Here is a 57,671-nt window from a genome sequence, read left to right as displayed (position 1 = left end):
ATAATAATTTTTTGCTATAATTTAATTTGGGACTATTCAATAAATCTTACTCCAATATAGTAATATTCATGGGGGAAACCTAAATGCATCAAAATACAAACAAATTTAAGAGTAAATTTTGTCAATGGGCTCAAGCAAACCTTCCTTCAAATAGTATTAATAAGTTTACTAATTCATTGAATCAGGTATTAAATAATCATATCGCTGATTGTGATAGTAGAGTGCAAATAATGATAAGAAATTTATCTGATTCTGAGAAAATGAATATTAGTTTCATTTCAAATGAAGTTATTATTGCGCCTAAGCGTAAAAGTTTATTTGTAGGCGTGTTAATGCCCTCTTGGGATAAAGGACTTAGTAAAATTTGCAAAGATGAGTACGTTTATGATGCTATCTCATGGTTTTTTCATTTTGCTTCACAATATGTTGCTAGAAGTCGTATGATTGATGTGATCTCTTCCATAAATATTGTTTATGGTCGCTCTTGTGATTTTAGAGGCGATAAGCTGTTTAAACTCATCATTCCTAGAAATGAACGAGTAAAAGATGAGTTTATTTCAGCTTTTATGAGAGAAACTAAGGCAAGATTTCTTCACGAGAATGGAGAAAGAGAAAGAAGCCTAGTTTTATGGGTAAATAAAGTAAATACTTTAGACCCGTTTGTTCATAGAATTTTCTTTAATTATATAAATGCCTGCAAGCTATATGATGGACAATTTGATGAGGAAGCTATTACTTCTCTTGATAAGACAGTGGATGTTATACAGCAATATGCAAGAGAACGTATGAGTATCAAGGGAACAAATAATCAAAGAGAATTAACTTTAAGCGCATTTGAAATGACTGAGTCTGAAAAAGTTTTACTTACTCGGCTATATGATATAAGGAATTACTTTGGTGGACATCCAAGTATGAGTAAATGGTGGGATTTTTCAGAGATATTTGAGGGAGATATAGAAAGTTTCTTTGAGGTTGTAAAAAGATTAATTTATAAAACCGTGTTGCATGAGAATAATAATCGAGTGGTTGAGAAAAATCCTCCATCATGGTCGGAATGGTTTGAGGAACATTCGATGATGTTATGGGAAACTGTATGGTTTGAAAAAATAGAGAAGCATATTAGATAAATAAGTTTACAGAGGGCTCTGTCAAATCCTTTTAAGCATAAGTTCTACTAAGAGAAAATGTTATTCTAGCGTAAGTAATGACCGAGTCAATAGGAAAAAAAGACATAGAGCTGGAGGGACATATCCCTCACGAACCTCCATTTACGAGTGGCGTCTACGGTGGTGGTATAGAGCTTTTTAAGTAAGCCTCATTAGTCGGGATTAAATTAAAATTTCACAAGACATCCATATGCTTTAAATTAGGCCCTTGGTATCATACAAGGGCTTTTTGTTGTTCCATATATCCCCATGAATATGCTATAGTGTAAGAAATAAAGAAGATTTATGCAGAATTTAGTAGAATAATGGGATGGACTATTCTCTTGAACTTGGGTATATAGTCCTTTGATATAGGTTGAGATATTTCGATGAGGTGATATTATTAGGAATATTATAGCGATAATGGTTTAAAGTATATTCTAAACCATTATGAGATAACGACGTAATAGAAAAAGAAAAGGTGTGAGGCAGAAAATGCGATTAAAAATTGAAGATTGGCTATATGAACAAAAATTACCGCTTGAAACTACTCAGTTGCTACAAGAAGCAATAATCTGCTATAAAGGATCAGCCTACAAAGCGAGTCTTCTTTTCTCGTATTTGTTTTTTCAAACCGTTTTAAAATATAGAATTGTTACTGCAAAAATACCCGAAGATATTCTTACTTCTGATGATAAATTAAGAAAAACTTTAGATAATATTGATGATGAAGATAAATGGGATAAGGCTGTTTTTGATGTTTCGAACAGACAGCAAGAGCCGCGGCTATTCAAAATAAATGAGGATTTGAGAAATCAATTGAATTACTGGAGAAATCGTCGCAATGATTGCGCTCATGCAAAGTCTAATATAATTGAAGCCTCTACCGTAGAGTCTTTCTGGTACTTCTTACAGTCGAACTTACCTAAGTTCTATTTTAATGGTGGTAGGAGTGACATGTTAGAAAAGATCAAGGTACATTTTACAATAAGCAAAACGCCTGAACAAGAAAGTCCGGAATCTATAATTGAAGAAATTCCTGTATCTATGCCGGAAAGTGAATATAAAAAATTTCTGCAAGAACTTAAAGAAATGTTAGAACGAGGTTACGGGTTAGGTAATGCTTTTGATGATCAAAAAATGAGGTTTTGGCGATGCTTATTTAACATTCAAGGGGATTTTGTTGAGCAAGTGATTCACTTTTTAATGGAAGATGAAAACACAAACCTATTCAGAGCAATTTTAAATTATGATCCAAGCAGCATTCAATTTTTTAGGGGTAATGCACAATTTATACGATCTTTTTGGTATACAGTGGGTTTGCATTCTAATGTTCGAGCAATAATAGCTCTAATTCGTCAACACTTAATACCTGCTGATCAGATAAATGAGAGTATCAAACATCTAATTGCATCCCAAGCAATTATTGAGCCTGACGAACTATCATCCGAGGAGTTTAGGTATTTATTAGAAAATGATTTCGTATCTATTCTTAAAGATTATGCCTTCATTGGAGGTAATATTTCATCATTTGATTGGGCTAATCATCATAAGAAGAATGCAATTATTTGGTATTTTAAAAAATATGGATTTGACAAAGATGTTGTCCAAGCTTTATATAATACATTTTCTAATGAGAGCCGCCACCCTTGGCATTTACGAGACGCGATTAGATTAATGTTCAGAATAACGCCAGAGCTTCAGGAGCAATATGTCACTGTATGTGAAGAATTTGAGGTTTCTGTTGTACCTAAGCTCATCCCTTAATTTGGAGTTGCAAATATGACTTACGATAACTTGAAGCAATCTTTACCGGAATAAGTTCCCGATCGTTTTTTCACACAAAACATGATTGAGCAGGATGGGACTCACGCCAACAGCCGAGCATGCTGCCTTTGTCTTTTATCAAGAGCAAAAATGTTCGTTCAAATTATATGATATATATGCAACCAGAAAGCGGAAGAAGTAAATGGGCTTCTCGCTTGTGGTAAGGATTTAAAGGTTGATGAGGTATTAGCAGAGCGTAAACACGAGCTTGAGATAAGAAAAAGCCAAATGGGCTTATAGTTGTGTGAGAAGATGCTGCTTACAACAAACAAGCACATCTTTTTTAGCTCATCAACGGACCTCGAAAATAATGTAAAAAAGTATTTGGAATATTATTATCGTATTATGGTGTATAAACCTTATAATTCTAAATTAAAAGAGGATCATTATGACTAAAGACCATTCAGCCGCTGGTCAAGCACTAGGGTATGTATATCAGTTTGATCGGGCCACATACAGATTGTTTCAAGCTGGGATAGATGTAATAGAAATTGGAATTGAAGATATAGATGATGTGAGCGTGCATCTTAACTCTGGTAAAGAAATAAGGGAGCAAGATAAATCTACTGTAAACTCTGGATCGCCCTTATCTGATAGGAGTGTTGCTCTGTGGAAAACACTGTACATATGGGCTGAGTTATTAAATAGTGATCCTTCAGTATTAGACTATACTGAATTCCACCTTGTTACTAATGGAAGTATTTCTGATGACTGCTTAGCTCAGAGGATACATGAAGCCACTGATGAGGATTCTTCTAAATTAGTGTGTGATGAAATGTATGAAATCCTTCCAACTTTAAGGAAAGATTTATCCCCTTTTGGACAGTCTATAGGTAAACTGGAACCCGAATTACTACGTTCATTGATAATTAAAGTTTCAGTATTTGATAAGGTGAGCCCTAAGTTTGGGGGAGATATTAAAGATATTTCCGCCCTTCGTTTTTATGATGAGGGCATCAAGGTCAGTTTATTTGACCAAATTAATGGTTGGATTAAACGTAGGATACGTCAGGCAGTAGAGAATGATCTTCCACCTCGAATATTACGTAAGGACTTTGATCGTGAACTCCAAGCATTGATAAGAAGAGTAACAGTTGCACGGTTGTCTGCGATTATCGAACCTTTTACGAGCGATATTGAATTCAATGATTTTCAGTTCCATGGTTTTGTACAGCAACTTGATTGGATTAATCTTGATGAAGAAACTATTAGAGAAGCTATAATTCACTATTCTCATGCACAAGATACTCGGATGAAATGGACTGATAACAGCTTAGTTTCAGAGGCGACATTATCATTGTATGAGAAAGATTTAACTGATAGGTGGAAAATAGCACATAGACGTGCATTAAGACAACCTTTTAGCGAAGATCTTCAGGGACAAGAATGTTTGGATGCAACTTTGTCAGAAGATACTTATATTGACAATGAAATTATGCCCAAGCCAATTACTTGTGGCAATTTCCATGCTCTAGCTCACTTCACGGATGAACACGAACCACAAATTGGTTGGCACCCACAATTTAAAAAATTATCGAAGGGAACCGAGTAATATGAGTGGGTCACTTTTACGTGAGTATGAGATAATGCAAAATCCAGCACTTGGTGCAAATGCATTATGGGCGTTTACACAGGGATTTGTTTCTAGACCACATGAGGAATTGCAGTCATTAACTTTGTGGCATCTTGTCACGGTTCTCCCCCTTCTATACCATGATACGAGCAGAAAAATAATTCTAAAGAAAAGGGAATCATCGGGATTGCGTTCTATACTTGAACGAGACTCAAAAAACTCAGTTGCACAAAATGAGACGGTTTTTAATATAAACAATAGAATCAAAGCGTTGCAGGATAGAACGTTTCGATCTTTAAATCTAGCGCTTGCTTGTAACCTCATCTCTCTTGAGGAGGGTTATTTTTTTTCCAATGTTTCTTTTAAGATTCCAAGTACTATCCCTGTTGAAACAAAAAACATTTTAAAGGCTGCACAAAAATTAGGGGGGTGGGCAGGAGGAATGTCAGATTTCGAGTACTTAACAATACTAGGAGTTGAGCCCTAAATGTATTTATCGATTTTAAAGCTTATAATATGGCCTAAAGATATAAGAAAAGAACCTCGGATTCTTTGCTTTAAGCCTGGTAGTATTAACTATATAACAGGCGCAAGTAGAAGTGGAAAATCTGCAATTATTGAAATTATTGATTATTGCCTTGGTTCAGGCGGATGTTCAATACCAAAAATAGGACCTATTCGACGTACTTCCTCTTGGTATGGATTGCTGATAAGTACTGTTGAAGGAGAGAAGTTGCTGGCAAGGCGTGACCCTGATGAACAAATCTCAACAGATGATTATCATATTGTTGAGGGGACAACAATTGAACTCCCTGATGTACCACAAAAAAATGGTAATAGAGATAATGCAAAAGGAATACTACAAAGACTTGCAAGAATACCTCAATCAAATTCAGATTTTAACGAAACAGGTAGTGGTTTCAAAGGAAGAGCTTCCATTTCTGATATGACAGCTTTCATGTTCCAACCTCAGCGTATTATTGCTAATAATGAGACTATGTTCTATGAAGCAGATAAAGAGGAACATGCGAAAAAAATAAGAGAAATTTTCCCTTTAGTACTTGGAGTAGTCGATGCCGATACATTAATAAAACAACATCGCCTCCAAGAAGTTAAAAGATTAATTGAACGTAAACAACGCCAATTGGATTCCTTAAAAGTTGACATAGATAGTTTTGCTGGGGAAGTTAGAGGGCGCTATATTGCAGCAACTCAACACGGTTTTACATCTAATTTAGTAGTTGACAACATCGAGACTCAAATTTTGTTTGAACGTCTTAAAGATATAGTATCTATTTGGAAAAGAGATCCTTCATCATGGGATGAAGGTAGTGAATACATTAACACCGAAAGGCTATCTCAATTACGTGAAAAGGAGAACACACTTTATGCAGAAATTACTTCATTAAGAATTAGACTCACTCAATTAAAAGAGCTTTCTTTAGCAAGAGCCACCTCCGAACTGAATATTTCACGCAAGCGTGACCGACTTTCATCAGTATCATGGCTTGAGGAAAAATTAAATACAGCACATCAATGCCCCCTTTGTGGAAATGATAATAGATCAAGTACGGTCGAAATGAGGAAATTAATTGAAACTACCCGTAAGGTTGAGGCACAGTGGAAAGGAATAGAACTGGTTCCCCCTATGCTTGATGCTGAGGAAGTGGAACTAAAGAAATTAACAAGCTCTAGAGAAACAGAACTCAGACATGTAAAAGCCGAACGTGAGTATATACAGGAAGAAACTGAACAGATGCAGACAACGAGAGAGCAACGTGCAATGTTTATAGGAAGGCTAACGGAGTTTATTAATCTTCATGAATCTTTAGTCGATGATGGTAACTTAGTCAATGAAATCAGTCTATTAAAAGATGAAGAAGCTCGGCTTCTGGAATTTGTAGATTTTGAGAATTTCACCCATCGTAAGGAAACAGCCTTGTTTAAGTTCTCTAGGTTTGCAGGCCATTATGGAAGTATATTAGATCTTGAAACTGGGGAAGATCTGATTCAGCTCGATACAAATAGATTAACAATAAGAGTTATTGATGAAAATGGTGGAACTGCTTGGATGAGAGAAATCGGTAGTGGTGCAAATTGGTTGGGTTATCATGTAGCTACATTGCTTGCACTGCACGAACTTTTTTTTAATCAGAGTATACCTTATGTACCAAGTCTTTTAGTAATTGATCAGCCAAGCCAAACTCATTTCCCAGATGATACAGAAGTGGATTCGGAACGTGAAGAACTGCAAGCAGTTAATAAAGTATTCCAAGCCTTATCTTCAGGAATCAAGAGGACTAATGGAACTTTACAGGTTATTGTGAGCGAACATGCAGGTCAAAGTGTTGTAAGCGGTTTGGAAAATGTTAATCAGGTAGAAAGATGGAGGAAAGGTCGTAAACTGATACCTTGGCATTGGAGTAAGGAAATACCAGATGATTTAATAGGTAAAAATGCACAATATACTGCTGAGGATCTAATTGAAACGATAATTAAACCTTCTTTTCAGTTAGAAACGGGGCATAAAGACTGTAGCATTAATGTGCCTGAGGCTTATTTTATAGAAGAAGGTCTTTTATTTAAGGCACAGGCATTCATGGAAGATGGTCAGGTGTTTGATCTTGAGGGTCAGATTGATTTTGATCTGAATGTAAAGTTTACCAATGTTGTCTAAAGCATTTTAGTAGAGTGGTATTAAGCGTCAGCATAGATCATAGCGAGTATGACTCAGTAGCAGATACTGGGTCTTTTCGTTATGAAATTCAACGCTGTTCTATTAGTTGAAAAGCATATAAATTATATCCTCCAATTTAGTCCTTTCAATAGGAATTTATATTCGTTATACTATGAAGGGAACATTCGTTCTGTTTTCATATTAAAAATATCGGAGGATAACGTATGATCAAAAAAAGACAGTACTACATATGGCAATATCAACTTGGCGATGTGGTAGAGAGAAACGGGCAATTTTCGCTGGTCTACACTTTAGCAGATGCTAAACAAACAAGTGAAACCTTCATGTATTACATTCTGCACGAAAAGATAATGAATAAGCAATTCGATGCTACAGTAGAGTACATAGCCAATCAAGATACTTCCAACCTAAATTCCAATAATAGCAAGCCGATCAGAAAAAAGAAGAATCTCCTCCCAATCATGACCATCGAGACTGGACGTGGACGTAGTGAAGAGGACAATGACAAACTCAAACGTTTACTGGAAAAGGGCTTTACCGCCATTTATACAAAGTCAAACGGTCAAGAGATTGCTCGGCATACTTATGTATTTTTGGATAATGTCCTTTCCGGTGTTCAGAATAAAGAATGCCGTCAGCTATTTGTACTAGAGAAATATGCTGAAGCGTTGAAAGCACATGTTTCCCTTGGAACCGAACCAACCAAGTGTACCGTATCTAAAAACTTGACGCGCAATGCACTAATGACAACAGATGTGTATCTCTTTCCTGTAAATATGAAGCAGCTAACCATTTGTATTCTCCCTGACAAAGAAATACCCGTAACGGAAGATGTAGAGATGATCCTTCCATATCATCGTACATCCGAAGAAGAGGACATGTACACTAAGCTTCAAGCCTATATGGAAGAAGAAAAACACTATGAAAAGCAGCGCCAAAAAATCAATCAAAAGGTCAAAGAGCATAAAATCAAACTTCCTATCGCACCTAACGATAGAGATCAGTACAAAACGACTGGTCGCTGGGAAATAGAGAATAGTAGACGGGTATGCATGGAGCACCTTAGCAAACCTTCATGGAAAGTCGAAAAGAAAGATGGCGTTTCGGTTCCCGTATGGAAAATCGACCAAACTGAGCCGTATGAGAAAAAAGTGCTCCCCATCACACCATGGTCAACAGGGTTGCAATTAGCTGAAGTGAAAAATCATACGGTCATGGAAAATGTATTTGATGGTATGGGTTTGGTCTCAAAAGAGTTAGGACGGCAAATGGAAAGATTCCTTGAAGTAGATTATACGATTACAGGTTATCAATTACGCTTGCCAGCAATCAAAGGCTTCTTTCCTTGTGTAGATTTTCATGGATATTTCCGTAAGCATAACGTAAAGCGGATTCAGGATATATTCGGAACATGGCATGATACAGGCAAGATCGATATTTTGACCACCGAGTCTACTTTTAAAGCGAAGCTGGAAGTGGTCGGAGAAAAGCCAGACGGTTCAGAGGAGAAAGCCTGGTTATTTCCCTCAATATCCGCATACCAGTCTAAATTGATCGAGTATGGCTATGATGCGATTGGGATCTCCAATATTGCCAAGCCAGTACATGAACAATACCGGAAATCATCGTATCAGCTGTTATTGGCTCTTGATCTGCAAGCCAGAGATGTCGTTTGCTTATCCCATGTCCAGGGTGACCTTATATATCGGGCATTAAGTATCTATCGCAAAGAGGAGTTGGACTGGGAAGGTCTCCGCTATTTGCAAGCCTTCCTGCACTTGGTGTATCGGGAAAATTCAGATAATGGAATTGGTAAACAGTGTAGCGATGCCATTCATGCTCTGCAACTTAATAAAAAATTGGCATTCGATCATAAAGTAAGGCAAACGATCAAGGAAGTGATTGATCATAAAATAGATGAAATGGGCTTGGGTAAATTTTATATTGAAGCTAAGTATCTGTATGTGACACAAGATATTTTAGCGTTTTTGTCTTACGCTGCGGCAGCGGATCATCACACTTGGGAATATACAGGTTTTTTGTCTGCCAAGCAGAGTTACTGTGGCGGTGCGATATTAGGCCAGAATCTATTTGCGAGGAACCCGATCATGTCCTTCAGTGAAATCACTCGAATCACATTTGTGGATTATGAAGGTGAGGATGCTGAGTTTATTCGTCATCTCGTTAATATTGTGCAGCTTCCTTTAGGGACAGAGCCAGATCGTCTTGGCGGCGCAGACAGGGACGGCGATGAATTACTGGTTTTATCTACAGGATTAAACTTGGCAGTGACTCAGATTGAATATCTACAGCAGTACAATTTTAAGGTTAATGACGAGAAAAGTGAACACCACGATAAAAATCGGCTTGACCTGTTGAATGAGAATATCCAGCAGCATTTTGCAGAACGATTTCCTATTCAAGCAAAAGTATCGTTGGCAGACTATGTTATTGATTCACTGGTACAAGTCAACGATGCAGATAAATCAACCGCTCCTTCACAGGAATGGAACAAGGCAAATGTTATTGATTTTATTATTCGCTCTGAAGATAAAACGGGAGAAATCACCGATATTAATACGACGATTGAAAATATCGCTAACGTGAAGGATAGGTTATTGCAATACAAGTTTCCGATTGCGATCATGAAGCATTTGCAGGCCCTATGTATAGATGCTTCCAAATCGGGTCTGTTCGACCAAGTTGTCATTCCAGATGTAATTCAATATCGGTTTGGAACGTTGAAGCCACAATTTACATTTTTCAAAGACGGAAAAACCTACAACAAGGATCGTCAGCACACCTCGGCTTTAGATCAGCTTGCGAGGTCGATGTTTTCATTTAAGAAATATATAAACCGAATCATGATAGACGATATAGATCGGAAAATTCGGAAACATCAGTTTGAGAATATCTATCAGTACTTTCAAAATTTCGACCTGGATACAGTGTATGTGGATCAAACCATCAATGCGTTAAAGACAACTTATGATACGTTCCTGCAAATAAATAGAGAGCTAACGCAAGAGAAGCAAAGCCTGAATCCATTCGCATCAGACGAGAAGCAGAAGCGATTGCGAAAAGAAGTGGATGCCAAATTTGCAGAGCTATATCGGGAAACGAAAGCAGCAGCAGAACACATATGCGATTGTCCCTCTCTACTGGCTACGGCTGCTGTTCGGAAGACTTACGTGGACTCCAAGGCAAAAAATGAGAATGAAAATTATTCTTTCTGTTGGGTGGTTGCCAGTGAAGGGATGCTGCAAAATGTGCAACTTCATTATGAAGACAAAGATAAAGTATATATCCAAAAGGCTAAAGAGAGCGATGAACATACCTTTGCGTGGCTAGACCATAACTATACCACGGTGATGAAACGAGAAGCCTACACGTTACAATGGCCTGAAGGCAAAGATATGAGTATCCCTGACAAGTACCTCAAACGACAGGATGCGAAGCTCGATGATCTCATCGGCTACAAAATCTCCTTGGTAAGCAGCGAAAAGAGGACATGGAATCCCAAAGAAGTAGCTGAGAAAATGTTGGGACAAACGTATACCTTGTTTGATGACCGTGGCTGGCTTGGCGTAGCTGAAGGATTGAGTATTGCTCGCAAAGCAGGAGATTCCATCCTCGATTGCTATATGAACAAGTCGATAACGATTAAACACATTATAAAGACAACGAACGCTTCTATTATATGTCGAGTAGATTTCCGAGCTTAACCATGCGGCTTGTCAGCCGGTAGAGAGGGATGTGGAAGGGATTTACCTTTCACATTCCAATCATTAATATATGTGGAGGTCAGATATGGAAAGCAATACAATTGTCATTACTCAGTCTCGGATGGCAGGATGGTTGATGTTTAATCGGTTTCATAAAATGGATGAAAAAGTAGATTTAAAGGATTCGAATCGGAAAGTATTTATATTTAAGGATTCATCTCCATTAAGGAAGGCCATGGAACAATATAACGAATTTAAACAGGTAGTCGATAACATCTATTAATAAGGGGGATCATAACAATATGACAACAGCTTTAGAGAAACACGATGATAAACACAAGTATTATACCGACCAATTCACCATTAACGGAAAACGGGTGGATGTACGAAAAAATAGCAATAGCAAACAAGTAGAGGCTTGGATAGATGGTATGTGGAAGCCGATTATCAAGGAAGATATCGATAAACAGTATCGGATACAGTTTGATTATTCTCCATATGAGTTGGAGTTTTCGTATAATGGTGGCAAAACGTGGTGGACATACACGGACGAAAAATATATGACCGATTCGGAACGAGCGTATTTCAAGAAGGAGATCGCGTTTTTTGAGAATTGGGAACTTGAACAATGGATTGCAGAGGAAGAACGGAAAGCGAATGATCCTGAATATCAAGAGTGGATTGCCCAACAATACATAGATTGGTTAGCTCATGAGGATGAGTATTACCGGAGTCAAAGCAATTCTATGCTTACATCTTATGTGGATATTCCAGATGTGTTCAAACGCGATGATGAGTCAGCAGGAGAGAATTCCCCCAATTCAATTGAGCCTAATTATATGAAATACTTTGAGATTCACGGAACGCATAAGAAGTTCCAGCCTATCTGGTATGGTAAAGATATTATAGATCGGCATATGAAATGTTTTTTTGATGGTACGTTTTTGTATCGGTATGATCAGGGGGTATATGTCAATGATGGTGAACGTCACCTGGAGCAATTATCCGTTACTCTGCTGGACAATGAGTTTCGCCATAGTCGGATTAAGGAAGCACGTTATTACATAGAGGCCCAAAGTTATATTGCAGGAACCCAAATTAATCTGTTGGACGACTATATTAATGTGAAAAATGGTTTGCTGAATTGGAAAACGGGAGAGTTGAGGGAGCATAAACCTGATAGACGGAGCACCATTCAATTTCCTGTCCTATATGATCCTACGGCCAATGACCCTGTCATGCTTCAGTTTATCGAATCTGTACTGGAACAGGATACGCATGCAACATTGTTTGAAATGATCGGCTATTTTCTGATTCCCACCTTAGAGTATGAAAAAATATTTCTATTCAAAGGTACGGGAAGCAACGGGAAATCCGTATTAATTAAAACAATAGAAGCGATGATCGGTAAGCCAAATATATCCAAAGTCAAAATTCAGGATTTAGAAGGAGATAGATCACGGTTTAAGATTGCTGAACTGTATGGAAAAGTGCTGAATTGCTTTACAGATATCCCTGCGGATGCATTGAACTCTACAGGGAACCTCAAGGTACTTGCCAGTGGTGAAGGATTAAACGCAGAGAAAAAGGGGAAAGATCCCTTTAACTTTGAACCGTTTTGTAAACTGTTGTTTAGTGCGAATGAATTGCCAAAAAGTAATGACAACAGTGATGGATTTTTTAGAAGGCTGACGGTGTTTCCTTTTACTCGTAAATTTACGGATCAACAAAAGGATACGAAGTTAATTCATAAACTGACGACTCCATCCGCTTTATCGACATTATTGAATTATGCACTTGAGGGCTTAAGACGACTCGAACAACAAGGTGGATTTTCGCATTCACAAACGATTACAGATCAAGTTAAAACGTATCAAATGGAATCCGATACCATTATGCTGTTCATAGATGAAGAATGTGAAATTGAAAGTGAAGCTTCAAAACAACATGAAAGCCGAATCGAATGTAAAAGGTTATATGCGATGTATGCTGCATGGTGTAAACAGGGTGGATTTAAACCTGAAACGGTGACTCAATTCAATAAGCATCTCGATGCAAAACTTAAGGATAAGATTTACCGGAAGAAGGCCAGAACAATAAGTGGCAGCTCAGTTCCCTTTTGGTTTGGAATCAAAAGTTAAATGTTTCCCGTTTGATACATTTGTTTCCTATCCGTTTTCTGTTTTGCATACAATTGGAAACGGAAAAATAGTTTGTTTACATAGAGAATCATGAGTTTGTTTCCATGTTTCCTGTTTTTTCAACTCTTGAGAGAATACATATAATAATATTTGATCGAATATTATGTGTTGGTGAGGAGTGTATATGTCATCAGGAGTGTTCAAAACTGGAAACATGGAAACAGCTTTTAAAAATCAGCTAGTATACTGGAGAAATTGAAGTGAAGATAGGAATCTGGCGTTATAAAATTGGAAACAGGCTGATGGAGAATAGGAAACATGTTTGTAGATGAATTTATGGAATGGGCTTGTCAGCCCGTAGAGAGGCTATGATGCGATTGAATATATAAGTCCAGCCATGAATTTTATAGTAAAGGATGATTGGAGTTGAGAAAGTGAACTTAATTAGCCGAAATGGGGTTGGGTGTGGGAGGGGAAACGTTCGGCAGGCGATACTACCGTTTACGAAGCGTAGCGAAGTGGTTTTATCGCGGTTTTGAGTTTCCCCTATCCCACGTATAGACCATACATACATTCAGCAGCATTCATACACGTAATCAAGTCATATTATTAACTGGCTAGGAATACCGTTTTAAAATTTTTGATTTACAGGTTGAAATTAATCTTGCTGAATTGGACTATTATTTGCAAAATCTTAAACAACACGAATTGAGGACTTGAACCTACATAGTTTGAGATGTGTCACGTGACACAATGAGTAGATTTACAATTATAGAATCATAACACGGGAACTCTGGCTATGAGCTAGGGTTCCTTTTTCATTTAGAGAGGAGCAACAAGATTGTTATTAATGTTACAAGCAATAATCATAGAAATATTACGATTTATTACTGTAGTTGGTGTGGTTTACACCTGGATGTGGATTGCAGCCTTTTTAAAAACGAAGGTAGAAAGGGGGAAGAAATGGATTGGAAATCAGATTCGTAAACGTAGAAGTTTTAATTCCGTACATAAAAAACGCCAGAAATAATGAGAAAGCTGTAGATTATGTAGCAACAAGTATTCAGAGTTATGGATTTAAGAATCCGATTTTGATAGACAGTAATCATGAAATCATAGCAGGTCATACTCGTCTGTTAGCAGCTAAGAAGCTTGGGTTAAAGCAAGTTCCAACGATACTGGTGGATGACTTAACACCAGAACAGGTCAAAGCTTTCAGAATAGCTGATAACAAAACGGCTGAGTATGCAGATTGGAATTTTGAATTGTTGGCGCAGGAAATGGAAGAATTAAAACTGGCTGATTATGATCTTTCTCTAACTGGATTTGATATGAGCGAGTGTGAGAAATTGCTGGATACATTACATGAAGATACAGCCGATGATGAGGATGATTTTAATCTGGAAGAAGCATTACCTGTACATCCGATCACTCGTAAAGGTGACATTTGGCTACTTGGGAAGCATAGGCTCATATGCGGTGACTCGACTAATCCGCAGGATATCGCAACATTGATGGATGGTAAGAAGGCTCGGCTTATTGTAACTGATCCACCTTATAATGTGGATTATACAGGTAAAACCAAGGCTGCATTGAAAATAGAGAACGATAAGATGGACAATCACCAGTTTTATGATTTCCTATTGGCTGCCTATACTCAAATGTTTGAAGTAGCTGATGACGGAGCAAGTATTTATGTGTTCCACGCAGATAGTGAAGGTTTGAATTTTAGAAAGGCATTTATCGAAGCCGGATTCAAACTGGCACAATGCTGCATATGGGCAAAGCAAGCAATGGTAATGGGTAGACAAGATTATCACTGGATGCACGAACCTGTATTGTACGGTTGGAAGCCAACAAGTGGACACTACTGGAACAGTGATCGGAAGCAGACAACCTTATGGCAATTTGATCGCCCCTTCCGGAATGAATATCATCCCACGATGAAGCCGATTCCTTTGATTAGCTATCCAATTAAAAATTCCAGTAAGCTTGGTGATATCGTGTTTGATCCATTTGGTGGTTCAGGTTCAACGTTGATTGCTTGTGAGGAAACGGCTCGGCTTTGCTATACCAGCGAGCTTGACCCCAAATATGTAGATGTGATTGTGAAGCGATATATTGCCCATGCTGGCGACAATAGCAGTGTGTATTTGATTCGAGATGGTCAGCAGTATGACTATCATGAAGTTGTTGCTGGTTCGGCAAGGTCAGAGGTATCATGTGCTGAGTAAACCGAAAGGGTGATTGAATTGGGTAAGGCAAAAGTGAATATGGTGATTCGGTTCCTAAAGGGTATGCAAGCCGAAAAGGTAAATGTGCTAGGTGCTGAGGAAGCTCAGGAGGATAACGTGTTGATTCAGAAGGTGATTGAGGATATCGAGTTGTTTTACGAGGCTGAGTTGGAAGGGTAAGCTGGAATAGAATGGGGAATGGCTGATCGTTGGCTGTTCCCTTTTTTTGATGATGGCGATATAGTTACTACTTATAGGGAAAAGAAGGAATTACATTCAAATTTGTTGAATTAAATCTTATAAGATAAATCAACATGTTCAACAGCATGAGAAGGGGAAGCTAGATGATCTGGAATATAAGAAATCTTGTCACATTTGTATTTGTCATTGTCATGTGGATGATTGTGGATCGTTTACACATCAATAATGCGTTAGCTTTTATAATCATTTTCATCCTGATGTTTTTGATACTATATGTGCCTATTCTTTTTACTGTATTATGGGATTCTAATTTGAAGAGAATTGAAAAGTTTTTAATGTCGCGAAAGAGTAAGCCAGAATACCATCTATTTTATGCTCTAGCCCATGAAATCGATGAAGAAGTAGAAGACTCAATCCGACTATTGCTCCAAAAGTATAAGGGAATTCACAAACAAGCGTTATATAAAACCGTTTTTGCTTTCTATAAAAAAGAAATTCTGACGGTTAAAGAAGAAATCGAATTGATCAAACCACTGGCATATAAAAATTACTATCGAGCTATCGTGTGTATGGAAGAAGAGAATAATATGAAAGCTCATAAAATCATTCACGACATTCCAACGTCTTGGATGAAAAGCGCGCTTCTTTCCGAATTGGAGTTGAAATCAAATCATCATACAGAAGCATTAAAACTGGCACAACAAGCCGTGCATCAGTCCAAAGGTTTGCAAAAGTATGTACTGTTCAAAACGTATCAACGGAAATTCCCTGAGATGCAATCTGTAAATGGAACACAACTTTAAAAACAAAGGTCTATGCACATTCGCATAGGCTTTTTTCGTGATGGGGGGTGAGCAGAAGATGAGCAAGAACAATAACAATCCCAAAAGAAACAAGCCAAAGATACTAACCAAGTATGATCAATTTGTTGTGCCAAGACTGAAGGATATTCCCGTTTGGGTACGTGAAGGAGCAACAGATGAGGAGATTGCCAAACGATTGAACATTCATATTTGGACATTAGGCGACTACCGTAGAAAACATCCGAAATTTGCTGAAGCATTGGAACGTCCAACCAAGTGGGAAACCCATGTATATCCTAGACTAGCGGAAATCCAGCAATGGTTCGAAGAAGGCGTGAATGCGGAGGATATTATCAAGAAACTCGACATTGGTAAAACGACTTGGTACGAGTATATAGATAAACATCCGATGCTGGCTGAACTAGTCAAATGGAGCAGATCTGTCCCTATCTCACACGTAGAAAATTCACTTTTGAAAGCTGCTACAGGGTATGAATATGAAGAAATTAAAACGATTATTGAAGAGGACAAAAATGGAAAAAAGAAGACTCGTATTGAAAAGGTAAAAAGGTATCAGCCTCCCAATCCGACAGCGATGATCTTCTACTTAAAGAATCGCGCACCTAACGAGTGGAATGATCGACATGAGCTGGTGGTGAATACGAAAGCACTGGAACAGGAGCGTAAGCAGCTATTTCTGGATATGATCGAAGCGGATATAGTAGATGCCGACTATGAAGCTATTGAAGAATCGGTTGAGATTGAGGACGGATACGTGGAACCGGATGATTTGCAGCCATAACGTTATGTCGTCAGTATTTGTATAGATAAACGCAAGTTTTAGCCCGAAATTTGCCCCAAAAGTAGCCAGAATCAGTGCATAAGATAAGTTATGTATGGAGTGGACTTTGCCCCACATCAACGGTATGATGTGACACACAAAGCGAAGGGTGGGGGCGAATATGGAGTATATTCAAGGGTTTGAAGCACATTTACGGAGCAAGGATCGGAGTGAAAATACGGTTTCCTGCTATATTCGGGACGTATTGCAGTTCATAGCTTGGTATCGGGGCAAGACGGAAAATGGGTTGGATCAGTGGATTGAATTGGACGGCGTGGAATACAAAAAGTATCTGCAAAGCACCAATCAAGCTATACTGACCATCAATCGTAAGATCGCCAGTATCAACGTATTTGCACAGTGGATGCACCAACAAGGCTATATTAAGGAAGAGATACATATCGAAGCGGTCAGGAATAAGGTTGTGCGGCAATACAAAGGGTTAGCAGAAAAGGATTTGTGGAAGCTGCGGAATGAAATTCACCGGATGGGTAATCGGATGCATATCTGTATGATTGAATTGCTGCTGGGAACAGGGATACGGGTAAGCGAATTGGTTGGTATCAAGCTGAAAGATATTGAAATAAGTGAACGTAAAGGATTGTTGAAGGTATTTGGCAAAGGGAACTCCTTCCGCATCATTCCATTAAATAAGGATGTGCGAAAAGCTATTACCCGATATCTTGAAGTCAGGCCACAAGTGGAATCAGAATATCTATGTATGGGCCAGCGTGGAGCATTGGAGCGAAATGCGATCAACCTGATTTTGAACAAATACGGGGATCGAGTCAACGTAAAGGTCACGCCCCATATGCTGAGACATACACTTGGCTATAAGTTGGTCAAAACGACTCCATTGACGACCATCCAGCAAATCCTCGGACATGATCATGTAGCAACCACCAATATTTATACCCTAACAACACAGCAGGATATGGCCGAAGCCTTGGCAAATATCGAGTGGTAAACAGCCACTCTTTTTGTCGTAGATGGGAGGGGGTCTTCTATGTAGATAAACGGAGCTGTCAGCAAAGGGTGCAGAAATTTTTGTGATGATTTTATAGTGAATTTGAGAAAGGAGCTATACCCATTGAAACAATAAAGCAAGAAGAGCAGCGACAGGCTGAGCTGCTTAAGCAGTATATGGAGAAGCATTTTAAACCATCGAAAATGAAACAACTAATTGAAACGTTCTCTTTTTCTGAACTTCGCAAACTTATTGGTGAGATGGACATTGAGTTTTTTGCTTTAGCCTATTTTCCTAAATACTTTGATCGAGCATTTGGCAAGTTTCATAAAGAGTTATTTTTAGAATTAAGACATATGCTTGCCCATACTGGACTGATTACGGCTTTTGGACTCCCAAGGGAGCATGGAAAGTCGACGATCAGTTCTTTTTTATTCCCGCTGTATGCGACTTTATATAATAAATCACAGTTTACATTGATTATATCTGCCACAGAGCAAATTGCTCTTCCGTTCCTCGATATGATCAAAGATGAGCTGGAAACCAATACAATGCTGATTGAGGATTTCGGGATTCGTAAAGGGAGCCGCTGGAACAACAATGAAATATGGCTGAAGAGTAAAGGTGGACTGGACTCTTGCATAATGATTCGTGGGATTGATGGTAGTTTGAGAGGTATTCACTATAAGCATCATCGTCCCACACTGGTTCTAATGGATGATTTGCTCAAGGAGGATACGGCTCGATCCGAAGCCAAACGAGAACAAATTAAAAATACGTTTACGGATGTCATTCTGCCTATTGGCACAAGGGATACGAATATTCTGATCTGTGGAACCATTTTGAACGAAGAGGACATCATGGCTGATCTGCTTAAAGGTAAAATACCAGGAGTAAGAAGTGTCCGTAAAGCAGCCGTGATTCAGTTTTCGGAACGAGACGATTTATGGTCAGAGTGGGAGCAAAAATATAATAACTTGCAGGATGAGAACAGGATCAATACGGCCTTGTGTTTTTTTATGGCTCATGAGGAGGAAATGCTAAAAGATACAGAAATCCTGTGGAGCGAGTATTTGGACTATTATTATTTGATGTGTAAGAAGCAAGCGATGGGCGAGAAAAGTTTCTATAAAGAATTACAAAACGATCCGCGCTCGACCGATGAGTACATATTTCAGAATCTCATGTATTGGGACAGGTTGCCTGAGTTTGAGGATATGGAAATGGCGATGTATATTGATCCAGCGATTAAGGCAGGGAAGAAAAATGACTATTCGGCTATTTCAATTATTGGTCAGCACCGAAAGACAAAGCAGATGTATGTGATTGACGGGAACATCTATAAATTACTGCCGGATGATTTGTTCCAAGTCGCTATTGAGAAGTTGAAGCTTTACCCTGTAGATAAGCTTGGATTTGAGGTGAATCAGGCACAGAGCTACATGAAACAAAAGTTTGAAGAAGAGCTATGGAAGGCGAAGATACATACACCCGTAGAAAGTGTACATTCCAAGGGGCAGAAGCATGAACGTATTATTAGCTTGGAGCCGGAAGTGAAGAAAGGTCATATTCTGTTCAATGCAGATAACCTCAGATATAATCATCAGGTGAAGGATTACAATCGAAATTGTACATATGATGACGCTCCAGATAGTTTATATGGGGCTGTTCAATTAATTCAGTCTGTGAAGAGTCTGAAATTTTATGATCGGAGCTTATTATTTTGAGGTTTCTGTCAAAGCTTAATCTTCATTTGATCCAATCTTGTTAAGGAAATGGGCAGGATACAGCAGGAAAATGTCGAATCACTAATTATGACCGCATTTGCTGTTGTAACTCTAAGGGGTATATTAAATTGGAATAAAATGGTTATCATATCGAATCTTTCCTGAACCATTAGGAATCACTTATCAGGATTATGACTTAATGAATAGAGCTGACGTTGAAAAGTTATTTGATTACTGTCAAATATTGGAGTCTATGATTTCAAGACAGGGTTGGCAATTTTTAATAAATCATCATAGCTATCTAGTATTGTTTGAGATAAATAAAGGAAGTGAACGGTTTGATTGTGAAAGCCTTGAAGAATTTATTTTTGAAGTTGAATCTCATATTGATTCGTTACCTATTTAAGCTCCCTCGAAGTAGCAAAAGGCAGCTATGGGCAGACATGAGTATGGTGAAACTATGTACGACTATATAAGTATCCATTCGGATAAGTACATGTCCAAAATTAAATCGGAGGTTGCTGAGCAATTCTTAACCTCTGTTTTGGGATTCACAAAAGCAAGTCACCTAACATTTCATAAAGAAGTCAATGGGGAGATTGTTAAAGTAACTGGTATTCTCGCTAATCCAAATGGGAACTATGCTTTCGACACACTTGATGGTACTGAAGAAGTAAATTTAATTGAAATTGATGTACCAACATACACTGATGACATCTTAGAACTAATATTATCTAGCATTGCAATTTCGATTACGAAAGAATTTTCGTGGATAATTGACGACGACCATGGATTGAACTAACGGGTAGAATAGTTAAGTGTTGTGGAAACCATACAAGCTGATAACTGTAATCAAGACAATAACAGTTACAGCACTCATGATGCCTAAATTTCTTGAACTTTTTAGACATGTGAATCGTATGTATCATGATACATAAAGAAACATTATAGGAATCCTTATGAGGGAGAGATTTTATTGAAGAAGGGCTTAAAGTGGACGCTGTGGATTGTATTGCTGCTGATTTTAGGTGGTATTGTTTTAAACTTTTATTTGAATTATTTCACATTCGCCTATGCCTTGATGGGAGTACTCCTGCTTGTATTCTCGGGTTGGGGAGCTGTGGCCAAATTAAATAACGACGTACATGAATATGAGGACCAGATGAGAAGAAATTCGAATATAGAAGACATTGAACAATATACCAGATAGCGTCCAGACTGCGAGCTTAATTTTTTTATAATACATATTGGTAAATGCAGGATAGAATTAAACATTATAAGATATGGAGGTCGGAGTGTGGGGATTTACAAGAAGAGATTGCTTATTATGGCAGGATGTATTGCTCTATACGTAACGTTAACAGGTTGCGGGGAATCAACCAAAGAAAGCAAAGACAACGATAATGCTGTAGAGACAATAAGCACGGTTGAATCAACTGCTGCAGATGAAGCTGTGACTGATACAGAAAGCGGTGAGGCTTCTGAGGCAGTAAAAGATCAAGGCACAACTATAGAACCTCTGATCACCAAGGCAGGAGGACTTGGTGATACGAAGGAAACTATCGAACATCTCCGCGGGGCAGATGAGAATGGGCAAGATGCTGGCATTAGTTCTTATCAGAACAATAGTTTTCTGGCTATTTATGCCGAAGATGACGTTACAAAGAAAGACACGGCTTTGAATGTAACCCTGTCATTTGAAGCTACGGATACGCCAAGGCGCTCTGTAAAGGAAGCTATACGCGAGGCTTCTTCTGTAATTCCAAGTGACGCTGTTAAGGTCAAGGAGTATAAGGTAGACGAGGGGCGAGATGTTATCCAGTACGAGAGTAAGCTCCTTTCAGAACGGATGAAGGGTTGGTATGAACTTGATGCAGCGAATAGTCCAGAATCTATGCCCGGCACCTTTATCGTCATACTGAAGCACGATGAAGAGGGAGTTTTCTCAGTCGTGGTTGGTGCTGGTAATAATCCGTAAATAAGCTCAACAGATAATAACTAGAGTTGGACGAGTGCAAATAAGGTTAGCTCCTCGCCTGTATCTTAATAATTTTCTTTGAAGATAAACGAGCTGTTAAACAGATGAAATGTATTTGTGTCCATTTACGTTTTGATAATAAGACACCTGGTATTAAATATCCGTTCACCTGTTGCCCGTAATAATATATTGATACCAATAGATACTTGTTATAATCCCCGTTTGGCTTAATCACGGGTATGTAAGGAGGTTAATATTCTATGGACGGCTGGAATGAGGAGAAGGTTCTGGAACAGAGTGATATTCATCAATTGAGTGGTGAGATCTATCAGATCCTACACGAGAGGATTGACAAGCTAGGTGTAGCATATGGCATCGTTAGTGAATTTAGTTATAACCCTGAGGAACCACCGTTCTGGACTATTACTATCGAGGACTATGAAACCGTGCTTACCTCGGCCATCTTGTTCCAATATAAGAAACAGCATAGAAATTTGAAGGATGCGTTAACTCATTTTATGCGCGATCACTTCCCATACTTCACTTAAGCAGAGTATCAACGGTGAAAGGAAATTCAACAAGGAACTACCTTATTAAAAGGTGGTTCTTTTCTTTATTCAAGCAAAAATTAGATAACCCATTTTGAAAGGAAGGATGTATTTGCAAATTACGGAACAAATCATTATAGAATGTCTAAATGAACTCCAATCGGCTGCAATAGCCAAACAGAAATATGCAGATTACTACAATGGTCAGCATGCTATTCTCAAGAACTATGCAATGCAAGAAAGCCGCAGCAACCAAAAGCTTATCTTCAATTTCCCACGTAAGTTCGTGGATAATGAAGTCGGTTATCTGCTCGGTAAGCCAGTAAACTATGTGTCCAAGTCGGATCAGGATGATGCCATACATAATATAGATATACATATGAGTCATTGGGACAAAGAGCATAATCTACAGCTTCGGAAACAGTCTGAAATCTTTGGTGAGAGCTTTGAATTGAACTATATTGATTCGGAAGGTCAATTTTCAGCGACGGTGCTATCCCCTTTGAATGCGTATGTATTGGAGGACGGAACAGCAGAAAGAAATGTACTGTTTGGCTTACATAAATTTACCCGTCGATTCGATAAGCAAGTATATTTGGATGTGTACACCAACCATGAAATTCTACATTATACAATCGGCAACGTTGACAAACAGATTCAGAGTAAGCAAAATCAATCGCCTGAATTAAAATATATCGGCAAACATAATCACATCTTTGGAAGAGTTCCGCTCATCTCCTGTCTAGCCAATACGGAGAGAAAAAGTGGCTTCCAGGATGTGATTTCTTTGTTCGATGCCTATAACGCATTGAATTCCGATTTGGTCAATGAAATTGCAGATCATCGCAATGCCTATCTGGTGATTGAGAATGCCAAGCTGGAAGCTGAAGACTTGTTGAATATGAAGAAGATGGGCATTATTCAAGTTCCGGCTGGAGGAAAGGTAAGCTGGCTTACGAAGGAGATTAATGATTCTTTTGTAAAGAACGAGTTGGACAATATTGAACGCAAATTTTTCGACATGATGGATCAGGTTAACTTTAATGAAAATTGGGCCAGCAATACATCTTCCCTAGCGCTTAGAAACAAGCTGCTGAATCTGGAGAATCGAGTAGCAATGCGTGAAGCCTTAATGGAAAAGGCAATCAAGCAGCGTCTACGCAATTTCTTCACCTTTCTGTACATTAAAGAAGGCGTTCAATATGATTACCGGGATATTGCGGTGAAGTTTACTCGCAACTTGCCGACAGATTTGGTTGGGATGGCAGATGTGATTGTGAAACTGAAAGAAGTGGTCTCACAGGAAACGTTGCTGACGTTGCTTCCGTTTGTTGAGAATCCGAAGCTGGAATTCAATAAATTTCATTCGGAGCAGCAACGATTAATTGCTACGGATAAGGAGGTATCAAATGCAGAATAAAAATAGGTTTAAGCGACTGGTCAAGAATAATTGTGCTTGTTATTTTGGAGCGAAGTACGGTATCCCAAACTATTGCTGTTTACAGGATGGCCCATGTGTATTCTTTATTCAAGGTGATGCTCTGCCCCGTTGTACATATTTTGAAAATGGAGTGCTGCCAATGGATGAGAAGCTGGAGCGAGAATATAAGTCTGATCGGAATGTAGAGGTTGGGTTTAATACAGCAAAACCGAGGGTGAACTGTACACGTTGTGGAGGAACATTTTCGGCAAATTCGAATCGGCAGAAATACTGTGACAAGTGTAGAGGTAGGGCGAGAAAAGAAAGTATCAGGATGCGTGTTCGGAAGTCCAGACAAAAAGACAGCTCGATGTAACGCTTTAGAGGTTGAAAAAGTCATATAAACAAAGGGGTAAAAATAGGCGGGAATGAGGAGTTGGTATGCTTGTACCTTTTCGTCACTTTTGCGTTTTCTAATGCGTTACATGATTGTCTTGAACATGATATTCAATATGATACAGTTTCACCATACATATACGTTTCTGAGGTTTAGGTAAGCAATAGGGTGGATGTAACGCTTTAGGCTATCCAAAATACGCATAAACAAAGGATGAAAAACAGGCAAAAGTGGGGAGTTGGTATGTTTGTACCTTTTCCTCGTTTTTGTGATTTCTAAAGCGTTACATTGCTGTCCTGAGCATGACATTAAAAGGCTCCATACATACATAAGCGTGTTCGGTTCTGAGGAGTCGGATGGGCAATAAAGGAGATTAACGAAAGTGAAATTGGAACAAGTGAAGCAGTTGATTGAAGAAAACCAAACAAACGAGGAATGGCAAACGTATCTTCAGGGTTTAAATCCGTATAGCGTAGAAGGGATAGAGCGATATATCCAATCCAACAAGGAAGCAAAAAGTTGGTTCGATAGCACGGTGGACAAACGATCCGCTAAATCGTTGGAAACGTGGAAAGCCAATCATTTGGAAAGTGCAGTGGACGCTGAGATTAAAAAGCGATTCCCGGCTAAGGATGAGAAAGAAATTGAAGTCGAGAAGCTGCGAGCCGAAGTGGAGAATATGAAGCTAGAGAAGCAGCGTGAACGGTTAACCAGCCAAGCGATTAAAATTGCATCCGAAAAGAAACTTCCACTCCCTTTAGTGGATTTTTTTATTGGTACAGATGAAGACGCAACGACAGCGAATTTAGATATGTTGGAACAATCGTTACAACTGGCAATTCAACAGCAAGTCGAGCAACGACTCAAAGGAGATGGCTATACACCTCCGGCTGGTTCAACAGGTAGCACATTTACATTGGATTCGATCAAAGGAATGTCCCAAAACGAAATTAATCAGCATTGGGATCAAGTCAAACAAGCATTACAAAACAAATAATAATCAATAGAAAAGGACAGGGTGATTAGATATGTCAGTACAAAATTTTATTCCTACCATTTGGAGCGCACGTTTAAATGAAAGCCTGAAAAAGAATTTGGTGTACGGTAATGTCGTCAACACCGATTACGAAGGGGAAATTCAAGGCCAAGGCTCCACTGTAAAAATTAATTCGATTGGGGCAGTAACGATTGGCAATTATGATAAAGCTGCTGGAATCGGTAACCCACAGGAACTAGATGCTACGCAAAAAACGTTGGTGATCGATCAGGCCAAGTATTTCAATTTTCAGGTGGATGATGTGGATGCTGCTCAAGCGAATGTGAATCTACTGGATGGTGGGATCGTAGAAGCTTCGTATGGGCTTGCTAATGTGGTGGATCAGTATCTCGCTGGATTTTATACAGAGGTTAGAGCTGAGAATACAATCGGTAATGATACAACACCTATAACTCCAACGAAAGATACGGCCTATGATTTACTGATTGATCTAGGCGTACTATTGGACGAAAATAATGTACCTGAAACGGAACGATTTGTGGTGGTTCCCGCATGGTACTATGGCTTGCTGCTGAAAGATGCACGTTTTACCAAAGACCCAAATATTATTCGCACAGGCTATGTGGGAGATATTGATGGCATGACTGTTTATAAATCCAACAATGTGCCAAATACAGGAGGAGTTAAGTATAAAATCATCGCAGGTCATAAGAGTGCGATTTCGTTTGCCGGGCAAGTGGATTCGGTGGAGGCGTTCAGACCAGAGAAACAATTTTCAGATGCAGTGAAAGGGTTACAAGTATTCGGAGCTAAATGTATCAAGCCGGAGGCTCTTGCTGTACTCACAGCCAATAAGTCTTAATTGAGAATGGGATCATATGAAAACACATTATAATAGAAGAAACACGTTTAGGGTGTCCGCTTTGGATGCCCTTATTTTCATTTTTGGAGGGTGATAAGATGTGGTTTTTGAATCAGGAAACAGACTGCATATGGGAAGTAACAGATCAGGAGCTGATACTGCGGTTACAGGCTAGTGGACATTATGAGCAAGTAGAGGAACCTAAACAGGATAAGACGGAGCAAGATGTACCCCAAACGAAAGCTCAAGCTACCAAGAGCATGAAGCGTACCGAGAAGGAACAGGTAAAGGAGGTACAGGAGACAGCACATGAGTGAGCTAATGGATTTGATGAAACGATTATTAGGCATGGAACCAACAGACATATCCAAGGATGATATCCTGATCCATTATTTGAATAAAGCGAGGAGTAACATTTATGGCTATTGTAATGTGGCGACACTGCCTGTGGAATATGATCATGTCATGGTCGATTATGCGGTGTTTCTTTATAAGAATAGGGAGTCGGTTGGACTTATAAATAAACAGGAGGGAGAGCGATCAGCTAACTATGAAACAGGCATTCCGACAAGTATTCGATTGGCTCTTCCTCTACCTAAAATCAAGGTCGGAACAGATTAATGTTCTATGATACGAAGCTGGAAATTTTGGATAATGCCAATTTCACACCTGTTCTGTCAGTGAAGGCAGATGTACAACCTTATCGCAAAAGCTTTTCATTTGAAGATGGTTACATACTAGAGACAACATATCGAGCTTTCTGTCCACTGGAATCTTTATTGCAATTAAACGGCTATGTTCGAATTGACAAGGCTGTCTTTATTATTTTGGACATGAAGGAATGGAGCGATTATGTGGAGTTGTATCTGTATCGCTGCAAGCAGGATTTTGCATTGGAGGTGAAGGAGTGACACGAAGCTTAGGACCCATGCTGGATTTCTTCCTGCGAGAGAAGGGAGAGCTTGTGCATATTAATGGTATGCGACAGCTTGCTCTAATTCAAGATGCGACAAATACCATTCAAATGACCGATGAAAAAATTATTCGGGCAGCAACACCTTTACATACAGGAGATATTGTGGATTATCGTGATGAACGTTATTTAACTACTAGTCAGGTGGATCGAAATGAAAAGTCTTGTCGAGGCAGAATGAAAAAGTGTAATCAACGGCTGGCTTTGAACTGGAACGGGCAGGTAGAATGGTTTGATACTGTGGTAGAAGCCAGAACGTTTTCAACGGAAACAGGTAAAGTTATCTCCATGCCAGAGGGAAATATTATGGTTAGTTTACAGGACAATGCAGATACGAGGGGTATTACATTAAGCCAACGATTTTATATGACTCATCAGTCGTTTAAAGTGACTGGAATTGATCGCACGATGAATGGCATCATCCTGTTAAGCTGCACATTAGATAGCATAAATACAGCTTATGATGATGTGGAAAATAACATTGTAGACCGATGGAAGTACGAAATTGCTCATACATACGCATTACATATACACCAGGGAACGATAGCTCATGTACCTCTAAACGAAACAATACAGTTGAATGTGACTGCTACGGATAATGGAAATGAGATAGCCAATCCGACGATTACCTATATATCAAGTGATCCAAGTGTAATTAGCGTAGATCAGCAAGGTCAGGTTATGGGCATCGCTTTGGGACAAGCAAGCATCACTGCGAAATTAACGTATCACCTCACAGTACGAAGTACCATTGAATTGAGAGTCGTTAAAACGGGGACACATATCTATTCGATAGCCATTATCGGCAATTCAGTTCTAAAAACAGGCCAAAGCGCCTCATACGTTAGTCATATTTATGACCATGGTACTGAAGTGTTCAACCAGTCGGTAGAATGGAGCCTACGGAATCAAGATGGTTCAACTCCGATCATGGGAAGCATAACAGCGAGTGCAGGAAATTGTGTGACGGTGAAAGCTGGAAGCAGTAGTGGAGCGGACAATAAAGCCCTTGTACTGACTGCCACTTTAGTAAGCGATCCTAGCATTACCACAGAAAAGAACATTAGTCTTAAGAATTTATTCTAAGCTTTGTATCTATCGGCTTGCCTTCGTGGTGAGCCATTTTTATTTCAAAGGAGCACATACATATGCAACGAAAATCTATTGATTATCTACTGAGTCTAAGCCTATTGAAGCAATTGAGATTACAAAATGTCATTACAGAAGAAGAGTTCATAGCGATTGATGAGCTGAATAAAAAGTCTTTCAAGTAGCTGTAACATTGGACAGAAATGGACTTGATGATGTACCGCACGCATTATAACATGTGACCGTATAAGAAGATATCGAAGGGAGAAACACCTATGGCACAAGCCACAACCGCAAAAAAAGTCGTTGTCGTTCCCATTAAAACGATGGACATCGTAGAAGGAATTCAATCTATTCAAAAGAAGAAAGTCGCTGCCTATTGTCGGGTCAGTACAGATTCCGAGGAGCAAAAGGAGAGTTATACGAATCAGGTCAATTATTATACCCAATACATTCAAAACAACTTGGAATGGGAAATGGCGGATATTTTCGCAGATGAAGGCATCACCGGAACCAGCACTAAAAATAGAACGCACTTTAATCGCATGATAAAGGATGCCCGAAACGGTAAACTGGATCTTATACTGGTCAAGTCGATTTCGAGATTTGCTAGGAATACACTGGATTTATTGAAATATGTACGGGAACTTAAAAGTCTTGGAGTGGCTGTATTCTTTGAACGGGAGAATATTAATACACTGGATACCACAGGTGAAGTATTACTGACTATCCTCAGTTCCCTTGCCCAAGATGAGAGTCGAAATATTTCGGAAAACAGCCGGTGGGGAATACTACGTGGCTTCCAAAACGGCAAAGTTTTCTGTAACACGAACCGCTTCCTCGGCTATGATAAGGATGAACATGGTGAACTGGTCATTAATGAGAAGGAAGCCGAGATTGTACGGCGCATATACGAGGAGTATTTGGATGGCAAAAGCTATCAGGCGATTGCCAGAGGATTGATGCGAGATAAGATTAAAACAGTCACGGGTGGCGATACGTGGTGGGATTCCTCCATTACCTTAATTCTGACCAATGAGAAATATTACGGAGCTTTGCTTCAGCAAAAGACGGTAACGGTAGATTTTCTAACCCACAAACGAATAAGGAATAAAGGACAAGAACAGCAATATTTAATTGAGAACAACCATGAGCCGATTGTATCCAAGGAACTATTTGAAGCGGTGCAAAAGGAAAAGGAACGGAGGGCCAAGCTGAAAGGGAGTGTGATGGGGGAGAGTAAAAGATACTCCAGTAAATATGCACTAAGCAGTAAAGTATATTGTGGATGCTGTGGAGCCATTTTTAAACGCCGAACCTGGAACAGCAATAATCTATCCAAAAAAGTAGTATGGCAATGCAAAACGTATGTAAATGAAGGGAAAGCAGCATGTGATGCCAAATCAGTCGATGAACAAGTTTTACATTCCGCGTTTGTACGATTGTTCAACCGGATGTATAAGGATAAGAAAGGATTCAATAAAACGCTAAAAGCCAATGTTGAATCGGTACTTTCCAGCAGAGTAGAGCAAGAAACACTATTGAACATCGAAGGACAGATGCAACAATTGAAATCCGACTTGAAGGAATTAGTGAATCTCAAGCTACGGAATCAGATTGATGAAATTGTATATGATGAAGAAACGAACAGACTTTCCAGTGAGCTCAACGAGCTACGGCAACAGATGCTGATACTAGAGGAGGAAGAGGATCAGAAAGCAAAAATCAAGGAACGAGTCGATGAGATTATTCAAATCCTAAGCTCACGGCAAGATATACTGGAACAATTTGATGATAACCTATTTAATGCGTTGGTGGAGAAGATCACGATTCTCTCACCAGCGCATTTTGTTTTTACCTTGAAAAGTGGAATGAGCATAGATGAAATCATAGAAGATTAATAAAACATTGTTAAATGAATTTATCGGCTAGAGAAACCATAGTCTGAGACAATCAATGGGCTAACGAATATTTGTGGAGTGTATGACGGGAAGAATCAATCGAATCCCGTCTTTTACTCCTTCCATATAGATGGATTGTTTGTCTTGACTTAGCTGATAGCCTATGGCTTCTTCCCATTCAGATAGTAGATGTTGGATATCCTCAGTTTGGTTGGTTTTGAATTGATCCATTTGAGTGAATAGATGCTCATCTTCTGATAAATTTGAAGCCTGTTGTTCACTGGCTAGTTCTAATTCATAAAACCGTTGGCGTAACGCTTCGAGAAACCAATCTGGCGAATTTGACATAGCACATTTCCCTCCCGTTGTTTGAGTGTGTGTATGTTAACTCTGATGGGGAGAGATGGCAAGTTATTGTTTTGGTGTAGGGATTGACTATTTGTCCTTTTCTCTTGTTTTAAGCTATGAAAAAACATTTCCTTTTGATAATCCAATTTGGAATAGAATTTTTAAATGTAAATAAGTTGTTGCATTCCTCTTTTTCAATTCTTATTATATTGTTCTGTTTATCCAATCATTTAATAAATTTAATGATGTAATTTCAACACCCTTTTTATTAAAATTTGTATTAATTGAAATGTTATGGTTTTTGAATACAATTAAAGGAATTATCTTATTGATTTTTGTTTGAAAGATATCTTCAAGTACTATTAAATTATTTTTTATTTCAATCATTTCATATGCTATTTCATTTATATAGTCAATTGTTTTACCGATATCTTTTTTTAATCCAAAGGTTGTGAATTTATATGTAATATCCTTACATTCAGATACAATTAGAACATCATTAATTACTGTAAGAATATCATATTCACAATTAAAACTGAATTTTTTACCTTTGTAATTAAAGTCTTTTGCATTAGTAAACACTTTATTGGTGTGAATTTTAAAAATATTTGACGCTGTTAAAACAGTTTCATTTTTAATATTGTTCTTAATAATATCTGAATTATCTTTTGTACACTCAGGAATCAGATTATACATCAATCTTGAACTTAATAATTGAACGCTGTTTATTAATAAGGGCAGAGAAAGTAAATATATAGATTGGCTAGAAATCTCAAGTTGTAATAAAGGTTTTTCTAAAAGTCTATATCTATATTTATCTAATGGATCTAAATATTCACTATGATCTGAGATTCTCAATGTTAAATAGTCTATTAAACACTCGGCCTCGTCTTCTTTGCATTTTGTAACATTCTGAACTAAAGACACTAAATTTATCTTAGAAAAGATATGAGCTAATCTTTTTTCTTTTTCAATACTATAAGACTCAAACTCTAATAGCGAATTCAGGTAATCAAAATCAAACCCTAAATTTTTTTTGAAATTATTTTTCAATTCATCTGCTATTTTGGGGAGATCTTCAAAAGGCATTTTAGTACGTTCATCAACAATTTCTTTTTTAAACTTATTTAAAACCTTGTGCCAGTTGTTATCTTCAAAAGAAATCACACCATTTATTATTTTAATATTTTTGTTTTGAAAGACTCTGCTCATTACCAATTCTCTTTGGGAAATTAAAGTAATAGCCGAGTAACTAAGGTAATACATTTGACGAAAAGCATCCCTATTAAAATTATAAAGGTGACTCTTTGATAATTTAGGCTTCATTATTAAAGCAAATAAATACTGAATGATAGCTTTATCAAGGCCTTGAATACTATCTATGTCATGATCCATAATGCCATTACTTGATTCAATTGCTTCCAGTAAACTAGATTCAAGAAGATTAATGCTTTTGATATTAACTAATTTCAAATCTCCACGTAAAATTAACCTTGTCCGTTGATGAAATTGAATTATATAGGAACTTAATACATATAGGTTTATAAGCATGTCTTCTTTATCAAATGTTTCAATTATTAGTAATAGCTTATCTGTTATTTGATTGATTAGCAAATTGAAAAAAATTTTTATATCTTTAGAAAGTATATCTAGGTTTAGCATTGCATTATACTCAAGTAATTCGTAAATTAGGGCATTATGTTTTTCTAATGGAATATTTTTATGATTCTTAGCAAATAAAATAAAATCTCCTGCTTTACTATATTGTACATGAGTTTCTATGAGATTGAGTGAGAATAAATCAAGGTACACAGTGTCTAGTTCACATTTCTCGATACTTTTCGATATGCTAATTAATTTATCAGTAAAATGTTTATTCATTTTCTCGGATCTCCTAATATGTAAAAGTAACAAAAAAATTATTAAAAAGGAACGAAGTTTAGTATTTATAGGTATCACTAGAATATTGGTTTTAAATTATTGTACTAGACATAAATGAAAGGAAAAAGTATTTTTATAATATATTCTTAATGTGTCACATTTCTAAACATTGACTTTATAAAGGTAAAATTGAGTTTTTTTTGAAATTTCCAATAGATAATTCATTGTTATTATTTAAGTATAAAAGAAGGTTGATTTTAGGTCTACATTTCATTTTGAAATGCAGACCAAGGTAGTGACATTGTTTAAGTACCAATTATATTGCTCAATTAAAATCTATTTTGAATAATTGCTAGAAGGCTACTATGGATACAGACGAACTATAAGGCATATTTCCATTATTTCAATGAAGCTTGGACTAGCCCTGGCTTGGACAATATAGCTAAAAGGTCAGTCTTTAATAAGTCACCTGATAAGTACATTGTCATGATCTCCATGAGTATCGGAGTAGATAACACAGTAATTTTTCGTTGTTTAGCATCTTTAATCATTTGTGGAGCAATTGGTTCACGCTTATCTGGTGCCTTCGAATATTGGTCATTCAAGATAAGTAAGGTTGCATATATCTCCCTGGCTGGAAATTCATCACGAAAAGTCTTAAGATTGTCTTGTACTTTATTTAACATGACTTTATTCAGCGAACGGCTGCCACCTTTAACTTCTATAGCAATTCGTTTACTATTAATGATTGCAATCAGATCAAAGAGTCGTGGCTTATTTTGAAGATCGCGCTTGAGGTCTAAGTCAGTAATTTGAGCTCCAAAAATTTCCTTGAAGGCTCGTTGAACAGCAACAACTAATCGTTCATCTGATTGAGTTAATAAATCGATAAATGTCATCATAATACTCTCTTGATTTTGAAGTTGATCTTCCTTGTATTTAAATTCCTGTAACAGTCGTTCCTTTTCAACTTTTAAAAGCAGTTTTTTTTTGCTTAAGATATTTGGAGTATATGCTCCAGCCCAACGGTCAGGGAACCAGCCTGGTCGGAACTGAGGCAAAAATTCATTTAGAATATATGCAATGTAATGGCCTCTTTTTTCCGTATTCTTGATGTTTGGGAGCACAATCAATTCACTATTACCTTCCTGTAAAACGAAGGAAACAGCTTGGTTCTTAACATTAGTAAATAACGACTGGAAGTGCTTGGGATTCCTTTTCCTTCTAGTAAAGAAGGGCTTATTTTCTTGTTGAGGAGTAGTAAAGGCTACTTCCCATGCAAGATCTTTTTTGAATTTCTCATATAAATCCTTAACAGCACGATCAGAGTTGGAATAAGAAATGGAAATTGGACCTGTCTTTGGGGCAATATCAGTAATAGTAAGGAATTGGTGAACATTTAAAAGCCATGTGTAATTATGTTTTTTTTCCTCAGAACTCATATCGTGTTGCAATTCTCCTGCAATCACCACGACAGGAATACCCGCTTTTAGGGCCTCTTGGATTTTTGGCGAGAGTTCTCTTATTGCATAGCTACATTCATAAATTACTGCATCGGAGTTAAAATATACTATACTTTTCCGTTGCGGAGTTCCCATTTCTTTTTCTAAGTTCTGAAGCTGATCAATTCTTTCTACATTTTGGTTATCAGAAGCATTCATAAAATCAATTAGAATCATTTGAAATTCTTGAGGGGCAGGGATAGCTTCAAATCCTTGCCCATCGTAGCGTCGAACCAAACTTGAAGAAAACGCGTCAAATGACGGACTTAACTGTGCATTGGTCTTAGAATAAACGTCGAGAAGCCAGATTTTCATGCTTTCACCTCAAATTAAGCGTGTCATTGTTAAAAAGTGGAGCTCATATATATAATAATAGTAGCATACCTCCTAATTCAAAGTTCTACAATTCCTGTAAATGTGTAGCAGCGTTCAGTCAAATCCTAACAATAATTTCTAGTCTGTTGTATCCATCTTTATAGTACTTTATGGATGAATAATTGGATTTATAGTACAATTGGAACCTTACATGTAGTATAAAATTTCAAAGAGATAGTATAGGAAATATATATAATAAAAAGGAATATATCCCTTTTGTTGTCTCGACACATGTGGAGTGCGTGGTAGTAATATATCGAGATGAAAAGCATTGATGAACAAGGATTCAAGAGCAACTTGAATATGTTCCTGCATTCAAAAAAGTCTTTAGGGTTGAGTGGGGGAACATATATTATTTACATACATAAGGGGCACGGGAAACGAATAGATACGTAAAAATCCTTTGTTTTCAACACTTTGCGGGTTTCATGGCCTTCACGAAGGATGGCGCTGATTTCAAAATAAGGTGAGAAGGACAAAATCGAGGTTTCGGTCGTGCTGAACCTTGGTTTTGACGTCGAGTGTGTAGACATGTAGTAAAGTGTATGGAGCGTCTTTATTAGACGCTTTTTTTATTGAACTTCAATAGGGAGAGGAAATTCCAATGATTTGTCGAATAGTCAATGAACGTGGTTAAAATCATTTCTGAATAGGGGTATGTATGACTAATGAATCGAAGTAAATACTTCAATTATATAGAAGAAAAGCTGGAGGTTTTGGCAAGACGAATTGAAAAACGAGGAAAGATCAATTTATTGGATTTGAATATATATTCAGAGACGTTTTTTGCCGAATTAATGAATTTATTGTTTGGACTTACGTTGGTTAATATGAATATACTTAAACAGAATGTTGAAGGTATTGATTTGGTGGATGTAAACCACAAAGTTGTTGCTCAAGTATCTTCAACCTGTACAAAACAAAAAATTGAAGGCTCGTTAAATAAGGATATATTCCGTAGGTATTCAGGTTACCGTTTCATTTTTGTTTCAATTGCTAAGGATGTAACCAAACTTCGGGATATGAGTTTTATTAATCCACATAGTGCTGCTTTTTCTCCCACGGATGACATTGTGGATATAAACACATTATTAAATGTTATACTGAGCATGGAAATCGACAAACAGCGTGAGGTATTTGAGTTTGTAAAAAAGGAGCTTGGAAATGATGTTGATCTACTTAAAGTAGATACGAATCTTGCGACCATCATAAACATACTTGCAAATGAGAATCTTGCTAACTGTATTGAATCGCCAGAGATTAATTCCTTTGAGATTGATAAAAAAATAACCTTCAATGATTTATCGGATGTCAAAGACACAATTGACGATTACAAGATATTTTACCAAAAGTTAGATGAAAAATATGCTGAGTTTGATAGGGAAGGCTCGAATAAAAGCTTTTCCGTTTTTCAAATTATCAAAAAGCAGTATACAATGCATCAACATGAAAAAGCTAACTCTAAAGAACTTTTCTACAGTATAATTGATAACATAACCAAGATAATTATCGAGAGCAAAAATTATATTGAAATTCCGTATGAAGAATTGGAACTCTGCGTCTGTATTTTAGTCGTAGATGCTTTTATACGATGCAAAATTTTTAAGAATCCGGAGGGATATAGCCATGTTATTGCCGGATAATATACATCCACAGCTTAGCATTTACTATAATGGATCTTTAGTTTTGAAAGAACTTAAACAACATGCCAAACAACAAGTATTTGATCTGTATCAAAGGATTAAAAGCCAATATAACATGTCTTTTCCCACTTTCATGCTTTGTTTAGATTGGCTTTATCTAATTGATTCTGCAAAGATAGACGAAGATGGATGGGTGGAATTATGTTCATAAAAACACTGAAAATAACGAGTCGCACAGGGACAATAAGAGAGCTGACTTTTCAATCTGGTTTGAACCTAATCATTGACGAAACACCATCCAATGATGATAAATCTACTGGGAATAATGTGGGGAAAACAACAGTATTAAAGCTAATTGACTTTTGTTTAGGGTCTAACGCTTCAATAATATATTCTGATACAGAGAATAAAAAGGAAGTCTATGAGTTGGTTAAAGATTTTCTTGTAACCGAAGAAGTATTGATTACTCTTATTCTTGTTGAGGATTTATCAGATGAGGCATCAGATGAAGTAGTAATTGAACGCAATTTTCTGCCAAGAAAAAAGAACATTAGGAAAATTAATGGGAAGTCAATACTTGATAAGGATTTTGAAGACGAGTTACAGGGGCTTCTTTTTCCCGACCATAAGGCTGAGAAACCTACATTCAGACAGATCATCTCTCACAATATTAGATACAAGGATGAGAATATAAGTAATACACTTAAGACTTTGGACAAGTATACCTCTGATGTGGAATATGAGACTTTATATTTGTTCTTATTAGGTTGTGACTTTGATGAAGGGGCAAAGAAGCAAGCATTAGTGGCAAAAATAAAACAAGAAGAAGCCTTCAAGGAAAGACTGGAAAAAAAGCAAACAAAAACAGCTTATGAAATTGCTTTAGAAATGATTGAAGCAGAAATAGCTCAATTAAATGAGAAAAAATCAAATTTCAATTTGAACGAAAATTTTGAAAATCAGTTAGATCAACTTAACTTTGTAAAATTTCAAATAAATAAAAGTAGTTCAAACATAAGTAAAATGAAAATTAGAAAGAACCTCATAGAAGAGGCTAAAAAAGAGATTGAAAATAGCAAAGCTGATATTGACTTGAAGCAATTGGAAGTACTGTATGCTGAGGCTAATGCAAATATTTCTAACTTACAAAAGACCTTTGAAGAGTTAGTAGCGTACCACAACAATATGGTTGTAGAAAAAATTAAGTTTATAACTGCTGATTTACCTTCTTTAACTGTAAAAATTGAGACTGAAGAAAAGAACTTAAATACATTGTTATCTCAGGAGAGAGAGTTGGCAATGACTATATCTAAAGGTGACTCCTTTGAGGAGTTAGAAAAGATTATAACTGAGTTGAATGATAAATATAGAATTAAGGGTGAATATGAGAGTATTATCTCGCAATTAGATGAAGTAGAGGGAAATATTAGTGAGATTGATGCTCAAATTAAAGTAATTGATGATGTTTTATTTTCAGGAAGTTTTGAAGAAAAGTTAAGAGCCCAAATTCATAAGTTTAATAAATATTTTTCTGAAATTTCTTTTGAATTGTACGGTGAGAAGTATGCATTGAAGTATGATAAAGTTATTCATAAAAAGAGCCAGCAGCAGATATATAAATTCAGTGCATTCAATGCTAATTTAAGCTCAGGCAAAAAACAGGGTGAGATTTTATGCTTTGATCTTGCAGCTATATTATTTGCTGATGAGGAAAAAATACCGAGTTTGCACTTCCTTCTAAATGACAAAAAAGAATTAATGCATGATAATCAACTGATTAAAGTTGCAGATTATGTAAGTAAAGAAAATATTCAATTAGTGGTTTCTATTCTGAAGGATAAGTTGCCTGTAAGCCTACTTGATAAAGCCCATATTGTTGTAGAATTATCTCAGGAAAATAAGTTATTTAAAATAGAGGAATAACTTATCTTGAAATTAAAATCATCTCGTGTGACCAGGAGAGCGCCAGGATTACCGGACGCTCTCTTTTTATATAGATATTTATTAAGAGCCGGTTGCCCTGAAATTCAGCGCAGTTGGCTTTTTTACGTCGAAGGGAGGAATTGCGATGACAGGTAATCGCCCTGGCTAATCAAAAGGGAGGTGTTGGATTTTTAACAGTAAATTAAACAACTTTTTTTAAGGGCTATTTTCTGTAATTGATGGATGTCATATAATCCAGTGTTCCATGTATCTGGTATTTGTTATACAAGTTTACATCATCACAGAGTTCCAGTTCCAAGTGACGAAGGCTATGAAAGTTCTTCTGGTTTACGAATTCTGTTTTCATGACTTTAGAGGTGGCCTCGGGACAACCTTCAAGTTTCAACGACCTAGCAGCATGTGCTGGGTCTTTTCGTCATATTCTCACTTGTTTTCAAAACATAAACTTTTCTTCTCTTAAGGAATGCTTTTTCCAAAGTAAACTCTTTTAATACGAACATGTATACGATACAATAGAACGGGAACATTTGTTCCTTTTTCAGGCTAGAAATATCGGAGGATTCGTATGATCAAAAAAAGACAGTACCACCTATGACAATATCAACTTGACGATGTTGTAGAGAGAAGCGGGGAATTTTCGCTGGTCTCCACTCAAGCAGAAGCACAAACAAGTGAAACCTTTATGTATAACATTTTGCACGAGAAAATAATGAATAAGAATCTGATGCTACAACAGAAAACATAACCAATCAACATACTGACAATCCAAAATCCAATAGCAGCAAGCCGATCAGGAAAAAGAAAAATATTTTCCCAATCATGACCATCGAAACGGAACATGGACGTAATCAGGAGGAAATGACAAATTTCAAACGTTTGTTGGAAAAAGGCTTACAGCCATCTATTCAAATGCAAATGATCAAGAGAATGCTCAGCATACCTATGTGTTTCTGGGTGAGGACGAAAAGTTAATGATGACTATTCCTTTTCTTCCATCTCAACCAGATCAATAATCTCACGAATATCTTCAATATCCATAGCCTCGGCTATTCTTTCGATATGATTAAAATTGATGCTCTCACGTTTACCTGATTGAAGTTCGCTTAGAGCAGCGTGTCGTACATCAGATAAACGTGAGAGTTCCCTCAAGGAAATATTATGTTTTCTCGTAATTTCGTTAATTTTCACAACTACTTTTTTTGCCATTAGGTTGCCCACCTTATTTTACAAATTTTTCTTGACGATACGCATAAACGTAACATATAATTTTTGTAAAACTGGTACTTATATACGTACCAAAAGGTGGGAAATATTTTGACTTCTCAGAGTGACATGGTAGCGGAGTATGAAAAGTTAGTAGAACTTGAAGAGCAATACACAGAGAGGATTCAAACTTGTATTAAATTACTTGGAGATGCGTTTAACATTATCGCTGCCAAAGCAGGAGCGTTGAGCATGGATTCAGTTAAGGAAGCGGCTTATTATTTACACTCAACGGAGATTGAACTAAACCATGTTTTGTACTATATCCGTTTAGAGAAAAGTATTTTAACTAATCAGTTAGAGATTGAAACAAAATGAAGCAAACCCAAGCATAGCAGCAGAGGGGACGGAATCGTTCTGAAGGAGCGGAGCGTTCGGTTGAAAGCTTTCCATAGGAAAGCTGCTTCGTAAGCATAAACCGCCACCGGATTTTTACCGTTAAAATATAATCAAAACAATCTGGGGGCAACAGCGATCGGAAGAATGATCCGTCCACGTAGCGTCCTTACATGCATGTACTTGCTCAATCCACCCAGTAATCAATTTGCTCAAATAACCCGACATGACCCATCACGGTCTGATCGGGTTTTTACATTTCACTCCCTCCATCCCTATACATAAATCTTCACGTCCCTCCCAACACCGTCACCCAGATAGTTACACCCACTCCCAAGATCATGTATAGTAAAGTTATGGGAAATAAACATGAACCCGCATATGTTCTTGATTGCTTAGACGTACAATATGAAACATGGCAAAAATGAGGAGGAACGTAATGATACATCCAACACAGATTCAGGATATGCTGCAAGCCGCGCTGGAGACGGGCGGAGATTTTGCAGAGGTGTTCGTCGAGGACCGTACCAATGGACAATTGGGCATGACCGGGGGCGTCGTGGATACGGCGCTGTCAGGCCGGGATTTCGGGATTGGCATTCGGATCATGAAGGAGCATTTCTCGGTGTACGCCTACACCAGCGATATGAGCGAACAGAGCCTGATCAGACTGGCCAAATCGGCTGCTAAGGCTATTCGTGGCGGTGGAGCGCCAGGTACACACACCATTACACTCCATCCCCATGCGATCCCTAACCAACATCCGATTGCGATCATTCCTGACGGTTCCCAGAAACGCGCCAAGATTGATATGATGAGACGGGCGCATGAGGCGGCAAGTCAATATGATCCTTCCATCACGCAAACCTCTGTTGGGATCAGCAACTCGATCCAGAACGTATTGATCGCCAATAGCAACGGACTGCTGGTGGAGGATACCCGTACGTATACCCGCATGAGAATAAGTGCGATTGCGACTGATGGGGAGCATAGACAATCCGGGTTCCGTGGGCCGGGAGCGTATGCTGGGACTGAATTTCTGGAAAATCTGAATATCGAAGAAAATGCGAGACACGCCGCTCGGATTGCGTCCACGATGGTCAAAGCAGGATATGCGCCTAGCGGCAGACTGCCTGTCGTGATTGAGAATGGCTTTGGCGGCGTTCTTTTCCACGAGGCGTGTGGGCATGGACTGGAATCTACGGCGGTGGCGCATGGAACCTCCGTGTTTGCCAATAAAATCGGGCAGCAGGTGGCTTCACCGCTCGTTACAGCTATAGATGATGGAACGATTCCGAATGCATGGGGCTCGCTCAATATCGATGACGAAGGAGCGCCGACACAGCGCAACGTATTGATCGAGAATGGTATTTTAAAAGGATATCTGATCGACCGCATGGGTTCGCGCCAGATGGGTGTACCTGCGACAGGATCGGGAAGAAGACAGTCCTATAAATTCGCGCCTGCATCCCGTATGAACAATACGTTCATTGCAAATGGCGAGTCTACCCGTGAAGAGATCATTGCCAATACGGAGTACGGGATCTATGCCAAATCGCTGGGCGGTGGTTCGGTGAACACCTCGACGAGCGAGTTTAATTTTGCAGTTGAAGAGGCGTACATGATTCGCAACGGTAAAATTGCAGAGCCGGTCAAAGGCGCGACATTGATCGGCAAAGGGATTGAAACCCTGCAAAATATTGATATGGTCGGCAACAATCTGGATCATGGTCAGGGGATGTGTGGCTCGGTCAGTGGAAGTCTTCCGGTCAACTGCGGACAGCCTACTATACGGGTGTCCGAGATGACCGTCGGTGGACGGAAGGGGGAATAGGCGATGAATATTCATCAATTTCAGGAAGCATTGTTCGCCAAAGGCCGGGAAATGGGCTATGCGGATATGGAAATCTACTATGTAAATGGACGTTCTACCTCGGTAAAGGTACTGAAGGGAGAAATTGACCAATATACCATCGTAGAGAATGGCGGACTTTCCTTCCGTGGTGTCATTAACGGGAAAATGGGCTATGCCTCTACGGAAAAGCTGGAACCGGATGTGATCGACTTCTTATTGGAAGAAGCACGCAGCAACGCGGATATATTGGAGAGCGAGGAGCAGGATGAGCTGTTTGCGGGCTCTGAGAGCTACCCTGAGCAGCCTGCTTATGCCTCAACGCTGGCTGACACAGTTCCTGAGATTCTGATCGAAGCGGCGCTAGAAATGGAGCGTACAGCGCTTGCCGCAGATCCAAGGATTGTGATGGCTCGGCATTGCTCGGTCAGCATTCGTGAAAATGAGGTCCTGATTGTGAATACTAAAGGACTGAACTGTCATCGTCGCAAAAGTCTGGCGACCGCTTATGTGTATGTGATTGCAGCAGACCATGGCGAAACCGTTACCGGGGGCTGGCATGATTATTCCCTGCGGAGCGTGGAGGAGATCGATATTGCGGATGTGGCGCATAAAGCCGTACAAGAGGCTGTTTCCAAGCTGGGTGCGCACACGATCCAATCGGATAACTATCCAGTCATTTTCCGTCATGATGCAGCAGCGCAATTGCTGGCTGCGTATACGTCGGTATTTTCTGCGGAGTCGGTGGATAAAGGCTTTTCACGCTTGGCTGGGAAACTGGGACAAAAGGTGGCAAGCGAACATATCACACTGATTGATGATCCGCTGATGGAGAATGTTCCGGCAGGCAGCACGTTTGATGCGGAAGGCAGTGCGACACGCCGCAACGAGATCATCAAGGATGGAGAACTGCGGACGTATTTCCATAACCGCAAGACGGCCCGTAAGGCTGGGGTGGAAAGTACCTCTCATGCTTCCAAGGGCAGCTATAACGGTAAAATTGGGGTGTCGTATCATAATCTGTATGTGGAACCAGGCACGTCTACGTTGGAAGACATGATTCGCAAGACGGATCGCGGGTTGATGATCGTCGAGCTGCAAGGGCTGCATGCGGGTACGAATACGGCGTCTGGTAATTTTTCGCTGGCTTGTCTGGGCTACTGGATTGAGCAGGGGCAAGTGGTCAGAGCGGTTAATCAAATTACCGTATCGGGCAACTTCTTTGACGTACTACAGCAGGTAGAGGAAGTTGGCAACGATTTGCGTTTTACAGGAAGCTGCACATCTCCTTCGCTCAAGCTGGCTGCACTCTCGATTTCAGGCTCCTAATGGCTGAAGCAGCCTGCTTTTTTTCAGACTTACGACCTGTTCCTGACGTTCTGATTGTCTAGCAATGATAGATGCCTGATGCATCGGGGTATGGTAAAGTAGGAGAAAGTCTTTAAAATATGAAAAAAAGGCTTGGTTACAGCACCGCGACAGGGTATTATAGACAATAATATATTCGAAAAAAGGTTCGAATTGAATTTTTATTGGGGGATGTATATGAGATATATAAGCACTAGAGGTCGAGTAGAAGCCAAGGGATTTATTGATACTGTGCTCATGGGGTTAGCTGACGATGGAGGTCTAATGGTACCGGAGCAGATTCCGACCGTGTCGGCAGCTACTTTGGAGCAATGGGCGACATTGAGCTACAGAGAGCTGCTGCTGGAAGTTTTTGCGCTGTATATCAATGATGAGATTCCTCGTGAAGATTTGGAGCAGCTGGTAGAGCGCAGTTATGCAAGCTTCCGCCATCCAGAAGTTACGCCAGTGAAGAAGATCAACGATTCCCTATCTATTTTGGAGCTGTTCCACGGGCCTACGTTCGCGTTCAAGGATGTGGCGCTACAATTCATGGGGGAATTTTATTCCTACGTGTCCAAAAAGCAGAATGAAATCATTCACATTTTGGGTGCAACCTCGGGCGATACCGGGGCAGCAGCGATTCAGGGCGTGCGCGGCAAGGAAGGAATTAAAATCTGTATTTTGCACCCACACCAAAAGGTGAGCAAGGTACAAGAGCTGCAAATGACGACGGTAGACGATGAGAATGTACTGAATCTGTCCGTAAAAGGGAACTTTGATGATTGTCAAAAGGTCATTAAGGACCTGTTTGCCGATCTGGATTTCAAAGCCAAACATCATTTGCGGGCGATTAACTCAATTAACTTTGTGCGCATTTTGGCGCAAACCGTATATTACTTCTATGCTTATTTCCGGGCACAGGAGTCTGCGGGTACGAAGAAGATCAATGTCAGCGTGCCATCCGGCAACTTTGGCAATATCTTTTCCGGCTTTCTTGCGAAGAAAATGGGTCTGCCCATCCATAAGCTGATCATTGCCACGAACGAAAATAATATTTTGGAGCGCTTCGTGAAGACTGGCGAATACCAACCGGGCGATTTCAAAAGCACATACAGTCCTTCCATGGACATTCAGGTGGCAAGCAATTTCGAAAGATACCTGTACTACTTCCTCGGGGAGGATGCGGCCAAGGTATCTGAATACATGGATAAGCTCAAAACCGAGGGACGGATTGTGATCGGTGCAGAGGATTTGAAGCGTGTCCAGCAGGATTTTGAAGCGCTGGGTGCTTCGAATGAGCAGTGTCTGGAGCTGATCAAAAAATACAAAGCCGAGTACGATTATTTGCTGGATCCGCATACAGCTTGCGGTATTGCCGCGTATGAGGCGTATAATAGCGCGGATGAAGTATGTGTGACCTTTGCGACAGCGCATCCAGCCAAATTTGATGAGGCCATTCGTCTGGTAGATATCAAGCAGGAGTTCCCGGCACAAATTGAACAATTGTTCTCGAAATCGCAGCATCAGCAGGTGGTAGAGCATGACGAAGCAGAAATTGTGCGTCAGCTTGAAGCCTTTTATGTGTAACAGAATGGGAAAAGAGGCTACGCCCTGTGCGCAGCCTCCTTTTTTATATCCATATTTTCCAGATATGATGTATGTATTAGTTTGAATTTGTTCACATTATAATGCCATATAGAGTAAGGTGTTGGGGCCTTAGAAATCGTGGAAAAAGCCCGTAAATCAAGGGATTTAGCTTCAGGAAACTAACAGGCAATGAGAGGTTCATAGAGTTATTTAATGAAGGATACAAAAATCTTTTATAGGCGAATTTGCTGTATTATTATAAAAAATCATGTATAGTTAACTAAATTTTATGAATACATAAGGTTCCACTCTCGAAGGTGCAGAATCAAGTCGTTCCGTCATTTAACAGAGGGGCTAATTATAAAAGGGGTGTATTAAGTAATGACCATGATCCGTCCAGAGCAGAGTCAACAAGCAGCAGCCGAATATGTGCAGTCCGTTTTTGAGAAGGTTATCGCGCGCAATCCTCATGAGAATGAATTCCATCAGGCCGTCAAGGAAATATTGGATTCACTAATTCCGGTATTGGCTAAGCATCCTAAGTATATGCAGCAGGGGCTTCTGGAACGGCTAGTGGAGCCGGAGCGAGTCATTACCTTCCGTGTACCTTGGGTGGATGATGCGGGGGTTGTACAGGTCAACCGTGGCTTCCGTGTGCAGTTTAACAGTGCGATAGGGCCTTATAAAGGTGGACTTCGCTTCCATCCGTCTGTCTATCTGGGAATCGTCAAGTTTTTGGGTTTTGAGCAGATTTTCAAAAATGCATTGACGGGTCTTCCCATTGGTGGTGGTAAAGGCGGCTCAGATTTTGATCCCAAAGGGAAATCAGATAACGAAGTGATGCGTTTTACACAAAGCTTCATGACGGAGTTGTATAAATATATTGGTCCGGATGCCGACGTTCCGGCAGGGGATATTGGCGTAGGTGGCCGCGAGATCGGTTACATGTTCGGACAATACAAACGGATTCGCGGAGGACATGAAGGCGGTGTCCTGACGGGCAAAGGGATTCATTACGGAGGCAGTCTCACACGTACGGAAGCGACCGGTTACGGTTGTGTGTATTTTGTAAACGAGATGCTGCAGGCGCAGGGATCATCCTTTGAAGGAAAACGCGTCGTCGTGTCTGGCTCGGGGAATGTATCCATCTATGCGATTGAAAAAGCACAGCAGCTTGGCGCTACAGTCGTGGCATGTAGTGACTCGAATGGCTACATCTATGATCCAGACGGTATCGATCTGCAGCTGGTGAAGCAGCTGAAAGAAGTGAACCGTCTGCGGATTAGCGAGTATACGCAAGAGCGTCCAGGCGCAATCTATACAGAAGGCTGTTCGGGGATCTGGTCGATCCCATGCGACATCGCACTGCCATGCGCCACACAGAATGAAATTGACGAGCAAGCAGCTCAGCTGCTGGTAAGCAATGGCGTAAAAGCTATAGGCGAAGGTGCCAATATGCCATCGTCGCTACAGGCCATTGAAGTGTTTTTGGACAATGGAGTTCTGTTTGGGCCAGCCAAAGCTGCCAATGCAGGCGGAGTAGCGGTCTCGGCGCTCGAAATGTCGCAGAACAGCATGCGTCTGTCATGGACCTTTGAGGAAGTGGATGCCAAGCTGCATGATATTATGAAAAATATCTATGCTAACAGTGTGAAGGCGGCTGAGGAATACGGCGTGCCGGGCAATCTGGTTGTCGGAGCCAATATCGCAGGATTTGTGCGTGTGGCCGACGCAATGCTGTCCCACGGGATTATTTAGCACAACGGAACATAATAAAGTTGAATTGAAGCTGAGCGGCTCTTGTGCGAGTCGCTCAGCTTTTATTTGCAAAGAGCACTTTATTTTTCTCAGGGACTTGATTTATCTTTAAAGAGGATGTATATTACTTGATAGATCAATAATTGATAGATCAAAGGTCGGATCATGAAGCCCAGCGATATGCTTAAGGGAGGAGAGATTGATATCACCCAGACACCATCCGAGCCTGAGTATATTTTTGACATGCTATTGTTGCTGAACAAGCAGATTAGCTCCAAGTTTGAGCGTTGTGCAGGAGTCAGTGCATCCAGATTGCAGCTATTGTGCAAGTTGTATCAAGTGCAGGAGATTAGTCAAACTCTGCTGCAAAAAGAGGTTGGCATTGATGCTGCAGCCGTAACGCGCCATTTGAAACAACTGGAAGCAACAGAAATGGTCACACGACGCACGAAGCCAGAGGACAACAGGGTTACCTTGGTAAGCCTGACCGATTATGGGCGTGCACGCATTGTCATCTTTAAGCAGGAGCGTTCACAGTTTGTAGCTCAGCTGCTACAGAGCTTCGACGAGACCCAGCGGCACCAGCTAGCTGATATGCTGCAAGTGATGAATAGTCATATATCCGATATGGACTGACAACATTTTTTTAACATTACTATACCCACAGAGGGATAAGGAGAGATTGGAATGAATAATACGAATACATCCAGTACTGTAAAAACGAATGATTTTAAAGAAATCGCCCTGGGACGCCGTTCGGTAAAAGTATACGATCCGTCCGTGAAGATCAGCCGTGAGGAAATGACTGAGATTTTGACAGAAGCTACACGCGCACCATCTTCCATTAACCTGCAACCTTGGCGTTTCCTCGTTATTGACAGCCCTGAAGGTAAAGCCACACTGGCACCATTGGCCCGTTTCAACCAACGTCAAGTAGAAACATCTTCGGCAGTGATCGCTGTGTTTGGAGATTTGAACAACTTTGATAATTTCGAACAAATTTTCGGAGAAGCTGTAGAACTGGGCTATATGCCAAAAGACATTAAAGAAATGCAACAGGAAAAAGTAGCAGCTCACTTTGCAGCGCTTGATCCCGTTGTGAACAAAGAAACGGTCTTGATCGACGGTGGTTTGGTATCCATGCAGCTTATGCTGGTGGCGCGCGCTCATGGATACGACACCAACGCTATCGGCGGTTATGAGAAGGATCAAATTGCTGAAGCCTTTGGTCTGGACAAAGATCGTTATGTCCCTGTTATGCTCATTTCCATGGGTAAAGGAATCAACGATGGTCATCCTTCCACACGTTTACCTATTGATCAAATTGCACAGTGGAAATAAGTTAAGTTATATCTATATGCAACATAAAAATATACGCAAAATAAAAACAGGCGGAGCAAAGGCACATCCCTTTGCTTCGCCTGTTTTTTTATTCGCCAGGATGCAATGCAGATCCGGGGCTTGATGACGTGTCGATCCTCTGGTTATTTTTGTACTATATTCGCTCCCGACGTCTGTGTTGGGTCAGCGGGGTCATTCTGAGTAGGATGGTAGCGCTTGGGCCATATAATCTGGTGCGAAGTATGACTAAGCTCCTCATAAAATAACGGTGCTTTCTTGAATAGGCGTATGACTAGATGGAAAAAGAACCATCCGTTCATCACCAACAGCACAAGGCTGATCATAACATTTATCCAAGGAGACAGATGAGATCCCAGTACAGATCCACCTAGTACGTAATTAAGTCCAAAATACAACCAATACAAGAGACTGTAGCGCTTAATGAGCTCCCACAGGGCAACTCTTTTTCCTCTCCCTATCAGATGAATGCGTACCAGCCACTTCCCCGGAGTTCGTCCATTTGTCAGGTAAGGAACCACCATAAAGTAAATTCCACTGGAAACCCAGAAAGCAGCAGATACATGCATGGACTCCATAATGCTGAGCAACCCTGCCCAAAGGATAGAATCCACTAAATAGGCTACTCCTCGTCTCGTATAGGACACCCGTTTGGTCGTAATGTCCAAGTGCTTGTCCAGATGTTCCAAACGGGGAAGGAAGCGTGAGAACCATTCGCCGAGCAGAAAGCCCATCATACCGCCCAATGTGTTAGCCAGCAGATCGTCCACATCGAACACACGATACGCATGGTCAAAAAATCCATACAGTCCTGTCAACTGTGTCACTTCAAAGAAGAGGGAGAGGATAAAGGACAAAATCAGACACCATCCCCATCGTGCACGGAAATAATAACGTAAGAACATACCGAAAGGCACAGTCATCACAACGTTAAAAACGACTTGCAGAAAAGCACGCTCCTTCAGCAAATGAACATAGCTGGAGAGATGGGCGGGTGAGACGGATGTTTCTCTTATAATGTCTTGAACGAACTGTAAGGGTATCAACTGCAACGCTCCCCCGGTTAATGCAGCATTATGACGCGATGCCGGAAGCGGTAATATGACCAGAAAAAAGGCGTTCATCAAGTATAAAAGCATCAAGTAAAGCAGCCATGCTCTAGCCTTGTGAATATAGCCATACCTGCGATATTGCACGATTAGGAATGGCAGTGTGAACAATAACGCAGCAAAAGGAAACGCAAGAAAGGCATATGAAACAGGAAACAGGTACGATTGAATCATGTGCTGCTTACGCCTGCTTTCTCCGGAACTTCACTAACGACCAGATGATCAGAAATGCCATGAACGCCACGCACACGCTAATGCTGATGCGATTTTGCGGGTCAAGCAAGAACAGGAACGCAATGACCCATAGACATCCTACTGTAACTGCCGTTACATAAGGGAATCCCCATATCTTGAAAGTAGGCTCCACGGGATAAGATTTGCGCAATTTCAATTGGGACAGACAAATGCAGCTCCAGACGAGCAGCACGACAAAGCCAGGTACAGCCATCAAAATACGGAACAGCCCGTCCTGAGCGATATAAGCAACCATGGAACCGACAATCAGGACTACAGCGCAGAATTTGAGACTATTCACTGGAACCCCATTAGAAGATACGCGAGCGAGTGATTTAGGACCTTCTCCATTGACCGCCAACGAATGCAGCATACGTGTAGCCCCGTAAATCCCCGAATTGGCGGCAGACAGTACAGCAGTGATCAGAATAAAGTTCATGACATGAGCCGAGCCTTGAAGCCCTACAGAAGACAATACCTGTACAAACGGACTGGTATTCGTATCCAGTTGGTTCCAGGGAATCAAGCCACAAATAATGAGAATGGGCAACGTGTAGAACAGAACAACGCGAAGAATGAAGCTTTTAACCACTTTAGGCAGCACCTTTTCCGGGTTTTCTGTCTCCGTCAACGTCAGTCCAATCAGCTCGGACCCTCCGTATGAAAAGGTAACGACCAGCAGCGCTGAAAAGATAGCCAACCAGCCATTGGGTAGAAATCCGCCGTGCTGCACATAGTTGCTTAGATAAGGTGGAGTTTCCGTGTGAATAATCCCGAACAGTATACAGCCACCCAAGGCGATGAAGATAATAATCATGGCTATCTTAATACCCGCAAGCCAAAATTCCAGTTCTCCTAAACCGCCGACACTCAGCATGTTGACGACAATAATGAAAGCCGCACTCACTAAACTGAGTACCCATAGAGGGACATCTGGCAACCAATATTGCAGGAAACTTCCCGCAGCAATGACCTCAATGATACAGACGGCCAGCCACATGAAGCAATACAACCAGCCGATAATAAAGGACAATCGTTCTCCAAAAGCTTTGCGAATAAAATCCTTCATATTCATGTTGGGATAGACGGTAGCCATCTCGGCAATTGCGCCCATAACGACCAAGAGCAGGAGTCCAGCGAAGACATAGGATAGAATAACACCTGGTCCCGCCAAGCTAATCGTTTCGGTGCTTCCTTTAAAAATACCCGTTCCGATGACTCCACCCATAGCCATAAAGGTAATATGCCGTGGGAGCAGCTTTTTGTGCAAAGTTGCTTCATTTGATTTCAATATGAAATCCTCCTTCATATAGTGTATAGCTTCAGCATAGCCCAAACAGGGTTACTTCAATTAGACTTATACTACATGAAAATATCCAATTAGGAAATGAAAGAAATAGGATATGGTAGGGAGATTGAAATCGATAGAGGACAAACTGAAGATAACAGAGGCAGAATGCTGGCGCTGAGGATTGCTTTATCAGCGATCATTGTGCCTCTTATTGCTCTACTTGGTGATATTTAAGTGATCACGCAGGGGGCATGAGGGCGTTAATCTGGTGCAGTATTGGCGTTACGGCGGGAACTAGCTCCGCAATATTCCTTTAGCCTGTACTTGCTTGAGCCAACTAGGAAACTCATTCAGCAGACGGTCGTACAATTCTGCATCTGTCACGGAGTCAATGTCATCCAAGGCAAAGAAATCTGCATTATCTACTACGCGGCCGCGCATCTTATCCAACTTTCGAAGAATTCCGTAATCGGCTTTACCAAGACCTACAAATTGCCAGAAAATCGGAGTGCTTGAGCTTTTAATCAGCAGCTGTTCTATTTTTTTTTGTTCATAAATACCTCCATCACTAAAAAAGATAATGTAGGTCGGGATCATGTCGTTGGGATCTTCTTTTGTGTATTTAAGTATGATATCCTTCATGACTTCTGGCTCGTTATTGCCCCACCCCAGCTCACTATCTTCACTAGGCTCAGCATAATTCCTATGAATGTAATTCTCGAAATTCCTCTCTGTGACGCTTGGAGCACGTTTGGCTTTGTCCGCAAAAAACCATACATCCATTTCACCATCGTCATCCATACAGGCGGCTACAGCCAACACACGTTCGCAGGCTTTTTGCACAGTCCCACCCGTGTACAATTTGAACATAGAAATAGAAGCATCGAATACAACCGCTACACGTGCTTTTTCACGGTCTATTTTTTTCTTTTTCAGTGAAAATTGTACATTCTGCTTGTGCAGATTAATTCTTGCGTTAATGGGGGCAGTCTCTTTTCCGCCAGCTTTAGCACCTACCGCGCTTAAGATCGCCGATGTAGGGATGTTCATCTGAACGGTATCCACTGGCGATTCCGTTTCCTCCACGGTCACACCATGAGCTTCGGCAAGCGGCTTTAGTCCTCCGTTGAAACCACGCCCAACTGCGCGAAGCTTGAAGCCAGACGTATGACGATACACTTCTGCCAGCACAAGCGATGTCTCACTGGTGGCTTCGGTGATTCTGTAGGTGATATGGGATTGCTTGCCTTGAGCAGTAACTGAGCAGCCGACCACATCGGCAAAAGTACCTGGGCCGTCCAGTGTGGCCGCAAACACACATTTTTCCACCCCGGTTCGTTCCAGTTCCTGGAGCGCTACAGTAAACTCAGTGGTTCTGTCATTTGGACGCTGTAACCGTACATGGCCGTGCGGGTCAGCGGGTTGATTGTAAAAAACGAAATAGTCATCTGAGGAAACCTTTCCGTCTGCTCCTACCATAAAACAGCTAACATCCAGTTCGGCAGGTGCATGCTTCCATGTAATGGTGACCCGCACTGTATCTTCCTTACTGAATGGTGCATTAGCTCCTGTACTCAATGCAACGTTGGGACCGCTCATGCTGTCAAACCCCCTATGTATTTTAAATCTTGTATTATACAAATTGTACCATGGAAATGGTATATTCACTTTGTTTCGTGCAGGAATATTTGTCTCATGGTAGACGCAGTAAAAGATGATATATAATGAGGTTGGTTTGGATACAAAGTATGATATTTATGAAGCGGAGGCCTTGACAAGTGAAGCAGGACCGGAAAAAGCAGACAGGTTCCCACACCGGGACGAGTAAGGAGCATGAGGCTGACGAGCTGAACGAGCTGCTGTCCTTATGGCTCCACTCGTCGATCCGTGTCATGGATGTCCGGCATATTCGACTGGAGCCAGAAGAGTTGCTTCAACCGTATCGTCTTCCAGCGCAGGCTTTTGTATTTGTATTGCAGGGTAGCGTGCGTTTGGATGGTGATTGGAAGGATACGCCACATTCAGGGTACGTACTGCATGGCAGCAAAGGCTTTGAACTGAATATGAAACCCTCGCAATGTGGAATTGAATATATCCTTGTACTATATAAAGCGACTTCACTATCAGGACATACGGTGTATAATCATCCTTCGATAGCTCATGGTTTTGTACCGCCTTATCCGGTTATACTGTATCAAAAGCTTCAACTACTGAAGTACGCATGGCAGGATCAAGAGGCGCTATCCAAGATTCAGGCTCAGGGTCGGTTCTATGATTTTGCATATGAATGTATGAGGCAATTGCAGGAACCGAAGGCTCGAACTTCTGCGCGGGGTATCGTGACACAGGCCATTCGATTTATGCAGGATTGTTACGCGGAGTCCATTACGCTGGAACGTTTGGCCGGATTATTGGAATGTAGTCCGCGGCACCTGACCCGGTTATTTAAAAAACAAACAGACTGTAGCCCGATTACGTACTTGATTCAACTGCGAATGGACAAGGCGAAGGAGCTTTTGCGGAAGACGGATGCCACTTTACAGGATATTGCTGTCAGTGTGGGGTACCCGGATGTCTATTTCTTTAGCCGAGCATTCAAAAAATATACTGGCGTATCCCCGGTTCACTATCGGGACAGCCTATATTCATCTGCTTTTATGGGAGATACACGTCTAGATAATCCATTGAGCATGTCCGAATGTTCCATTGATTCGATAAGTGGCGCCCTGCATACTGGTATTGAGGATAATAATCATTATCAAAATTATGATGAAGGGATTTTACGAATGAATAGAAACGCAAAGCATTCCATGGCATTTATTTTATTGCTTAGTTTTACCCTGCTGCTCAGCGCGTGCTCAGACACATCCAGTCCTACGGCAACCGATGGTGCTTCGCAAGGGAACAATAATACATCAGCGGAACCAACATCACAGGAAAGGGTGCTGAAGGATGCACTCGGGCATGAGGTGAAGATTCCGGCTCAGCCTCAACGTGTGATCGCTTCTTATCTGGAGGATCATCTGGTGGCGTTAGGTGTTAAACCGGTAGCCCAATGGTCGGTGGGTAAAAATTCAGTTCAAGCTTACTTGCAAAAAGAACTGAAGGATGTTCCTACCATCGCTTCAGATCTTCCGTTTGAGGCGGTTCTGAACTTCAAGCCTGATTTAATCATTATGGACAGTGCGAGCATGGTGGAAGGCGACAAATATAATCAATACTCTAAAATTGCTCCAACCTACGTGGTAGGCAGTAATATGAACAATGATTGGCGTCAAGAACTGCTGACCGTGGGTGAGGTGCTGAATAAGAGCAATGAAGCGAAGCAGGCATTGAGCAACTACGACAAAAAAGCAGCAGAGGCTAAAGCCAAGCTGAGTCAGACGGTGGGACAAAAAACTGCGGCGGCATTATGGGTAACGGATAAAAACGTGTATGTCGTAAACCAGAATCTATCCAGCGGTGATGTATTGTATAAGGATTTGGGATTCAAGATTCCACAAGTCGTACAGGAGATTTCCAAAACGGCTAAGGCGAACTGGAGTAATTTATCGCTGGAGAAGCTGGCCGAGCTGGATGCGGATTATGTCTTTATCGTGAACAGCAAAAACGTAAGTAAAGAAGATATTGTAAAAGATCCTGTATGGGCGGGAATTCCAGCCGTTAAAGAAGGCCATGTATACGATTTTGGCAAGGATTCCAGCTGGTTGTATACAGGTACAATCGCAAACAGTCAAATGATTGACGATGTTCTGAAAAATGTAATTAAGTAATGTAATTAAGTAATGTAACTTAATAAACTAGATTACAATAAAACAGCGCTATTCTCACTTAACGGCAGAGGCCACAGTAGGAGAGCGCTGTTTTGTCTTTTTAATTCCGTATGGACTCTTGCCGTGCAATCCGGTTTTATAATAAAAGATGTCTGCATAGAGCAGACATCTGGTTTATTTTCTAAATTAGGCTTGCGGAGATACCAGGATTTTAACCTGATTTTTCTCTTTCAGGAGACCTTCAAAACCTTGCTCAATCACTTCTTCAAGCTTAATACGTTTGGTAACCAGCTTGTCGGCTGGGAAATATCCTTTTTCCATCAGGCTGATAACAGCCGGGAATACATCACGGTAGCCGATAATACCCGTCAGATTGCGTTCCTTCATGACAATATTGTTCGGTTTAATCGGAGCTTCTTTTTCAAAAATGCTGACGATCATGATTTGTCCGCTGATTTTAGTAGATTCAATAGCTTGAGTCAGCACAGGAGGTACTCCAGTGACTTCATAGGCTACATCTACGCCACCGTTGGTCCGTTTGTGCAGCTCTTGCACCACATCATAAGTCTTAGGATCAAGCACAATAGCACCCAACTCTTCAGCTTTAGCTTTACGCTCCTCAGAAAGCTCTACTGCATAAATCTCAGATGCGCCCGAAGCTTTCAACGCTTCAATAACCAGCAATCCGATAGGACCAGCGCCAAATACTACAGCTTTATCGCCGACTTTCAGTTGGCTTTGACGAACAGCATACAAAGCAACGGCCGAAGGCTCTACCAATGCGCCTTGCTCAAAAGATACGCTTTCTGGAATTTTGTGAACCATGTGCTCGTCAGCTGCGACATATTCAGAAAATCCACCGCCGCCGCCTGCCAGACCGAGGAAGCCCATTTTATCGCAAAGATTATATTTGCCTTGTTTACATGCATCACATTCTCCACATGCAAAAACCGGTTCTACAACGACACGGTCGCCAACCTGAATCTTGGTTACACCTTCGCCGATTTCGACGACTTGTCCAGAGAATTCATGTCCCATTACGATCGGTGCTTTTTCGCCAGTCAATGGATGCTGAGCATCTTGGGGAATAAAGATTGGTCCTGCTACATATTCGTGAAGATCACTTCCGCAAATGCCACACCATTCTACTTTGATTTTTACTTTTCCTGCCAGAGCGGCGGGCTGCTCAATGTTTTCCAATCGTAAGTCTTTTACTCCATGCCATCTCAATGCTTGCATGTTTGTCATCTCCTTGAAGAATATATGATCATTGCCTCTATAAAAGTGAATGAATTAGGAAACGTTTCCGAAAAATAATATGTCACAAATTTTACACATTGTCAAACCAAATTCATACAAAAAGCACTTGATTTTTTTGTGAATATAATCACTTGTGACTGCAGTGCTATATTTGGCTCGTTACTTTTATACAAAGAGATTTTGTGGATTTTTCAGTTGAAGCAAAGACAAGAAGAAAACGACTTCAATTTTTAGACACTCATTCTGTGCTATAATATCAGTATTAAGACTTTATTTTAGAAAGTCAGAAAACGATTCCGTTCTTGAAAGGATTTTGGGCGTGACAGATCAAAAGAAAGTAACCATAGAGGATGTAGCCAAGCGGGCAGGAGTCGGTATTGCGACTGTCTCCAGAGCTATTAACGATAGTGAGGGCATCAGCCCGAGAACGAAAGCCTTGATTTTGCAAGTGATTGAAGAGATGGGGTTTACGCCCAACACCTCGGCTCAAAGCTTGAAAGTGCGTCAGACACGACAAATCGCGCTGGCCGTGCCGGACATTCGTAACGCGATTATTCCAGAAATTGCATGGTCCGTAGAGCAGGCCGCCAAGCAGCATGGTTACCGTGTCGTGCAAATTAATACCGCCGGGAATGCCAGAATGGAGCTTGAAACCGTTCGTGAGGTCAAGAAGCTGCATGTCGACGGGCTCATCATTATGCCGCTGGCGTATCCGAAAATGTTGGTAGATCTGATTAACAAAGCTAGCGTTCCCGTGTCCATTATTAACTATGGCAAGAAGCTGGGCGAAGATGTCAAAGCGGATATCGTCAGTCTGGCCCGGCAAGAGGGAAGACTCGTGATGGAGCATTTGCTTAAAATCGGCAGAACAAGAATTGCCTATGCAGGTGCTGCGAAGGACAAAATCGAGGAAAGATACTTTGCTTATGAGCAGTCTCTCCAGCATGTGGACCCTTCACTCGTTTATTTTGGCGATGATTTCTCTTTTGAGACAGGGCTGCGTGCTGCCGATTATTTTTACAGCTTGAAACATATGCCGGATGCTATTTATGCGGTTAATGATATGGTGGCGATAGGGATCGTCAATCGATTTAAGGATTTGGGCGTAAAAGTGCCGGATGAGGTTGCTGTAGTCGGTATTGATAACAATCTGTGGGCTATGGTAACGACTCCTCAGATCAGCTCAGTTTCCATCATGGGGGAAGAAGTGGCGCGGTTGGCTGCGGAGCTGCTGCTCAAGCGGATTCAGGAACAGACACCTGGGGATTATGAGCGTGTGCAATTCGAGCCTCGTCTGATCGTGAGGGAATCCAGCGTCTCTGTGATCCGTAAGCCTACGGTTGGGCGTGACGCGTAGAAGTCTAGATGGAATCTTCCTTTGTTAGATGGATGAACGGTTGCAGGCGTAGCAAGATAGGAGTGGATTTTGGGCAATTATAACGACCATTGTTTGTTCAGACAGGAGAGTGGATTCATGTTAAAAGGGAATGGGTTCGTTTCTGCAGCTTGTACTGCACTAATGCTGGCTGTAACCATAGGGTGTACTCCCCAGCCAGTGGGACAGGATGCTGAAACTGTGGCGCCGTCCGGAGCAAACCATGGGGAGTCTAAGCAAACTGCAGCCGATACGCAGCATACCCAGCAAAGTAAAGAGGAGCTTGTGCTGTCCTTTTATAAGGATTCTTCCCTCAGTGATGAAGCAAAAGTACGTCATATAACGGACCATTTAGCAGGAATCCAATGGGGAAAGATGAACGAAAACAATGAACATCAAAGCCTGGAAATGATCGAATATTTGTATAGGCAGCGAGCTTTTATTCCATCGGAAAGTTTTCCAAATCTGATCCGAGCTTCTGAAGGATTGGATGGAGCTTTAAGCGAAAGCTATGCTGCCCTTATGGGAGATTTGTTTACAAGAGACAGAACTGCGATGACTCGAGCATTGGCAAATATGGATAAAACCAACCGCACACAAGGTATAGGAAGCATCGGGTATGCTCTCAGCTATAGAGAACCCAAGGAAGTCAAGAAAGAGATTCAACAATGGCAGGCAGGACAAAAGCTTACTACGGCAGAGAAGGATGTCATTCGAGCTTTGTTCGTCAAGCTGGATAATCCGTATTAATGCATGTATAGAGGAAATATTGAACAGCCGCGTCTCTACCGGAGGAGCGGTTGTTTGTGCTGTTTTTTTACATCCTGCCATCTATGATGGGATAAGCGTTAGTAGGACCATTGGTTTCATATGTTCATCTAACAACGTGCTCAAGTGGTCTGGTGATCCTGATCCGAGCGCAAGCGTTTGATATCACTAATTGGAGGCAGGCCGAACAAGCGGGCGTATTCGCGGCTGAATTGTGAGGGACTCTCGTAACCTACCTGAAAACCTACATCTGCCGCATCCGCTGATTCGGATAACAACAGGCGGCGGGACTCTTGTAGACGTAATTGTTTTTGATATTGCATGGGGCTCATAGCCGTAACCTCTTTAAAATGACGATGTAGTGACGAAGGACTCATATTCGCTAGTTTGGACAATTCTTCAATACGCAACGGCTTATCATAATCCTGCTTAATCCGCTTTATGACTTCTGCAATTCGGTTGGAATGGCTGCCGGTCATGACCAGTTGTTTTAAGGATTCCCCCTGATTACCCTGTAAAATCCTATACAGTATCTCACGAATGACTAATGGAGCCAGCACCGGAACATCTTGCGGGTTTTCCAAAAGATGCACTAGCCTTACCACGGCATCCAGCA

General features: G+C 40.3%; 52 protein-coding genes (1 of these 52 running past the window's edge). 42 read left to right on the top strand and 10 right to left on the bottom strand.

The genetic code is table 11. The features are described from left to right. Window positions 1-83 precede the first annotated feature (83 nt). The 29 genes from MKY16_RS17640 to MKY16_RS17500 all read left to right on the top strand — a co-directional run bounded on the left by MKY16_RS17640 (window position 84) and on the right by MKY16_RS17500 (window position 30,047). Window positions 84-1,127 (top strand): hypothetical protein, encoded by a 1,044-nt coding sequence (locus MKY16_RS17640; protein WP_330720567.1) that lies wholly within the window; start codon window positions 84-86, stop codon window positions 1,125-1,127. Between the two features lie 513 nt (window positions 1,128-1,640). After that, entirely contained in the window at window positions 1,641-2,912 is a 1,272-nt protein-coding gene (locus MKY16_RS17635) for a hypothetical protein (protein WP_330720568.1), read from the top strand. Between the two features lie 448 nt (window positions 2,913-3,360). After that, complete coding sequence (locus MKY16_RS17630) at window positions 3,361-4,524, top strand: ABC-three component system protein (RefSeq protein WP_330720569.1); 1,164 nt, start codon at window positions 3,361-3,363, stop codon at window positions 4,522-4,524. A gap of 1 nt (window position 4,525) precedes the next feature. After that, the gene (locus tag MKY16_RS17625; protein ID WP_274484109.1) at window positions 4,526-5,032 is read left to right on the top strand and encodes a three component ABC system middle component; all 507 of its coding nucleotides are present in this window, start codon (window positions 4,526-4,528) and stop codon (window positions 5,030-5,032) included. Continuing rightward, the gene (locus tag MKY16_RS17620; protein WP_330720571.1) at window positions 5,033-7,222 is read left to right on the top strand and encodes a DUF3732 domain-containing protein; all 2,190 of its coding nucleotides are present in this window, start codon (window positions 5,033-5,035) and stop codon (window positions 7,220-7,222) included. It begins immediately after the preceding gene. Between the two features lie 224 nt (window positions 7,223-7,446). Further along, window positions 7,447-10,968 carry a hypothetical protein gene (locus MKY16_RS17615; RefSeq protein ID WP_340956432.1) on the top strand — a complete coding sequence of 1,174 codons (3,522 nt, stop codon included), beginning with the start codon at window positions 7,447-7,449 and terminating at the stop codon, window positions 10,966-10,968. Window positions 10,969-11,053: 85 nt separating this feature from the next. Next, on the top strand, window positions 11,054-11,251 hold the full coding sequence (locus MKY16_RS17610; protein WP_250239913.1) for a DUF5659 domain-containing protein: 198 nt from the start codon (window positions 11,054-11,056) through the stop codon (window positions 11,249-11,251). Window positions 11,252-11,270: 19 nt separating this feature from the next. After that, window positions 11,271-13,109 (top strand): DNA primase family protein, encoded by a 1,839-nt coding sequence (locus MKY16_RS17605; protein WP_340956429.1) that lies wholly within the window; start codon window positions 11,271-11,273, stop codon window positions 13,107-13,109. Between the two features lie 968 nt (window positions 13,110-14,077). Continuing rightward, on the top strand, window positions 14,078-15,343 hold the full coding sequence (locus MKY16_RS17600; RefSeq protein ID WP_340956427.1) for a DNA modification methylase: 1,266 nt from the start codon (window positions 14,078-14,080) through the stop codon (window positions 15,341-15,343). Between the two features lie 18 nt (window positions 15,344-15,361). Beyond that, a complete protein-coding gene (locus tag MKY16_RS17595) occupies window positions 15,362-15,523 on the top strand; it encodes a hypothetical protein (protein ID WP_167383772.1) in 162 nt (53 codons plus the stop codon). 164 nt (window positions 15,524-15,687) lie between these two features. After that, on the top strand, window positions 15,688-16,347 hold the full coding sequence (locus MKY16_RS17590) for a hypothetical protein (protein WP_340956423.1): 660 nt from the start codon (window positions 15,688-15,690) through the stop codon (window positions 16,345-16,347). Between the two features lie 58 nt (window positions 16,348-16,405). Continuing rightward, on the top strand, window positions 16,406-17,149 hold the full coding sequence (locus tag MKY16_RS17585) for a transposase (RefSeq protein ID WP_340956422.1): 744 nt from the start codon (window positions 16,406-16,408) through the stop codon (window positions 17,147-17,149). Window positions 17,150-17,309: 160 nt separating this feature from the next. Next, window positions 17,310-18,155 carry a tyrosine-type recombinase/integrase gene (locus tag MKY16_RS17580; RefSeq protein WP_340956419.1) on the top strand — a complete coding sequence of 282 codons (846 nt, stop codon included), beginning with the start codon at window positions 17,310-17,312 and terminating at the stop codon, window positions 18,153-18,155. A 176-nt stretch (window positions 18,156-18,331) separates the two neighbouring features. Then, entirely contained in the window at window positions 18,332-19,882 is a 1,551-nt protein-coding gene (gene terL, locus MKY16_RS17575; protein WP_340956418.1) for a phage terminase large subunit, read from the top strand. A gap of 199 nt (window positions 19,883-20,081) precedes the next feature. Then, the gene (locus tag MKY16_RS17570; RefSeq protein ID WP_340956417.1) at window positions 20,082-20,288 is read left to right on the top strand and encodes a hypothetical protein; all 207 of its coding nucleotides are present in this window, start codon (window positions 20,082-20,084) and stop codon (window positions 20,286-20,288) included. A 90-nt stretch (window positions 20,289-20,378) separates the two neighbouring features. Continuing rightward, window positions 20,379-20,684 carry a hypothetical protein gene (locus tag MKY16_RS17565; RefSeq protein ID WP_318627480.1) on the top strand — a complete coding sequence of 102 codons (306 nt, stop codon included), beginning with the start codon at window positions 20,379-20,381 and terminating at the stop codon, window positions 20,682-20,684. Between the two features lie 174 nt (window positions 20,685-20,858). Continuing rightward, window positions 20,859-21,092, top strand: coding sequence for a hypothetical protein (locus MKY16_RS17560; RefSeq protein ID WP_016821854.1), 234 nt, complete (start codon window positions 20,859-20,861; stop codon window positions 21,090-21,092). An 87-nt stretch (window positions 21,093-21,179) separates the two neighbouring features. Beyond that, window positions 21,180-21,860: a hypothetical protein gene (locus tag MKY16_RS17555; RefSeq protein ID WP_340956414.1), complete on the top strand. Its 681-nt coding sequence runs from the start codon at window positions 21,180-21,182 to the stop codon at window positions 21,858-21,860. Between the two features lie 260 nt (window positions 21,861-22,120). Then, on the top strand, window positions 22,121-22,408 hold the full coding sequence (locus tag MKY16_RS17550) for a hypothetical protein (protein WP_016821852.1): 288 nt from the start codon (window positions 22,121-22,123) through the stop codon (window positions 22,406-22,408). A 112-nt stretch (window positions 22,409-22,520) separates the two neighbouring features. Beyond that, a complete protein-coding gene (locus tag MKY16_RS17545; protein WP_340956412.1) occupies window positions 22,521-23,828 on the top strand; it encodes a phage portal protein in 1,308 nt (435 codons plus the stop codon). Then, window positions 23,818-24,204, top strand: a complete 387-nt coding sequence (locus MKY16_RS17540) for a hypothetical protein (RefSeq protein ID WP_016821850.1) — start codon at window positions 23,818-23,820, stop codon at window positions 24,202-24,204. Before MKY16_RS17545 ends, MKY16_RS17540 begins: the two co-directional genes overlap by 11 nt. A gap of 403 nt (window positions 24,205-24,607) precedes the next feature. After that, window positions 24,608-25,222: a DUF4355 domain-containing protein gene (locus MKY16_RS17535; RefSeq protein ID WP_340956409.1), complete on the top strand. Its 615-nt coding sequence runs from the start codon at window positions 24,608-24,610 to the stop codon at window positions 25,220-25,222. Window positions 25,223-25,253: 31 nt separating this feature from the next. Next, window positions 25,254-26,084, top strand: a complete 831-nt coding sequence (locus tag MKY16_RS17530) for a P22 phage major capsid protein family protein (RefSeq protein WP_016821848.1) — start codon at window positions 25,254-25,256, stop codon at window positions 26,082-26,084. Between the two features lie 98 nt (window positions 26,085-26,182). Continuing rightward, window positions 26,183-26,401, top strand: a complete 219-nt coding sequence (locus tag MKY16_RS17525; RefSeq protein WP_340956407.1) for a hypothetical protein — start codon at window positions 26,183-26,185, stop codon at window positions 26,399-26,401. Continuing rightward, on the top strand, window positions 26,394-26,705 hold the full coding sequence (locus tag MKY16_RS17520; protein ID WP_016821846.1) for a phage head-tail connector protein: 312 nt from the start codon (window positions 26,394-26,396) through the stop codon (window positions 26,703-26,705). Before MKY16_RS17525 ends, MKY16_RS17520 begins: the two co-directional genes overlap by 8 nt. Beyond that, on the top strand, window positions 26,705-26,995 hold the full coding sequence (locus tag MKY16_RS17515; protein WP_340956402.1) for a hypothetical protein: 291 nt from the start codon (window positions 26,705-26,707) through the stop codon (window positions 26,993-26,995). Before MKY16_RS17520 ends, MKY16_RS17515 begins: the two co-directional genes overlap by 1 nt. Further along, complete coding sequence (locus MKY16_RS17510) at window positions 26,992-28,143, top strand: Ig-like domain-containing protein (RefSeq protein ID WP_340956400.1); 1,152 nt, start codon at window positions 26,992-26,994, stop codon at window positions 28,141-28,143. Before MKY16_RS17515 ends, MKY16_RS17510 begins: the two co-directional genes overlap by 4 nt. Window positions 28,144-28,205: 62 nt before the next feature. Then, window positions 28,206-28,331: an SHOCT domain-containing protein gene (locus MKY16_RS17505; RefSeq protein WP_256873800.1), complete on the top strand. Its 126-nt coding sequence runs from the start codon at window positions 28,206-28,208 to the stop codon at window positions 28,329-28,331. Window positions 28,332-28,421: 90 nt separating this feature from the next. After that, the gene (locus MKY16_RS17500; RefSeq protein WP_340956398.1) at window positions 28,422-30,047 is read left to right on the top strand and encodes a recombinase family protein; all 1,626 of its coding nucleotides are present in this window, start codon (window positions 28,422-28,424) and stop codon (window positions 30,045-30,047) included. A 60-nt stretch (window positions 30,048-30,107) separates the two neighbouring features. Here MKY16_RS17500 and MKY16_RS17495 read toward each other — a convergent pair whose 3' ends face one another. From MKY16_RS17495 to MKY16_RS17485, 3 genes are all read right to left on the bottom strand, one after another. Further along, window positions 30,108-30,395, bottom strand: coding sequence for a hypothetical protein (locus MKY16_RS17495; protein WP_340956397.1), 288 nt, complete (start codon window positions 30,393-30,395; stop codon window positions 30,108-30,110). Between the two features lie 204 nt (window positions 30,396-30,599). Further along, on the bottom strand, window positions 30,600-32,276 hold the full coding sequence (locus MKY16_RS17490) for a hypothetical protein (protein ID WP_340956396.1): 1,677 nt from the start codon (window positions 32,274-32,276) through the stop codon (window positions 30,600-30,602). Window positions 32,277-32,674: 398 nt separating this feature from the next. After that, window positions 32,675-34,093, bottom strand: coding sequence for a hypothetical protein (locus tag MKY16_RS17485; protein WP_340956394.1), 1,419 nt, complete (start codon window positions 34,091-34,093; stop codon window positions 32,675-32,677). A gap of 728 nt (window positions 34,094-34,821) precedes the next feature. Here MKY16_RS17485 and MKY16_RS17480 point away from each other — a divergent pair. From MKY16_RS17480 to MKY16_RS17470, 3 genes are read left to right on the top strand one after another with little or no spacing between them, the layout of a single operon-like run. Continuing rightward, on the top strand, window positions 34,822-35,796 hold the full coding sequence (locus MKY16_RS17480; RefSeq protein WP_340956392.1) for an ABC-three component system protein: 975 nt from the start codon (window positions 34,822-34,824) through the stop codon (window positions 35,794-35,796). Then, window positions 35,780-36,007 (top strand): ABC-three component system middle component 6, encoded by a 228-nt coding sequence (locus tag MKY16_RS17475; protein WP_274482269.1) that lies wholly within the window; start codon window positions 35,780-35,782, stop codon window positions 36,005-36,007. The genes MKY16_RS17480 and MKY16_RS17475 overlap by 17 nt, the downstream gene beginning before the upstream one ends. Further along, window positions 35,998-37,719 carry a DUF2326 domain-containing protein gene (locus MKY16_RS17470; protein WP_340956390.1) on the top strand — a complete coding sequence of 574 codons (1,722 nt, stop codon included), beginning with the start codon at window positions 35,998-36,000 and terminating at the stop codon, window positions 37,717-37,719. Before MKY16_RS17475 ends, MKY16_RS17470 begins: the two co-directional genes overlap by 10 nt. A gap of 223 nt (window positions 37,720-37,942) precedes the next feature. Here the strand turns inward: MKY16_RS17470 and MKY16_RS26145 are convergent, their stop codons facing one another. Both MKY16_RS26145 and MKY16_RS17465 read right to left on the bottom strand, forming a co-directional pair. Further along, a complete protein-coding gene (locus MKY16_RS26145; protein ID WP_445744867.1) occupies window positions 37,943-38,125 on the bottom strand; it encodes an IS3 family transposase in 183 nt (60 codons plus the stop codon). Between the two features lie 593 nt (window positions 38,126-38,718). Continuing rightward, window positions 38,719-38,946, bottom strand: coding sequence for a helix-turn-helix domain-containing protein (locus tag MKY16_RS17465; protein ID WP_340956388.1), 228 nt, complete (start codon window positions 38,944-38,946; stop codon window positions 38,719-38,721). A 108-nt stretch (window positions 38,947-39,054) separates the two neighbouring features. On the opposite strand from MKY16_RS17465, the gene MKY16_RS17460 reads away from it, so the two are divergent. The 7 genes from MKY16_RS17460 to MKY16_RS17430 all read left to right on the top strand — a co-directional run bounded on the left by MKY16_RS17460 (window position 39,055) and on the right by MKY16_RS17430 (window position 47,227). Next, complete coding sequence (locus MKY16_RS17460) at window positions 39,055-39,321, top strand: hypothetical protein (protein WP_340956387.1); 267 nt, start codon at window positions 39,055-39,057, stop codon at window positions 39,319-39,321. Window positions 39,322-39,778: 457 nt separating this feature from the next. Then, window positions 39,779-41,173, top strand: a complete 1,395-nt coding sequence (locus MKY16_RS17455; protein WP_340956384.1) for a TldD/PmbA family protein — start codon at window positions 39,779-39,781, stop codon at window positions 41,171-41,173. A 3-nt stretch (window positions 41,174-41,176) separates the two neighbouring features. After that, window positions 41,177-42,520: a TldD/PmbA family protein gene (locus tag MKY16_RS17450; RefSeq protein ID WP_340956382.1), complete on the top strand. Its 1,344-nt coding sequence runs from the start codon at window positions 41,177-41,179 to the stop codon at window positions 42,518-42,520. A 216-nt stretch (window positions 42,521-42,736) separates the two neighbouring features. Further along, window positions 42,737-44,128, top strand: coding sequence for a threonine synthase (gene thrC, locus MKY16_RS17445; RefSeq protein ID WP_208332658.1), 1,392 nt, complete (start codon window positions 42,737-42,739; stop codon window positions 44,126-44,128). Between the two features lie 381 nt (window positions 44,129-44,509). Then, window positions 44,510-45,886 (top strand): NADP-specific glutamate dehydrogenase, encoded by a 1,377-nt coding sequence (gdhA, locus tag MKY16_RS17440; protein ID WP_165149692.1) that lies wholly within the window; start codon window positions 44,510-44,512, stop codon window positions 45,884-45,886. A gap of 243 nt (window positions 45,887-46,129) precedes the next feature. Further along, complete coding sequence (locus MKY16_RS17435; protein ID WP_013311380.1) at window positions 46,130-46,522, top strand: MarR family winged helix-turn-helix transcriptional regulator; 393 nt, start codon at window positions 46,130-46,132, stop codon at window positions 46,520-46,522. 51 nt (window positions 46,523-46,573) lie between these two features. Next, window positions 46,574-47,227, top strand: coding sequence for a nitroreductase family protein (locus tag MKY16_RS17430; protein WP_069010473.1), 654 nt, complete (start codon window positions 46,574-46,576; stop codon window positions 47,225-47,227). A gap of 143 nt (window positions 47,228-47,370) precedes the next feature. On the opposite strand, the gene MKY16_RS17425 is transcribed toward MKY16_RS17430, so the two are convergent. From MKY16_RS17425 to MKY16_RS17415, 3 genes are all read right to left on the bottom strand, one after another. Beyond that, window positions 47,371-48,528, bottom strand: a complete 1,158-nt coding sequence (locus MKY16_RS17425; protein WP_340956378.1) for a VanZ family protein — start codon at window positions 48,526-48,528, stop codon at window positions 47,371-47,373. Window positions 48,529-48,535: 7 nt separating this feature from the next. After that, complete coding sequence (locus MKY16_RS17420) at window positions 48,536-49,879, bottom strand: amino acid permease (protein ID WP_340956375.1); 1,344 nt, start codon at window positions 49,877-49,879, stop codon at window positions 48,536-48,538. Between the two features lie 294 nt (window positions 49,880-50,173). Further along, on the bottom strand, window positions 50,174-51,478 hold the full coding sequence (locus tag MKY16_RS17415) for a VWA domain-containing protein (RefSeq protein WP_340956374.1): 1,305 nt from the start codon (window positions 51,476-51,478) through the stop codon (window positions 50,174-50,176). Between the two features lie 179 nt (window positions 51,479-51,657). Here MKY16_RS17415 and MKY16_RS17410 point away from each other — a divergent pair, with 179 nt between their 5' ends. Beyond that, window positions 51,658-53,652 (top strand): AraC family transcriptional regulator, encoded by a 1,995-nt coding sequence (locus tag MKY16_RS17410; RefSeq protein ID WP_340956370.1) that lies wholly within the window; start codon window positions 51,658-51,660, stop codon window positions 53,650-53,652. 186 nt (window positions 53,653-53,838) lie between these two features. Here the strand turns inward: MKY16_RS17410 and MKY16_RS17405 are convergent, their stop codons facing one another. Further along, window positions 53,839-54,891 carry a 2,3-butanediol dehydrogenase gene (locus MKY16_RS17405; protein WP_029515549.1) on the bottom strand — a complete coding sequence of 351 codons (1,053 nt, stop codon included), beginning with the start codon at window positions 54,889-54,891 and terminating at the stop codon, window positions 53,839-53,841. 340 nt (window positions 54,892-55,231) lie between these two features. On the opposite strand from MKY16_RS17405, the gene MKY16_RS17400 reads away from it, so the two are divergent. Together MKY16_RS17400 and MKY16_RS17395 are read left to right on the top strand one after the other, a co-directional pair. After that, the gene (locus MKY16_RS17400; protein ID WP_013311372.1) at window positions 55,232-56,269 is read left to right on the top strand and encodes a LacI family DNA-binding transcriptional regulator; all 1,038 of its coding nucleotides are present in this window, start codon (window positions 55,232-55,234) and stop codon (window positions 56,267-56,269) included. Between the two features lie 117 nt (window positions 56,270-56,386). Further along, a complete protein-coding gene (locus MKY16_RS17395; protein WP_340956368.1) occupies window positions 56,387-57,037 on the top strand; it encodes a hypothetical protein in 651 nt (216 codons plus the stop codon). A 140-nt stretch (window positions 57,038-57,177) separates the two neighbouring features. On the opposite strand, the gene MKY16_RS17390 is transcribed toward MKY16_RS17395, so the two are convergent. Beyond that, window positions 57,178-57,671, bottom strand: the 3' portion of a protein-coding gene (locus MKY16_RS17390) for an AraC family transcriptional regulator (RefSeq protein ID WP_340956366.1). 436 nt of this gene lie beyond the right edge of the window; 494 of the gene's 930 nt are visible here — the last part of the coding sequence; its start codon lies beyond the right edge, outside the window; it ends in the stop codon at window positions 57,178-57,180.

It is taken from the genome of Paenibacillus sp. FSL L8-0641 (assembly GCF_038006265.1).
Lineage (GTDB): Bacteria > Bacillota > Bacilli > Paenibacillales > Paenibacillaceae > Paenibacillus > Paenibacillus polymyxa_D.
The sequence above is the reverse complement of the archived record's forward strand: the minus strand, read 5'-3'. Positions and strand labels throughout refer to the sequence as shown.

What these genes read in the sequence shown, in the direction of transcription:
- MKY16_RS17640 (WP_330720567.1), top strand. Translation starts at nt 84, where the DNA reads ATGCATCAAAATACAAACAAATTTAAGAGTAAATTTTGTCAATGGGCT.
- MKY16_RS17635 (WP_330720568.1), top strand. Translation starts at nt 1,641, where the DNA reads ATGCGATTAAAAATTGAAGATTGGCTATATGAACAAAAATTACCGCTT.
- MKY16_RS17630 (WP_330720569.1), top strand. Translation starts at nt 3,361, where the DNA reads ATGACTAAAGACCATTCAGCCGCTGGTCAAGCACTAGGGTATGTATAT.
- MKY16_RS17625 (WP_274484109.1), top strand. Translation starts at nt 4,526, where the DNA reads ATGAGTGGGTCACTTTTACGTGAGTATGAGATAATGCAAAATCCAGCA.
- MKY16_RS17620 (WP_330720571.1), top strand. Translation starts at nt 5,033, where the DNA reads ATGTATTTATCGATTTTAAAGCTTATAATATGGCCTAAAGATATAAGA.
- MKY16_RS17615 (WP_340956432.1), top strand. Translation starts at nt 7,447, where the DNA reads ATGATCAAAAAAAGACAGTACTACATATGGCAATATCAACTTGGCGAT.
- MKY16_RS17610 (WP_250239913.1), top strand. Translation starts at nt 11,054, where the DNA reads ATGGAAAGCAATACAATTGTCATTACTCAGTCTCGGATGGCAGGATGG.
- MKY16_RS17605 (WP_340956429.1), top strand. Translation starts at nt 11,271, where the DNA reads ATGACAACAGCTTTAGAGAAACACGATGATAAACACAAGTATTATACC.
- MKY16_RS17590 (WP_340956423.1), top strand. Translation starts at nt 15,688, where the DNA reads ATGATCTGGAATATAAGAAATCTTGTCACATTTGTATTTGTCATTGTC.
- MKY16_RS17585 (WP_340956422.1), top strand. Translation starts at nt 16,406, where the DNA reads ATGAGCAAGAACAATAACAATCCCAAAAGAAACAAGCCAAAGATACTA.
- MKY16_RS17580 (WP_340956419.1), top strand. Translation starts at nt 17,310, where the DNA reads ATGGAGTATATTCAAGGGTTTGAAGCACATTTACGGAGCAAGGATCGG.
- terL (WP_340956418.1), top strand. Translation starts at nt 18,332, where the DNA reads ATGGAGAAGCATTTTAAACCATCGAAAATGAAACAACTAATTGAAACG.
- MKY16_RS17570 (WP_340956417.1), top strand. Translation starts at nt 20,082, where the DNA reads ATGAATAGAGCTGACGTTGAAAAGTTATTTGATTACTGTCAAATATTG.
- MKY16_RS17565 (WP_318627480.1), top strand. Translation starts at nt 20,379, where the DNA reads ATGTCCAAAATTAAATCGGAGGTTGCTGAGCAATTCTTAACCTCTGTT.
- MKY16_RS17550 (WP_016821852.1), top strand. Translation starts at nt 22,121, where the DNA reads ATGGACGGCTGGAATGAGGAGAAGGTTCTGGAACAGAGTGATATTCAT.
- MKY16_RS17540 (WP_016821850.1), top strand. Translation starts at nt 23,818, where the DNA reads ATGCAGAATAAAAATAGGTTTAAGCGACTGGTCAAGAATAATTGTGCT.
- MKY16_RS17530 (WP_016821848.1), top strand. Translation starts at nt 25,254, where the DNA reads ATGTCAGTACAAAATTTTATTCCTACCATTTGGAGCGCACGTTTAAAT.
- MKY16_RS17525 (WP_340956407.1), top strand. Translation starts at nt 26,183, where the DNA reads ATGTGGTTTTTGAATCAGGAAACAGACTGCATATGGGAAGTAACAGAT.
- MKY16_RS17520 (WP_016821846.1), top strand. Translation starts at nt 26,394, where the DNA reads ATGAGTGAGCTAATGGATTTGATGAAACGATTATTAGGCATGGAACCA.
- MKY16_RS17515 (WP_340956402.1), top strand. Translation starts at nt 26,705, where the DNA reads ATGTTCTATGATACGAAGCTGGAAATTTTGGATAATGCCAATTTCACA.
- MKY16_RS17505 (WP_256873800.1), top strand. Translation starts at nt 28,206, where the DNA reads ATGCAACGAAAATCTATTGATTATCTACTGAGTCTAAGCCTATTGAAG.
- MKY16_RS17500 (WP_340956398.1), top strand. Translation starts at nt 28,422, where the DNA reads ATGGCACAAGCCACAACCGCAAAAAAAGTCGTTGTCGTTCCCATTAAA.
- MKY16_RS17495 (WP_340956397.1), bottom strand. Translation starts at nt 30,395, where the DNA reads ATGTCAAATTCGCCAGATTGGTTTCTCGAAGCGTTACGCCAACGGTTT.
- MKY16_RS17490 (WP_340956396.1), bottom strand. Translation starts at nt 32,276, where the DNA reads ATGAATAAACATTTTACTGATAAATTAATTAGCATATCGAAAAGTATC.
- MKY16_RS17485 (WP_340956394.1), bottom strand. Translation starts at nt 34,093, where the DNA reads ATGAAAATCTGGCTTCTCGACGTTTATTCTAAGACCAATGCACAGTTA.
- MKY16_RS17480 (WP_340956392.1), top strand. Translation starts at nt 34,822, where the DNA reads ATGAATCGAAGTAAATACTTCAATTATATAGAAGAAAAGCTGGAGGTT.
- MKY16_RS17475 (WP_274482269.1), top strand. Translation starts at nt 35,780, where the DNA reads ATGTTATTGCCGGATAATATACATCCACAGCTTAGCATTTACTATAAT.
- MKY16_RS17470 (WP_340956390.1), top strand. Translation starts at nt 35,998, where the DNA reads ATGTTCATAAAAACACTGAAAATAACGAGTCGCACAGGGACAATAAGA.
- MKY16_RS17465 (WP_340956388.1), bottom strand. Translation starts at nt 38,946, where the DNA reads ATGGCAAAAAAAGTAGTTGTGAAAATTAACGAAATTACGAGAAAACAT.
- MKY16_RS17455 (WP_340956384.1), top strand. Translation starts at nt 39,779, where the DNA reads ATGATACATCCAACACAGATTCAGGATATGCTGCAAGCCGCGCTGGAG.
- MKY16_RS17450 (WP_340956382.1), top strand. Translation starts at nt 41,177, where the DNA reads ATGAATATTCATCAATTTCAGGAAGCATTGTTCGCCAAAGGCCGGGAA.
- thrC (WP_208332658.1), top strand. Translation starts at nt 42,737, where the DNA reads ATGAGATATATAAGCACTAGAGGTCGAGTAGAAGCCAAGGGATTTATT.
- gdhA (WP_165149692.1), top strand. Translation starts at nt 44,510, where the DNA reads ATGACCATGATCCGTCCAGAGCAGAGTCAACAAGCAGCAGCCGAATAT.
- MKY16_RS17435 (WP_013311380.1), top strand. Translation starts at nt 46,130, where the DNA reads ATGCTATTGTTGCTGAACAAGCAGATTAGCTCCAAGTTTGAGCGTTGT.
- MKY16_RS17430 (WP_069010473.1), top strand. Translation starts at nt 46,574, where the DNA reads ATGAATAATACGAATACATCCAGTACTGTAAAAACGAATGATTTTAAA.
- MKY16_RS17425 (WP_340956378.1), bottom strand. Translation starts at nt 48,528, where the DNA reads ATGATTCAATCGTACCTGTTTCCTGTTTCATATGCCTTTCTTGCGTTT.
- MKY16_RS17415 (WP_340956374.1), bottom strand. Translation starts at nt 51,478, where the DNA reads ATGAGCGGTCCCAACGTTGCATTGAGTACAGGAGCTAATGCACCATTC.
- MKY16_RS17405 (WP_029515549.1), bottom strand. Translation starts at nt 54,891, where the DNA reads ATGCAAGCATTGAGATGGCATGGAGTAAAAGACTTACGATTGGAAAAC.
- MKY16_RS17395 (WP_340956368.1), top strand. Translation starts at nt 56,387, where the DNA reads ATGTTAAAAGGGAATGGGTTCGTTTCTGCAGCTTGTACTGCACTAATG.